We start from the raw sequence: 57671 nt of genomic DNA, 5'->3' as shown, positions 1-57671 counted from the left end.
ATATCTGTGAGGAGCACTCTGAGCCCCGTCTATCATCACGGGAACATCGTTTTCATGGGCTATGCGCACCAGTTCCTCCACCGGATTGACCGTCCCCAGCACGTTGCTCACATGGCACACGCTCACGAGGCGCGTCCGTTCGTTGAACAGCTGCGCATAGGCTTCCATGTCGAGCGTTCCGTCGTCGTGCATCGGAATGACCCGCACGGCAATGCCTTTCTTGGCTGCCTGCAACTGCCACGGCACGATGTTGGAGTGATGCTCCATCGTGCTGATGATGACCTCGTCGCCCGGCTGCATCATCTCATCGACAAACGAGGCTGCCACGAGGTTGAGTGCCTCCGTCGTTCCTCGCGTAAAGACAATTTCACTGGTGCTTCGGGCGTTGATGAAGCGGCGCACGGTCTCGCGCGCTCCTTCGTGCAATTCAGTCGCTTGCTGCGAGAGATAGTGAACCCCTCGGTGCACATTCGCATTCACGTTGAGATACTCTTCCTGCATGGCATTGAGCACACACAGGGGCTTTTGCGTGGTTGCACCATTGTCGAGATACACCAACGGCTTGCCATACACCTCTCGCTGCAATATGGGAAACTGCTTTCTTATTTCTTCTACGTCGTACATACTTTCTTTTTTAGCTCTGCTGCCTGCAACCGCCTCTTCGCTGCTTCTCCGGCGGTTCCATGCGGACAAAGGTACTGATTTTTCACGACAACCACAAATTGTCTGTAGCAATTATTCGGTTGAACACCTGTCGGAGACAGGAAAGAAATCGGTTGCGGGCAACACGGCATCCCTCTTTTCGGTGAAACGAAGGAGTTCACGGAAGACGGAATCGCTGCGGAGAATCTGCCCGTTGCCTGTCATGAGGAGCTGGCAGCGTGCCCGTGTGATGGCTACATTCAGCTTTCGGTCTATCATCTGCCCGTCTTCTTCGAAGCGGTTGGCCGTGAGGAAATCAAGCTGATAGTGTTTCTGCACGGTGAATGAATAGATGATGACATCGCGCTGACTGCCCTGATAGCGCTCGACGGTATCGATTGTAATGTCTTGCAGCGCAGGGATTCCGAGTTTTTCCAGCTCGCGCCGGACGGAGGCTATCTGACTGCGATAGGGCACAATCACGCCAACGGTCTTCCGCGCATCGAAATGGGCTCCGTAGAAACGGTGGATGCGCCGCAGAAGGTCGGCAACAATGACAGCCTCGACCGCCTCACCACTCCCCTCGCGCGCCGGAGCGGTAGTGTCGATAAAGAGCACCCGGTGTGCCTTGAGGCGGTCGTCAACAGCATCTTCCGACGGTTCCTGATAACTGATGGCAGCCTCCTCCTGATGTGGCAGGGGAACAGGTTCCAGCCGCTCGTGTGCATAGAACATGCGATTGGGAAACTCGGCGATGTCGGGATGCATGCGACCTTGCTTGCGAAGGATGCCGATGAAGTCGGTGCGACCACACTTCCGCTCCCACCGCAGCAGCCTTTCAAACAGCGACTGACGGCAATTATCCAGGCATATTTCCCGCAACAGAGGGTCATCGACAGCCGACTGGCGAGCGTTCTGCTGCACGACGGCAGGCAGCTGCTTGTGGTCGCCGATAAGAATGAACTTCTCTATCGAGCTGTCGGCAAGCAGTCCCACGATGTTCGGCTCCAGAATCTGACTCGCTTCATCGACGATAGCCAGCGAGAAATGCTTCATTGAGAGAATGAACTGACGGGACTGAAGCATCGATGTCGTGCCGACGAGGATGGGTGCACTGAGTATGCGCTGGCGAATCGCATCGAGCTTGGGTGCATCCTGCAGGGCTTCTTCCAACAGATAGGGGTGAAACTGCTCGGCACAACTGTACCGGCTACCGATGCGCAGAAAGTCTTTTCCGGCACTGACGAGCATCTCGCAAATTTCATCGACCGCACGGTTGGTGAAAGAGAGAAGCAGCATCGGTCCCTGTTCTTCTTCCACCAAAAAGCGCAGCGCCATGGATGTCTTGCCCGTTCCCGGCGGACCGATGAGCAGGAAATAGTCCTGTGCCTGGCGGGCTCGCAAGAGCACTTCATCGTAGTCGGGATGGTAAGCGCGGGAAAGCGACACACCCGCATCACGCCGTGGCTCGCGCTGCCCCAGAAGCAATGCCCGGCGGTCGTCTGGCGCACAGACAAAGCGATAGAGCCCGCTGATGGATGAATTGACGTTGATGTCGCTGTCACTGTGCTCAATGGCGTAAACCACCTGCCTGTCGGGGTCGTCCGGGCGATAGATTTCCACGTGCTGTCCTTCGTTGAGATGCACCGTCACGCTGTCGGTGCGAATCTCCTGCAAGACACCTTTATACAAGATGTTTTTCCGCACATCGGGTTCCTCGTCCTCAGGATAGGAATACAGGAAAACCATATCGCCCTTGCGGAAATTGGAAAGAAAGTCCGCCCCCTGCTCGGGGACGTGCAGCGTGATGGTGTCGTAACCATTTCCAGCCATTAGCCGTTCACGTTTCAGCACCGTCAGTCCGACGTAAATATTTCCCGTCTGTCGCTTCACACTGAGCGGCATGTTCCACCAATCGGCACTCGAACGGTTCTCGCCCTCCAACGCTCCAATCTTCGAGATGCGCTGTTCACGATAGACGAAGGTCATCATCTGGGTGTAGTAGGCGCGGCATCGCTCGTCCAACGTGTGCAGACGATTTAAGAGGTTTGAGAGGCGGGGAAGAAGGAAGGATGTGAAGAGTTTGGTCGGAGGACCTGCAGGGGTGAATGTTTCCGGTCGCATGCGGTCATAGACAGACGAAAAACCATCGCGGGCAATGGCTAACTCCTGTGCAACGATTTGATTGCGGAAAGCCATTATCTCCCGAAACAGTTTGTCGTAATACGCCACAACGACCAATCCTTTCTCGGCTGGATATTTGGAATAGAGCAGACGCATGTCGCAATGGTCGGAAGAAAGCCCGAAATTGTAGAGCAGCACGCCATAGTAGAGCAGCAACTGGACGTAATGTTCTTCCCGCTGGAAACTGCCGTAAGCATTGGGAATGCCCTTTTCAACGTTCCAGTTCTTACCCGATTTTTGTTCCACCAACAGGCGCATGTCTCGCGTCATCAAATCGACACGCCCTTGTATTCCGAGCTTTTCACAGACGAAAGACGGCTCGAGAACCGCATCCTCGCGGTGATATCCGCTCTCTTCGAACAACACATGGACTGCCTGAGCGAGATGGGCTGCCACAAGGGCGGCATCGTTCTTGAACTGCGCGGCATTAAAATCTTGGCACGCACAGAAATCAAGGGCTTTCTCTTTGAAATTCTCCTGCAACGTCAAACGCACGTCCGCCTCTTCGCGGTTGACGATGTCGTTCAGCGCAGCATCGGCAAAGTTACCCAAAAGGATGGGTTGGGTCACCTCTCGCGGGAACATTCTGTGAAGAAGATGAAGCAACGGATGGCGCCCATAGCCTCCGAAACAACGGGCTATGGCGCTGATGTCTATGAGAAAATCGGGCTCTACCACAACCAGAGGATTCTCCACAACCAAGACGCCGTCGTCGCCGACCGACTCTTTCAGCGAGGAACCCGAAGGAAACAGGAGGTTCAACTGCATGCCCTCCGCCAACACGTCGCCCAGATAGGGGTTGTCTCCATAACTGATTCGCAGCGCCTGTTCGCCGTCGGTGGCAACGATGAACCGTTCGTCCCACGACTCCACAATACAGCGGATGGACGGACGCAACGTCGGTTCTGCCGCCCTCGCACTCCCCCACCCTGCCGGTGCTGCCTCCGCTCGTCCCGGCATGGAAAAGACGGCGCACATCAAGATGCTCAGCGCATGGACATCGGCAACGCGCTCGTCGCGACTGAGACGAACGGGATGATTGGAATGGCGGCGCATACGTTGTATCGCCCTTCTATCAGCGAGAGTTATCGAATGGCGCTTGCAGAGATAATCGACCTGCGAGAACAGATTGCCGAACGCCTGATGTGTATCGCGCACACCGGCATGGCACGTCAGCACCAACACCTCGTGCAACGACGTGCCAAAGAGCGCATCGTACGACTTCGACGCCTCATCGTCATCGGGAAGTGGTTGTTGTGCCAACTCCCGTATTTCCTGCAAACGCTCGAAAAGTTCTTCCGCCGTTGTGTTCATTGTTCTTTTACATTAAAGTGTTTGTCGCAAATGCCCGTTGCTTTTCATCGGTTTCTCTATCCATAACGCTCCGCTGTTTCTTGTTTGCAAAGATAGACATTTATCCTTTCCCTAACAAAAAAGCACCGCAGATTTTCTCTGCAGTGCTCTTTATAATATTAAATGTATAGCGCTGATTTAGTCTGCCATTTTCGCCTTCAGGAACTCGCGGTTGAGGCGAGCGATGTTGGCGATGCTTTCGCTCTTCGGGCAAACAGCTTCACAGGCGCGGGTGTTGGTGCAGTTACCAATGTACAGCTCGTCCTTGGTAATCAATGTAGAACCAATCATCACTCACCCATTCCCAATGTTCATCGTTGGGGTCGCTTTTAGAACCAGTATATGTTACCTTTGCTTTACCCTTATCAAAAGGATAAGCAAATTTGAATTGTGGAGGAACTACTATATTCCCCAAAGAATCAGCAAAACCAATCAGTCCTTCTTCGTTGACAATACGGAAATAACCCTCAGATAAATAATCTGGCGTTAGGTTATCAACGACAAAAGCATAACACATTACCTGTCCCTCTGTATTTATACAAGTAATGCCATTCACTCCTTTTTCCAGCACAAAACCTACAGGGGCAATGCTATCACTTACACAATAATTATACCGACCATATGGCACCACCGTGTCACCCTGCTCATTAACATAGCAGACAGATGAAAACGAATGAAACGGCTCTTTGACAACTGCATAGAGACGCTTACCAGTATAGCCGCGCACTTGTCCTGCATGACGACATTCAAATACTGGATCAGGGTTGTGTAACAGTTCCTTGTCTGTTCTGATAATTATTTTCGCCAGAAAGTCATTGGCAAAATAAAAGGTAGTAGACGCATTCCATCCAGAAGTAAGACAAACTGTCTGGATGTTATCGTCCACATTCTTCAATTTCAAGCGTCGAAGCACATCGGCTCTTTTCAAACCAACATGTATATCTTTATAAAGGAAAATCCTGCTATCTTTTATACTTGCATAGATGAGCGGATAACTATATACTTTCTTACTGGTAACATATTCTTCAAAAACCAATTGGTTTTCGTTATCCTTGAACAACAATAGATGTTTTTTCTTCCAATAGTCATTTATTGTGGTCTTTGATAGGAATGTTAAGGATTTCAATGGTGAATAGTCCATGCCTAAAGCGTAAATACCAATATAATCAAGATTCATTGGGAAGACTTTAAGCGAATCACCATGGACTTCTTGCTGCCAATAATCTTTTTTTTGATAATCCACATCTTTCACTATCGCTTGATGTCCACAACTAATACAAATGATATTGAGAAACAATACAAATATGACACTTTTCTTCATTTTGTTATGAATTATTTTGATGTAAGTCCGACGAATCTTTGAAATCTTCTTTTGATAAGTCAATAATAGTTCCCCAAAGTTTAGAGATGTTCTCAGGCGTGGCATCACGCTTTTCCAGCTGAAGTAATATATAAAAATTGTAATCGTTTTCATCTGGTAACGAAATCCGTGCTCTTAACGGAATCCGTAGTCGCTCCATACGAAATAAGGCCATAAACATAAATAGGCAGAGAAATACCTGCCATGATGAGAGAAGGATAAAGAATTTTATTTATCAATTAACAAAAATACTTTTGGAAAATGCTATACATTTAAAATTTAGGTTGTGAGGGAAAGTCCTCACAACCTAAATTTAATTTAATCAGCCATTTTCGCCTTCAGGAACTCGCGGTTGAGGCGAGCGATGTTGGCGATGCTTTCGCTCTTCGGGCAAACGGCTTCGCAGGCGCGGGTGTTGGTGCAGTTGCCAAAGCCCAGTTCGTCCATGCGCTTGATCATTGCCTTAGCACGTTTGGCTGCTTCGGGGCGACCCTGCGGAAGGAGTGCGAGCTGGCTCACCTTCGAGCTGACGAAGAGCATTGCCGAGCCGTTCTTGCAGGCTGCCACGCAGGCACCGCAACCGATGCATGTTGCGCAGTCCATTGCCTCGTCGGCATTCTCTTTCGGGATGAGGATGGCGTTGGCGTCCTGTGCCTGTCCGGTGCGGATGCTGGTGTAGCCTCCTGCCTGGATGATCTTGTCGAACGCACCGCGGTCAACCATACAGTCTTTGATGACTGGGAAACCGGCTGAGCGCCACGGTTCTACGGTGATGACGTCGCCATCGTTGAAGCGGCGCATATAGAGCTGGCAGGTGGTTGCTCCGCGCTCGGTCTTTCCGTGCGGTGTACCGTTGATATAGAGCGAACACATACCGCAGATTCCCTCGCGACAGTCGTGGTCGAACACGAATGGTTCTTTGCCTTCGCTGACCAGTTCCTCGTTCAGGATATCGAGCATTTCAAGGAATGAAGTGTCATCGGGGATGTTCTTCATTTCGCGTGTATCGAAGTGGCCCTTGTCTTTCGGACCGTTCTGCTTCCAATACTTCAGTGTGAAACTTATATTCTTTGCCATAATCTTTTAGTTCTTATAGTTACGTGTTTGTACCTTGATTGCTTCATATTCAAGCGGTTCCTTGATGAGTTCGGGTGCTTTTTCGTCGTCGCCCTGATACTCCCAACAACCTACGTAGAAGAAGTTCTCATCATCGCGTTTTGCTTCACCTTCTTCGGTCTGGTGCTCCTCGCGGAAGTGTCCGCCGCAGGATTCCTCACGGTGGAGGGCGTCGTATGCCACGAGTTCGCCCATGGTGAAGAAGTCGCGGAGATGGATTGCCTTATCAAGTTCGATGTTCACACCTTCTTTCGTTCCGGGAACGAAGAGGTTGGTCTCAAATTCCTTACGCAGCTCTTTCATGAGTTTCAGACCTTCTTCGAGTCCTGCTTTCGTGCGTCCCATTCCGACATGCTCCCACATGATGTGTCCGAGTTCCTTGTGGATGGAGTCAACGGAGCGCTTGCCCTTGATGTTCAGCAGGCGGTCTTCTTCTGCCTCAACTGCTTTCTCTGCCTCTGCAAATTCAGGCAGGTCGGTTGAGATTTTGCCCCAGATGTCTTGGTCTGCAAGATAGTTCTGAATGGTGTAAGGCAGTACGAAGTAGCCGTCAGCCAGACCCTGCATGAGTGCGGAAGCGCCGAGGCGGTTGGCTCCGTGGTCTGAGAAGTTACATTCACCGATAGCGAAGAGACCGGGGATGGTGGTCTGCAGCTCGTAGTCAACCCAGATACCGCCCATTGTGTAGTGGATGGCGGGGAAGATCATCATCGGCTTGTAGTACTTCACGCCGTTGATTTCGTTTGCCAGTTCGCCTGGGAACACGTCGGTAATCTCCTCGTACATCTCGAAGAGGTTGCCGTAGCGCTGCATAATCTGGTCGATGCCGAGGCGGTTGATAGACTCAGAGAAGTCGAGGAACACAGCCAGACCGGTGTTGTTCACGCCGAAGCCTGCGTCGCAACGCTCTTTTGCTGCGCGTGAAGCCACGTCGCGTGGAACGAGGTTTCCGAATGCCGGATAGCGGCGCTCGAGATAGTAGTCGCGGTCTTCCTCAGGAATTTCCCAACCCTGTTTGGTTCCTGCCTGCAGTGCCTTGGCGTCTTCTATTTTCTTCGGCACCCAGATGCGTCCGTCGTTGCGCAGCGACTCAGACATCAGTGTCAGTTTCGACTGCTTGTCGCCGTGAACGGGGATACAGGTCGGGTGAATCTGCACGTAAGAGGGGTTAGCCATGTAAGCTCCCTTGCGGTAGCACTGAACGGCAGCCGTACAGTTGCAACCCATCGCATTGGTAGAAAGGAAATAGGTGTTTCCATATCCGCCGGTTGCTATCACGACAGCATTGGCTGAGAAGCGATGGAGTTTTCCGGTGGTCAGGTCCTTGGCGATGATACCGCGTGCACGACCGTCAACGATGACCAGTTCTTCCATCTCGTAGCGGGAGAAGAGTTTCACTTTTCCTGCTTCTACCTGTGCGCTCAGTGAAGAGTATGCACCGAGCAAGAGCTGCTGACCGGTCTGTCCCTTGGCATAGAACGTACGGCTCACCTGCGCACCACCGAACGAACGGTTGGCGAGCATGCCGCCATATTCACGGGCGAAAGGAACTCCCTGTGCCACGCACTGGTCGATGATGTTGTTGGAAACTTCTGCCAGACGATAGACGTTTGCCTCGCGAGCACGATAGTCACCACCCTTCACCGTATCGTAGAACAGGCGATAGACTGAGTCACCGTCGTTCTGATAGTTCTTTGCGGCATTGATACCTCCCTGTGCAGCGATGGAGTGTGCACGGCGGGGAGAGTCTTGGATACAGAAATTATATACATTGAAGCCCATCTCTGCGAGTGAAGCGGCAGCACTGGCTCCTGCCAATCCTGTTCCCACAACAATCACGTCGAGTTTCAACTTGTTCTTCGGATTCACCAGGCGCTGATGAGCTTTATACTCCTTCCACTTTTCCGTTACTGGCCCGGCTGGTATTTTTGAATTTAATGTCTTTGCCATAATCTTTCAATGTTTAATGATTAAAATTATGCTCCGCAACAAAGGCTGGGTGCACATCCAAAAGCAAAACCTAATACTACAACTGTGTAGCCGAGCATAAGCAGGGTAACATAGATGAGTCCTATCCACTGCATGCGCTTCTGCCAAGTCTTACCGCTGGCGCCTAATGTGTGCATCGCCGACCAGAAGCCGTGAGCCAAGTGGAACCAGATGGCGCAGAACCATACCAGATAAAGCACTACGAAAACGGGGTTGGCGAAAGTTTCCTGAATCCATGCAAAACCGTCTGTCGGACCATGCTTGGTCTCCATACCTACGATTTCGGCAAACATCATGTTGTACCAGAAATGTTTCAGGTGCATGAGCAGCCCCAAGAGGATGATAAGTCCCAAGACGAGCATGTTGCTTGATGCCCAGCCCTCAGCAACGTCGAGAACGCCGTGCTTGTTGACCGATGTTGACACCTCATAACGATTGCCGCCACGAGCCTTACGATTTTGTGCCGTCAAGATGAAGGCATAAACAATGTGAATCACTGCTAAAGCTGCCAAGCCTATCGTTGCCAAAATGGCATACCAGTTGGATCCCAGCAACTCACAAATCACATTGTAGGCCTCGCCCGAGAACAAAGCCACAATGTTCATGGCACAGTGGAATGTCAGGAAAAGGATCAACGCAATACCGGTAACCGACATCACTACCTTCCTTCCAATAGATGAATTAATTAACCACATAACTGTTTGATTTTTAATTATTTAATGTATTAGATATATTGCATCGTCAAGTGACTTTTATGTTGCAAAACGCCACTCCCCACTCACAGGAAATACCTCGAAATAGGTACGCCCGTGGCGATTTCTGACTGCAAAAATACTATATTTTAATGAGAATACAAAGCGAAATACTGAAAATAATGCGATTATTTCATTCCGACGACCAAAAGACACCCTGCAAAAAGAAGGAAAAACAGCACGGAAAACTGCCTCCGAAAAGAACAAAAAACGACGCGGATGACAACCCTTGGTGATTGTGTATAAACATGCAGAAACGGGCGTATAAATATACAGTTGGACTTTCGTTTTCCAAAAGTGCCACTTTTGTGTCCTGAAAGTGGCACTTTCAGCGTCTAAAAGTTCCCCTTTTGCAAGCCAAAAGCGGCACTTTTGGAACGCTTTTGTAACGTGCTGTCTGTCAATGAGTTGCAGAATCAAAAATCAAAACCTCAAAATGAATAAATATACATTGCTGAAAGTTTCGTAATTGTGCGCATCAAGATGATGGCATTTCAAAAAATATTTGTAACTTTGTCTCCTCAAATAATCAATCGCAATGGAAACCATGAAAGATATCAAGCGAATTGTACTCACCGGCGGACCGTGCGCAGGAAAGACCAGTGCGCTGGTGCGGGTCATCGAACACTTCTCAAGCCTCGGCTACAAAGTGTTTACCATCCCCGAAGTGCCGACCATGTTCACACAGGCAGGAATGGACTACCTGACGCAGAACAAGGATTTCTTCTACGAAGGCGAGAAAGCTACCCTCGAAATACAGATGGCGTTCGAGGACAAATTCCTGAAGATGGCAAAGGCATGTACCGAACCGGCAGTCATCATCTGCGACCGCGGTACAATGGACATATCTGCCTATATGAAGCCGGAAATGTGGGAGGAAATCACACGGGCGGCAGGAACGAGCACACATGAGCTGCGCGACACCCGCTACGACGCCATCCTGCACCTGGTGAGTGCAGCCGACGGAGCCGAACAGTATTACACGACCAACAACAACGCCAGCCGCAACGAACCGGCTGACGAGCAAGGGCTGCAAATCGCACGCATGCTCGACAAGAAGGTCATCGAAGCATGGGCGGGACACCCACACCACCGCGTCATCAACAACCAAGAGGACTTCGACCGCAAACTGAACCGCGTCATCAAGGAAATTGCCAACGTGCTGGAACTGCCGCAACCTATCGAAGAGGAACGCAAATATATCGTGGAAATCACGGGAACACTGCCCGACAGCATCGATAGCGACATCACGCAGACCTACCTCACGGGCGAGCCGGGCAGCGAGATTCGACTCCGCAGACGCGTGTTCGGAAGTAAGATTGTCAACGTGCACACGACCAAGAAGAGAATCTCGCCAACGGAAGAGCTGGTGACCGAACGTCAACTGTCCAACAACCTCTACGAATCGATGCTCGGACAGGCAGACCCCTATCGCCAGACCATTCGCAAACACCGCAAGAGCTTCATTTGGAAAGGACAATATTTCGAGCTCGACACGTATCAGGAGCCTTTCCAAAACCTCGTGATTCTCGAAACAAAAGGCATCGCCTCACACGCTGACGTCCGCTTCCCGCCGTTCATCCGCGTCATCGAGGATATCACGGGCAACCAGAAATACTATAATTATAATCTTGCACTGAAAAAATAAAACGCAGGAAAACACATTCCGACGTAAAAAAACGAAAATCTCCCTGCCTGAACGACTACTCAGACAGGGAGATTTTTCCAAAAAAAAGTTAACAACAATTGGTCAGCGGATTACTGCAGAGCATATTTTCTTCTATCCAACCGATATGCTTCCCGTCGAAAGTTGTGACTTTCACCCAACCATCTTTCACCTCAAGAGGACGCAAAGAGATTTCTTCGTTGGTGGAATAGAGCGAGGCGGCATCGTTGGATGGCAACTCCCGAAGATGAATGGATTCACCGCCGTAATTGCGCGTATCCACACAAAGCACGGAATAATGTATCCAATAACCTGTTTTCGATGGTTTAAATCGAATGATTCTACTATCTTCAGCAATCATCGGACCACCAACTATCTTCCACCAGCCATCGCGGACCTCTCCTACTTCCATGATAACAGAGTTCCCTTTTCCTATCTTTCCAATAATTTTACCACGAACTCCATTTCTTATATTGGTATATGGGTCATCGTCACACACCATCACACCTAATGTCTGAGCATGAACACTCCATGCGCCTAAAAGCAACAATAAAACAAAAAAAATCCTTTTCATAGCTCTCCGTTTTTTGCAAAAATAATGCTTTTTGGAAAATATGCCAAGTAATTGCAAAAGATTTTGTAAATTTGCACGGAATTATGCCCTTATACAATGATGACACTCAAGTATGATGTGCTGGTAATCGGCGGCGGACATGCAGGTTGCGAGGCGGCAACGGCTGCGGCAAACATGGGAGCACAGACGCTGCTGGTGACCATGGACATGAACAAAATCGCACAAATGTCATGCAATCCTGCGGTCGGCGGTATTGCTAAGGGGCAAATTGTACGCGAAATCGATGCGCTCGGCGGACAAATGGGACTAATTACCGATGCCACAACCATACAATTCCGCATGCTCAACCGCTCGAAAGGACCGGCGATGTGGTCGCCACGGGCACAATGCGACCGCGAACTGTTCATCAAGAAATGGCGGGAGACACTCGACCGAACGGAAAACCTCGACATCTGGCAAGATACGGCTGAAGAACTGCTTGTGGAAAACGGCGAGGCGGTCGGCATACGCACGATTTGGGGAGCGGAAATATTCGCAAAAAGCATCATCATCACAGCAGGAACTTTCCTCAACGGACTGATGCACGTCGGCGCACGGCAAGTGGAGGGCGGAAGAATGGCTGAACCCGCAGTACGCCACTTCACGGAAAGCATCACACGACACGGCATCAGGAGCGCACGGATGAAAACCGGCACTCCCGTACGCATCGACAAACGGTCGGTGCACTTCGAGGAAATGGAACGACAAGACGGCGACACTGGACAATACGGTTTCAGTTATCTGTCTGAAAAACAACACCTTAACAAACTTCCCTGCTGGATTTGCTACACCAATACCGACGTGCACAAAATACTGATGGAACGTATTGGTGAGTCACCGCTGTATAATGGTCAGATAGAAAGTATCGGACCGCGTTACTGCCCCTCCGTAGAAACAAAACTCGTCACGTTTCCTGAACGCGAACGACACCTGCTGTTCCTCGAACCGGAAGGTGAAAACACCAACGAGATGTACCTGAACGGGTTCTCATCGAGCATGCCGATCGACGCACAAATAGAGGCACTGCGGAAGATACCGGCATTCCGCGAAGTGAAAGTCTATCGACCGGGATATGCCATTGAATACGACTTCTTTGACCCCACGCAACTGAACCATTCACTGCAATCGAAAGTTGTTCGCGGACTTTTCTTCGCCGGACAAGTAAACGGAACGACTGGATATGAAGAGGCTGCAGGACAAGGACTTGTGGCCGGTGTCAATGCCGCACTGCACGCCGGAGCGGCAGGATGTGGCGAGACCGCTTCTGAAACGTTTTTCCAGATGCATCGGGATGAAAGCTACATCGGAGTTCTCATCGACGATTTGGTCACGAAAGGGGTCGATGAGCCCTATCGCATGTTCACTTCGCGTGCCGAATATCGCATCCTCCTCCGACAGGATGATGCCGACAGCCGACTGACAGAAAAGGCATACACACTGGGAATCGCGAAAAAAGACCGACATGACCGATGGATGGAGAAAAAACAACACATCGAACGCATCGTTTCTTTTTGCGAAACCACTTCTGCAAAACCGGGTGAAATCAATTCCCGACTGGAACAACTGGGCACTACCCCACTCCACAACAATTGCAAAATTGCAGAACTTGTTGCAAGACCACAACTCCAACTCCAACAGTTGGCGGAAATTATTCCATCACTCCGAGAGGTATTGGACAAACCCTCCAATAGAAAAGAAGAAATCTGCGAGGCTGCAGAAATTAGAATCAAATATAAAGGATACATAGAGCGCGAGCGACTCGTGGCAGAAAAAATGCATCGACTTGAAGAAATTAAGATAAAAGGACATTTTGATTACGAAAAGTTGACGCAAATTTCCATCGAAGCGCGCCAAAAACTATCCCGAATCAATCCCGAAACACTCGCCCAGGCAAGCCGGATACCAGGCGTCTCGCCCAGCGACATCAACGCCCTACTCGTACTTGCAGGGAGATAGTTTCACGTGAAACATTTATGTGATACATTAAATTATTTGAGATATGAACAACAAATTTTTATTGGAACACTTGCGTAGCATTCCCGACTTCCCCACCAAGGGAATTAACTTCCGCGACGTTACCACACTTTTCAAAAACGCAGAATGCCTGCGAATAATGGAAGAAGAACTCTACCAAATCTACAAAGACAAAGGCATCACCAAAATCGTCGGAATAGAAAGTAGAGGATTCGTTATGGCGTCTGCATTGGCAATACGCCTCAACGCCGGAATCGTCTTGTGCAGAAAACCGGGAAAACTTCCTGCCGAAACCGTTCAGGAAAGCTACACCAAAGAATATGGCGAGGACACTATTGAAATCCACAAGGATGCGATTAACGAAAATGATGTCGTTTTACTCCACGACGATTTGCTTGCAACGGGAGGAACCATGAAAGCGGCATACAACCTTGTTCAAAAATTCAAGCCAAAGAAAACCTACCTCAACTTTATCATTGAGATTACTGACGAAGGACTGCATGGGCGTGACGCTTTCGACAAGGAAGCGGAAATCACAACGCTATTAAAGGTCTAAACGGGTCTAAAAGCAGGAATGGAACACACCTTCACCTGTTCGTTACACACCTGTTTCACGTGAAACAATAAAAAAGGGGAGGGGTATATAATAATATAATGTGTAGCTTATGCCCAAGCAGGAGAACGACATCCTAAAGACACATTTGAAAGGCATCGTACAAAACCTGCCCGAATTGCCTGGCAGTTATCAGTTTTGGAACGCTGACAAAGAAATCATCTACGTTGGAAAAGCCAAAAATCTCCGACGCAGAGTTGCCTCATATTTCCATAAAGAGGTGGATCGTTTCAAGACAAAAGTCCTGGTCGGAAAGATTGCGGACATCACTTATACCGTTGTAAATACTGAAGAAGATGCGCTGCACCTGGAAAATGCACTCATAAAAAAATATCAGCCGAAGTACAACGTTCTCCTAAAAGACGGCAAGACCTATCCCAGCATTTGTGTAACCAACGAACCGTTTCCGAGAATTTTCCACACAAGAACCATCAACAAGCGAGCTGGAATTTATTTCGGTCCATATAGCCATATCGGGGCGATGTACGCCATACTCGAATTGATAAAAAAGGTTCAAAAACCGCGCACCTGCCGATTTCCTCTGACGGAAGAAGGTATCAAACAGGGAAAATACAAACAATGCTTAGAGTTTCACCTTGGGAACTGTGACGCACCATGCGTCGGCAAACAATCAAAAGAAAACTATCAGGAACGCATCGCTCAAGCAAAAGAAATACTGAAAGGAAACACCCGGGAAGTGCTCCAAAAGATTTTCGATGAAATGGGTGAAAAAGCGGAAGAACTTCGCTTTGAAGAAGCTGAACAACTGAAGCGCAAATATCTCCTCGTTGAAAGTTTTTGTTCGAAAAGCGAGGTGGTCAGCCATACCATCAACAATGTTGACGTATTCTCTATTACGGGTGATAAGCTGTCGAAAAATGCGTTCGTTAACTACCTGCACGTAGCCAATGGCACTGTAAATCAGTCGTTTACGTTTGAATATAAGCGAAAACTTGATGAAAGTGACGAAGACCTGCTCCTGCTTGCCGTCACTGAAATTCGAGAACGATTTGGAAGTAACGCAAAAGAAATTATTGTGCCTTTTCACCTTGACTGGCAGCTGGAAAACGTTATATTTACAGTCCCCCAAAGAGGGGATAAACGCCATCTTTTAGAACTTTCGGAAATGAATGGCAAACAATACCGATTTGACAGGCTGAAACAAGCAGAGAAACTCAATCCAGAACAGCGCCAAACCCGTTTGATGAAAGAACTTCAGAACGCTCTCTCACTTGAGAAACTGCCCATGCACATTGAGTGCTTTGATAACTCAAACATCTCCGGCACGGATGCCGTTGCCGGATGTGTCGTCTTTCGCTCGCTTAAACCTTCAAAGAAAGAATATCGGAAATACAACATCAAAACGGTTATTGGACCCGATGACTATGCCTCAATGAAAGAGGTTGTGTATCGGCGGTACCATCGCATGAAAGAGGAAAACACTCCCCTGCCCGACCTGATTATTACAGATGGAGGCCGTGGACAGATGGAGATGGTCAGACAAGTGGTTGAAGACGAACTCAAACTGCAAATTCCCATAGCAGGACTTGCCAAAGACAACCGCCACCGAACGAATGAACTGCTGTTTGGTTTTCCTCCGCAAGTGATTGGTATGAAAGCAGATAGCGAACTATTCCGAATTCTGACTCAAATACAGGATGAAGTCCACCGATACGCCATTACCTTCCATCGTGACAAACGATCTAAACACGCCCTCCACAGTGAACTGGACGACATTAAAGGTATCGGACCGGCTTCAAAAGACCTGCTGATAAAAAAACTGAAAAGCGTAAAACAAATAAAATCAACTGATATTCAAACGCTTACGGATATTATCGGACCAGCAAAGGCACAACTCGTTTACAATTATTTCCACGAAAAAGAACAACTATCAGAAGATTATTCGTAACTTTGTGGCAAACCAGAAAACGTAAAAACCCATGAAAGTCGTCATACAACGCGTCACCCATGCCTCTGTCACCATTGAAAAGGTGCTGAAAAGCAGCATTGAGAAAGGAATGCTTATCTTGCTTGGCGTAGCTGATAACGACTCCGAGGAGGATGCCGATTGGCTCGTGAAAAAGATTGCAGCACTCCGCATTTTCGACGATACAGACGGCGTGATGAATGTCAGTGTAAAGGATATTGATGGCGAAGTGTTGGTTGTCAGTCAATTCACCCTACTCGCCTCCACGAAAAAAGGCAACCGCCCCAGTTATATCCACGCGGCAAAGCCCGATATTTCCGTTCCGTTGTATGAATACTTCTGCACAAAATTGTCCGATGAAATCGGGAAAAAAGTCAAACAAGGGGAGTTTGGCGCCGACATGAAGGTTGAATTGTTAAACGATGGACCAGTCACCATCTGTATGGATACTAAACAAAAAATATAAACAAAATTACGATGAAATTACAAAGCATTTTTAATTTGAATAAAATAATAGTATTTGGGATTACACTTACTATTATTGGCATTATGTTTGATGATCTATGGTTATTACATAGTATTGGTATTCTAATTATTACAGTGTCATGTCTTTATCATGTATCGCATTGGAACAAAAATTCAACAATATCAAATATATTTGCCTCTCTTTGGATATTACTTTTTATATTATCATTAGTATATCAGAAAACTATGGTGGAATATTGAAAAATGACGATAAAAGAGGCACAACAAAAGGTTGACGAGTGGATTAAAGAATATGGTGTCCGCTATTTCTCAGAACTGACGAACATGGCAGTTTTGACAGAAGAAGTGGGCGAGTTGGCGCGTGTGATGGCTCGCCAATACGGCGACCAGAGTTTCAAGGAAGGCGAAAAGCTCAACCTCGGCGAGGAAATGGCTGACGTACTCTGGGTACTAATCTGCTTGGCTAATCAGACGGGAATCGACCTGACAGAAGAATTGCAGCGTTCGTTTGAGAAGAAGACTTCCCGCGACAGTCAGCGTCATCGCCATAACCCGAAGTTGAGCGCCAAAGAAACCTGAAAAAGGGTAGGGAGGGTTAACAAGAAAATATCACTATAAACAACAAAAATATGGAAGAAAAGAAATGTAACTGTGGCTGCGAGCATCATCACCATGAGGCAGCACAAACCGACAAGTATGAAGATGTATTGTCAAAATACAACTGTGAACTGAATGACGATGAAATCACGCAAAAAGTGCGCAAATTGATTGAAGAGAAAGTTCACGAAAACGACACTATCGAAGTGAAGAAATTCCTGATGGGGTCTATAGAACTCACTACACTCAAGACCACTGATTCCGACGAGAGCGTCATGGCTTTTACAGAACGCGTCAACCAATTTGAGGCGACCTATCCTGACCTCCCGCATGTAGCAACAATCTGTGTCTATCCCTGCTTTGCAAAGACCGTCAGCGAAACCCTTGAAGTCGAAGGGGTAGAGGTGGCGTGCGTCAGCGGTTCTTTCCCTTCATCTCAGGCACTGATTGAGGTGAAAGTGGCTGAAACCATGCTCGCCGTGAAAGACGGAGCTACCGAAATAGACATGGTTCTCTCTGTGGGAAAATTCCTAAGCGGCGATTATGAGAGCGTCTGCGACGACATCAGCGAAATGAAAGAAGCCTGTGGCGATGCACCGATGAAAGTGATTCTTGAAACAGGCTGCCTGAAAACGGCGTCGAACATCAAGAAAGCATCCCTTCTCTCAATGTATGCCGGAGCTGACTATATCAAGACATCCACAGGAAAAGAGGCTATCAGCGCTACTCCCGAAGCTGCCTATGTCATGTGCCAAGCCATCAAGGAATACTATGACAAGACGGGCATTCAGATAGGTTTCAAGCCTGCAGGCGGAATCAATGGGGTAGGGGATGCGTTAATCTACTACACCATCGTCAAGGAAGTACTCGGAGATAAGTGGCTGACCAACAAATGGTTCCGTCTCGGCACCAGCCGTCTTGCAAACCTTCTTCTGAGCGAACTGACAGGTGAGGACACCAAATTTTTCTAACCTTTCACACTTGAAAAATATGGCAGACAAACGATTGATACGATCTAAAGACAAATGGCTTGCCGGTATTTGTGCCGGCATAGCTGAGTATTTCGGTTGGAACACTGGCACAACAAGGCTGCTATGGCTTTTGTTGACCATCTGCACGGCAGCTTTTCCAGGATTTGTGGCTTACATCATCCTCTGGATATTGATGCCTGAAGAGTAACTATGCTCTGAGAAGCATGATGAAAAAAGCCCATTTCATCGGTGAAATGGGCTTTTTTCGTATTTCAATCCATCTATTTGCAGCATGAATTCGATAGAAATAGTCACTAAAAGACACCCTGCATAAACATACCGAAAAGGGCGTATAAATATACGGCAGAACTTTCACTTTCCAAAAGTTGAACTTTTGCATTCTAAAAGTTCAACTTTGAGACGCTAAAAGTGCCACTTTTGCAAGCCAAAAGTTCAACTTTTGAAAATCGACACTTAACAAAATGAAAATCAACGGTTTACAAATCACACACCGACAAATCCCCCTCTGTATAAATATGCAAAGGCAGCAAGCAGCTAAACGAATAGGACGATAGGGAAGGGGAACAAGAGCGGTCGTTGTCCACACGCTATTCCTGATATCGAACTCACCTGTTTATGCATTCGGGAAAGCGACTTCACTTCACCCGTCTTATAACGAAATCAAGATAAGCGCGCAAGGCATCGGCAATCTCTGGGTCGTGTGTAAAACCATTGATGAACTCGAGTGCTTCCCCATGCAATCGCTCCATCACTTTCTCGGCATATTCTATTCCTCCCTGATCTTTTGCATATTCCACCAAAACGGCGATTTCATCGGCATTTATTGTCCCGTTTTTCACTTTCTTTGCCAAGGTGAACATCGACTCATAGCGGTGGTTGTTCAATACATAAATCACGGGGAGCGTCAGTTTTCCTTCCGCCATATCATTGCCGGTCGGCTTACCAATATCCGATGAGTCATAATAATCGAAAATATCATCGCGTATTTGGAAAATCACTCCAACCAACTGCCCGAATTTTTTCGCTGCAGTCACCTCTTCTTCCGTTGCGTTTGCAGACAAGGCCCCTATCTCACAACAGGTCTCAAAAAGTGACGCCGTTTTCTGTTGAATGACTTGAAAATATACATCTTCCGATATTCCATCATTCTCAAAATTGTTCAGTTGCAGAATCTCACCGCTGGCAAGTGTCCGCCCAAGTTCTGCCAAGGCGCTGATGATGCGTGCATGGCGTGTCTCTGCCACTTGCTGGAGCGCCGTTGAGAGGATATAGTCGCCCACCAACACTGCCACCTTATTATTATATGTGGCGTTGATTGATGCCTGTCCGCGCCGTTCATCACTCTCATCCACCACGTCATCGTGCACCAACGAGGCGGTATGAAGGAGTTCCAAACCTATTGCAGCCCGCTGCGTCACTTCGGTAATCGCTCCAAAATTTTTTGCCATCAGCAGTGTCAGAATGGGACGCATGCGCTTCCCTCCCCGCTGGCGTATATGCTCCAAAGCCTGCGCCAACAGTCCTTCTGAGTGGGAAAGGGTGTCATTAAACTGCCGGACAAACACGTCCAGCTCATTCATAATCGGTGTTCTGATGATCGACAAATAATCCATAACAGCATATTTTGTCACAAAATTAGTGATTTCTTTCGGGATAAATGCAAAATATTTTGTACTTTTACACAGAAAAATATATTTTTATGGATAAACTATTTCTCATCGACGCTTATGCGCTCATCTACCGCTCGTATTACGCACTGATACGTTCGCCGCGCATCAACTCTAAAGGACTGAACACTTCTGCCATCATGGGGTTTTGCAATACACTCAACGAAGTGATTACTAAAGAACAGCCTACCCACCTCGGGGTGGCGTTCGACCCTCACGGCCCCACCTTCCGCAACGAGGTTTTCCCTCAATACAAGGCACAGCGGGAACAGACACCCGAGGATATCCGGAAGTCTATTCCCATCATCAAGGATATCCTCACCGCCTACCGCATCCCTATCCTGCAGATTGACGGCTATGAGGCGGATGATGTGATAGGCACATTGTCGATGAAATCGGCAGAAATTGGCATTCCCACCTATATGCTGACACCCGATAAAGACTACGGGCAACTCGTGCGGGAAAACGTCTATATCTACCGTCCGCGACATGGGGGAGGCTACGAAACGCTCGGCGAGAAAGAAGTCTGCGAGAAGTATGGCATCCAATCTACAGCACAAGTTATCGACTTACTCGGATTGATGGGCGATTCGGCTGACAACTTCCCGGGCTGTCCGGGTGTAGGAGAAAAGACCGCCGTGAAACTTATCAATGAATTTGGCAGCATCGAACAGCTCATCTCCAGCACCGACAAGTTGAAAGGTGCGTTGAAGGAAAAAGTCGAGTCGCATGTCGAAGATATCCGGATATCGAAATTTTTGGCAACCATCAAAATTGATGTTCCGATTGAACTCGATATGGAAAAACTTCAGATGACGGAACCCGACGAGGACGCCCTTGCCAAAATTTTCGATGAATTGGAATTTAAGAGTTTTGCAAACAAAGTTCTTAACAAAACTAAAAATAAACCAAAAGTTGTCTCCAATCAACTCGATTTCTTTGGCTTATTTGAGGGCGAGGGGACGGAAAGTTCAAAAAAATCAAACCTCGTGAGCTTAAAAGACACCCCTCACGAATACAAACTGGTTGATAATCAAGAAGAAATGACGAAAATTCGTGACTTTTTTTTGACAACCAAAAATCTCAGTTTTGACACAGAAACGACCTCAACGAACACCATCGATGCCGAATTAGTTGGTTTGAGCTTCGCTGCGGAAGCCCACAAGGCTTTTTATGTGCCTGTGCCTGCAGATAGGGTAGAAGCACAAAAAGTGGTGGAAATTTTCCGTCCCGTCTATGAAAATGAGTCCATCCAGAAAGTGGGACAGAACATCAAGTACGACATGGAAGTGTTACGCAACTATGGCATCGAACTGAAAGGCAAGTTGTTCGACACGATGATTGCCCACTACCTCATCCAACCCGAGTTGCGACACAACATGGACTACCTGGCAGAAGTTTATCTCGGCTATCAAACCATCCATATCGACGAGCTCATCGGTCCGAAGGGAAAAGGGCAGCGCTCGATGCGCGACCTCACACCCGAGCAAGTCTATGAATATGCGTGCGAGGATGCCGACATCACGCTGCAGCTCAAAAACGTGCTCGAACCTAAACTGGAAGAGGTGGGTGCCAAAGAACTTTTCTGGCAGATAGAGATGCCGCTCGTGCCTGTGCTTGCCGAGATGGAGATGAACGGTGTGCGCATCGACACCCAGTCGCTCAGCGAAACATCCGCACAGCTTACACAACGTGCCCTTGACATCGAAAAGCACATCTTCGAACTGGCGGGCGAACCGTTCAACATCGCCTCTCCCAAACAGGTGGGGGACATTCTTTTCGGCAAGTTGCGCATCGTGGAAAAGCCGAAAAAGACCAAGACCGGACAGTTTGTTACGAGTGAAGACGTGCTCCAACTTTTGCGCAACAAACACGAAATTGTGGACGAGATTCTCAAGTTCCGCGGCTTGAAAAAACTGCTCGGTACGTATGTCGATGCGCTTCCGAAACTCATCAACCCGCGCACCGGACACATTCATACGTCATTCAACCAAACCGTTGCTGCCACCGGGCGCCTGTCCTCGTCTGACCCCAACCTCCAAAACATTCCCGTGCGAGGAGAGGATGGAAAGGAAATACGGCGCGCCTTCATCCCCGACGACGGATGCCTGTTCCTCTCTGCCGACTATTCACAAATCGAACTGCGTGTGATGGCGCATCTCTCCGGCGACGAACACATGATTGCTGCCTTCCGCGAGGGGCGCGACATACATGCTGCCACTGCCGCAAAAGTGTATAAAGAGAACATTGAGAACGTCAGCCGCGACCAGCGTACAAAGGCGAAGCGTGCCAATTTCGGAATCATCTACGGCATCAGCGTTTTCGGACTCTCCGAACGCCTCAACATCAGTCGCGACGAGGCAAAACAGCTCATCGACGGCTATTTCGCCACTTTCCCGCGCGTACATGAATATATGGAGGAAGCCAAACAGCAGGCACGCCAACAAGGCTACGCCGAAACGCTTTTCCATCGCCGCCGCTACCTGCCCGACATCAATTCGGGAAACGCCACCGTTCGCGGACTGGCTGAACGCAACGCCATCAACGCTCCGATACAGGGCACGGCAGCAGACATCATCAAGGTTGCCATGATACGCATCTTCGAGCGTTTCCGTCGCGAAGGCATCCGCTCGAAAATGATACTCCAGGTGCACGATGAGCTCAACTTCTCAGTCTTACCTGAGGAAAAAGAACTCGTGGAGCGCATTGTGGTTGAGGAGATGCAGAACGCCTGCCCGCTCCACGTTCCACTCATCGCCGATGCAGGGTGGGGGAGCAACTGGTTGGAGGCGCACTGAGGCGGCTGACTATAGCTAACCTTATAAAAAAACAGCCGAGTCTCACACGACTGGGCTGTTTCTAAAAATGAAAGTGGAGACGCTACGTTTCACAACGTTCTTCTCTCCAAAGTAAGTATATAAGCCTATAAAAAGTAGATAATAATAAAAAAATTGCATACAAAATTACTACGTCATTTAATAAAAAATCAGGGAAAGCGTCAATTTTATTTGCTATAATAAAAAAATAATGTATGATTTTTTATAACAAAATATTTTGTCATAAGAAAAATAATTTATCATAAAGCAAAATTTTTACCAACAAATATCTTCGCTGCTTCATTTTTTATAAATTTGCACCTTGATTTGAAAAATATCAAAAATGCTTGTATTATCATCTTTTTTAGCAACACTGATTGCTCTTGGCATAACCGTTATTTCTTTATTAGTTGGTTATTTTGAAGGGAAAAGCACTAAAGATACGGTTTTTCAACTTCAGCGCAAGTCTATGCTTAGCGCCTATGCTTGCTTATGCGTTTACCTCATCTTCACACTTTATCGGAATATTGATGGAAACATGGAAATTATGTACTCCATGTCGCTCATATCACTTTACTTTGTCTATGAAGTATTCTTTTTTTCATCCACTGCATTCAACCAAACATATTATTTATAATAATAAGAACTATTGGATTTTCTTCAACAGCCCGCCCATTATTATTTTGATTATTCACTATGTGATTAAGTTCACTGGACACACCCATAGGTACTATTCGTTTCAGGATTTTGTCGATGCGTTTGAAAGAACCGATGTCATTGCAGCATATTTTAGGGTTTTCTTTATTGCTTTACTGGGCATTTACAAGATTATGATGCTCTACCTTGTTTTTACTTCATGGCGTAAGCGAAGACAGCAACTGGTTAAAGACCCCATTTACTATTACCACTCCACCCGCCTTGGAAAAATACTGTTGTGTTGGTTTTTCATGCTTAGCATACTTTATGCCGGACAATTTGTGAATACCATACTTTATCATATCATCGCTAAATTGCTTTTAAGTTCCCTTATTATATATTCCATGATTGGTTTCCAGCGGTTCTACAACACGACTCATCGTCCAGACAACGATACACAGCTCTCGCATCTTCATAAGCATATAGACAACTGGATTAAGACCGACCCGTTTCCCCTTGCCAATCAGGGCATTACCATTGACCACATAGCAGACACGCTCCAAATCAAACGCGAAGAACTGTCTTTCTATATCTATACTGTCTGCGGACTTACTTTCAATGGCTGGCTTTCGTCGCATAGGCTCGAACGATGCGTTCAGTTGCTTGAAGAATCAGAGCTTAACATGTCCGAAATTGCCTATACAACAGGCTACACACACCTTGCCGCCATGAGCAAAGCCTTCAAATCCAAATATGGATGCTCACCTCGCGAATACCGCAAGAAATACATTGAGAGTCAATGACTTTCACATTCTGACAAATTCAAAAAATATCTATTACTAAATTTTTACCGCTGCTCTAACAAACAATTCTCTTTTTATGATAAGCAGCGTATCGGCGTAAAATTCTAATTTTGCGTCGCTTTTTCGTTTTCTATTATAAAAATAATGAAATGTTTAATAAAGCTATGGAAAAAAAGAAATATTTACGTCCTGTCAGCAGAAAAATTCCTCTTTTTGCTGAAAAAGAATTTTGTGTTATTTCGAAATGGAATGACGGACATGGAGGCTCAGATGATGTGATTGACAATCCCGATGATCCCCTTCCTGATGCTGGTGGAAAAGAATGGGGTTTTGATGATGAGAATGATGGTTACATCCACTTAGGAAATGTTTGGGATACTAATTTTTAAGTATTAGTCTCCTCTTACATATTATATTTAGAGAGACAGTTAGAAAGGTAAGCAATAAAAAAAACAACAAAGATGAAACGTCAATTAACAAAAACATTTATTTTACTCATTCTTGGGCTCATCACTTCGGTGTCGGCAATGGCGCAGGTTGATATCTTCAATGCTGATGAATATGACGCAGATGGGTTCTTGAAGCTGAAAGACAAGAAATACCTCAAAGTGGATACGCTCCATGTCGATATTATGTTAGGACATCACTGGAAAGGCGAGCAGTTGAAAGCAGGCGGCATGGACAGCGTCTATTTCGTGAATGTGAAAACCGGTGAGTATTTTTCACTTGAAGGCTATAAAGGAGTCACAGGTATTACCGACCATGTCGGGCTGTTGATGCGCATAGAATCTGTGACAGACGGGGTTACCGTTAAGAATGCACGTTTCCCTAATGATCCGCAAACAGCGTATCATATTGCCACACAGTCCGGACACAATAATAATCTTGATGTTCGTTTCCTCGGGCGCATGATTTCCAATGATGGAAAAGTAGGGACTTTCGAGTACAACAAACTTTTAGCCCTGAAAGACAAAAAGGAATATCAACTTCACGTTAACACCACTACAGCCCCAGGTGGATTTGTCTGGTATTTTCATCCGGTGAAGGAAGATCCGGAAGGCGGCTACCAATATATCATCTATACACATCGCCAAACGCGCATAGAGCCGAGGGATAGTGAGATGGGTAGCGTACTCAACGGAGATAATGTTCATCGCCTCCGCGAATATGACAACCGCGAGTCCTATCTGTGTATATCTTCGGTTGATGGAAACACTATCCCGGATCGTCCTACCGATTATAACAATGTTTTATTCAAGAAGTTTGCAGGACAGATGTATTATGAGAAAGGAGATACCATATGGTACACACAGATGAAAACCGGAGCTGCAAACTTTAATGTTGACCCTGCAACAAACGACTGGCCTGCAAACAAATTCATCGTGCTGAAGGCAAACTGGGAACCTAAAGAGGATGAAAAGGGAAAACCTAAATTCGTTTCTCTCGAAGACGGGTTAGCCTCCATTGAAACGGATGAAGCCAATCTATGGAAGATTGTCAGCTTTAAGGACCGCAAAGCACAAAACCTTACGGCATCTGAGACGCGCCCGGTAGATGTGACTTACAATATCTCCAATAATAGATTCTATAACACCTATGAGTATTCAGTAAGGGATGAGTCAACGGCGCAACCTAATTTTGACTGGACATGGTATGACAACGGCTTAAACAACCCTACGCCAGCCCACATACATCCTTATAGCTACAGCGTAGGTACGGGAGCATCCGACTACAGTGAGAAAAAGGAATTCCATAAAATAGGAACGGGCTATTACCATTGCTACGCGCATGGCATTACTGATGAAGTCAGCAGGCTTGACGCAAACAGGCAACACGAGGCGGTAATGACAGGAACTCACGATGCAAATTTCTGTGCGTCAGTATTCAATGGTTCGGCAATGCTCCAACAGACTATCACGGGATTGCGCCCGGGAAACTATATTGTCTATGTCCGTGGATTCTATGCTCCTCACTCTATGATGAACTATACCGTAGATAACAGTGGCGCGCCTTCACTGCGCAACAGCAGCGACGTTTACGCATTCACTGAAGCTGATGCCAGAAATGCCATCAATGATAAAAAACAAGGATACGGCACCTATCTTTTTGCATCGTCTAAACCAAATGGAAGGGATGCCGTGCTGCACAAGCGGCGTTTGCCATCTATCTATGAAGGGCTGACACCTTATACTGATGAGAAAAAAACAAACTTGTCCAAGGAGAGTTACATGGCAAGCGAAGAATTCCAATATAGCCAGTTGGGACTTCAGTATGCTAATGATCCAGAGGGAAGGATGTATAATGTCCAGCATAAGGTTCGCTACAATGCCTTGAAAGACAGCACGGTGTTTGCAAAGATTCCAGGAAGTTGGGTTCCCGGCGGAACGGCAGATTATTATATCGTTCCAAGAACTGTCTCGGGAGCAGCGCGTTTCTTCGATACAACCGACCGTGACAAATACCCTGAAGCCAACAACTATCGGGTCGGTATTCCCGTCTCAGTCGGCTACGATGGCACACTGACCATAGGCGTGAACCAGACGTTCGACACAAACAGCTCATTGCCCGAAGGAGACAGGAGTACACAGGGAGAATGGGTTTGTTTCGACAACTTTGAGTTGTTCTATCTTGGTTTAAGAAAACCTAACGAGTTTGTTGTCGATGAGTCGGATGGTATCAATAACACTTACATCACTGACTACGAAGAATTCCAGACCCCAGCTATTGCCAGTGCCACAGACGCAGAGGGCGGTTCGTATAAGACCCTGCTTATTCGCCGCACACTCTACAGAGATAAGTTTATGCCTATCGTGCTTCCTGTGTCTTTGAGCAAAAAGCAAATAAAAGAAGGATTTGGAGATGATACGAAACTGTCAATACTTCAAGGACTTACCGGTACTACCATTTTCTATCAGGCAGTATCACTGAATGGTAATCAAACCGACATTGCGCTGGAAGCTGGCAAGCCTTACATCATCAAACCGTCGAAATATCCTGCGCTTGGTGCAGACACAACTTATCAGCGCCAGAAATTCCCAGCCAACTATCAAACGGCAGATGGCAAACCTTCGCCCTATGCCGGTCAATATGTATTTGGATCAGGCAGACAAAGGAATATAAATGCACGTGAAGGAAAAGTCTATGGTCCGATTTATATCATCGACAGTGTCTTGATCAAACAGTCAACTGTATTCCCACGACAGCAGAGAGCGCTTAATAATGAAGAGGCATGGATAGGAGCAAATAGCCTCGGCGCATTCCTTGATAATGCCTGGACTGAGCCTAAAGACTTCCAGCCACAGGGACCTGTAAAGATTGTCGGCGACAACTCGGGGAAGACCTATAAACTTACTGCAAAGGTATATTATCATCCAAATAGCGGTACCCACAACTATAGTTCAGAAAATAAGTCTGCAGTATGGATAAACGGTATCATACCCAATTATTCATATTATCATGCCGTAGATGGAAAGATGTATTTCACTGGAACAAGACAGGCGTCAGCCAATAAAGGTTTCGGCGCTTACCTCCAATTGCTCGAACAGGTGGATGGTCAAGACGGCGATCCTCAGCAGGGGGCAAAAGAAATTGTATTCTCCGACTCATGGCTCAATGGCGAATATTACTTTGTTGATGCAACGGGGACAACAGGCATCACAACACTCGAAGAGAACCCCGCCACTACAGACGATGCATGGTACACCGTAGAAGGTGTGCGCCTTGACGGGCAGCCAACCAAACCAGGCATCTATATCAATGGAGGAAAGAAGAAAATTGTGAAATAGTAAAAAAACTGCGTTGGCAGAACTGGAATCGCCACTTCTGCCAACGCCTTAAATTATGAACAAAAAACAATAATAAAATGAAGAGAGAAATGTACATGCAACCGCTTGTCAGAGTGCACAATGTAGAAATATGGAGTGAAAAGCCATTATGTGCAGGCAGCAAAATCAACGGCGAACATCCCGGCTATGGCGAAGACGACCCGTTTGGTGCAAAAGAATTTGAATTTGAAAATGATGAAAACCATCCCAGTGCATTCGGCATCTGGGATCAAGACAAGTTGGAAGAGTAAAAAAAGTATTAACAAAAAAACAGTAAAAAACATGAAGAAGAGAATATTCTATGGCTTGGCTGCAGCATGGGCAATCATCAGCCTCACTGCCTGCTCACAAGATGATTTTACTACCGAGACGATAAACGAGGTAAAGTCGTCAAGACCCGCTGTCAGCCTCATTGTGACACAAGGAAGCCAGACACGCACCGTGCTCACAGACTTAGGACCGGGAAAAGGACTCAGCGGAACGTGGCAGACCACCGACAACATCGGTGTGTGGAACATCACCGAAGGACTGAACCTGTACCAAACCGTTCAGCCTAAGGAAGAAGCAAAAAATTCCGAATTTATCGGGACAATCAATTGTCAGGATGGAGACCGGCTCGCTTTCTTCTATCCGCGTTCATCATCAAATATCGAGTGCGACCCGACCGAACCGGGAAAGGTAAATATCGACTTTACCCACCAAGGAGGCACGCTCGAAGCCATTGCCAACCAACTCGACCTCGTCTATGGAACGGCAACCGTGCGCATGTCGGGCAGCAATGCCGCAGCCAATCTTGGCGTGATGAATGCCGCACATGCCGTATGGAACACCAAAATCTACGACAGCAGTGCCGATACCATCCGTGCAATAGAAAAACTCTATGTGAGAATCATCCAGCAAGGAAACGGCGAAAGATATAAAAAACTGCAAGGCGTGCTCAATCTGGCAACGCAGGAGTTCACGACAAGGGAAAACGCGAACAAAGACGACTTCATCACCATCACACTTGACAAACCCACGAAAGAAATCTATTTTGTCACACCGCCGGCGCTTGAAAACATCTACTTCGAAATCGAGGCGGTCGATGAATATGGCATCAGCCACAATTATAATATGTATAAGAACGGTGCTGCCGAAAACGGCAGCCAGCAAGGGCTCTACGTGAAAAAAGTGAACCCGGGAAAATTCTACCGCTTCACGGTCAAGAAGACGAACGATGGCGACTATATCGAATTTGACGACGTGAAATGGGCAACGGGAAACCTCATCTGGAGCAACGGAAATTCTTACGGCTCAACCAATTTCTGGAAAGACATCTACAACCGCCATCTTAACATTGACAACTATTTCGTCGCTCCTTCGCAGGAATGGTCACCCGAACAGATTATGAACAAGAATTTCAACACCTTTAGTGCATGGCCTGAAAAGTCACCGGTTGCCGGTTCGACCGTGAACGACGCTTTCTTCAGCATCTTTATTGCCGGAGCCGTCGGTAAGCATGGTGTGCAGTCATCGAGAGGAGGAAATATTATGGCTCGACTGGGGTCATACTCTTTTGGCGGAACATCTCTCGGAGCACTCATGCTGGGCACAGACTATCTTGACTTCAGGCGAAAAATCTATTACAGCCCAAATGAGTGGACATATTCATTCAATGAGATTACGTTCCAGCAACTGCTGACCGGAAATTATGACGACCAAAACTATATCACGGGCGTATATAAAGGCGACCTTGCATACGTCGCTACGAAAGGAAGATATGCCCTGCCGACAGACCCGGACATTGAAGCACTCATGGGCAACAACAACAAGTTTCATCGCGCGTGGGGTGTCATCTGGGTAGAGACCTCAGCCAGCAGTGTATGCAAGGCTAACAACTTCAACTTCTCCGGCACGAAGGCACCCATCTTCGGATTGTTCATCTCGAAAAAACCACTCACGGGCTATGCAAAAGACCCGACCTACAACTATGCTATCCGGCTGGAAAAAGCGGATATGAAAAAAGGCATCTTCCTCCCCGCAGAAGGATACACATCATACTTAAGTGATGGTACCAGTTCAAACGACGAGGCGGGACATGTGTGCTGCTATATCACCGGTATCCTCAACGAAGGTGGTAGTGCCAATGGATTAGGTGATAACATGTCTTATGGACGGGCTGCTTATCAGAACGGCACATTCACACATGGCGCATATAAAAACGGTGGTCGCACGGGTCGATATGCCATACGTCCTGTCTATATCGGTGAATAGGCTGCAAGACGCACCGCGCGATAACAAAAAGAGAGGATTAATGATACAAAAAGCCAATGTTTCTAAATTTGTCATAAGTTTCATTTAACTCTTGTATTTAGTCCTTGGGAGCCCGACAGCCAGTATGTGCTGCCGGGCTCCCTTTTTTTGTATGCACGCTCCGCTGATTGCTGATTGTGGCGCAGCAGAAATTTGGAAGACATAGAATAAGTTCTCCGTTCGTCTGGATTTGCAATCCAGACGCATTGGTTATAAGGATTTGTAATCCGATAAAAGGCGTATTAAGCGGATTGAAAATCCTGATATTTTATATATCTGTCGGATTACAAATCCGACAGAACGGGGGGCTCCCTTTTTTTGTATGCCGATGCAGGATGGGGGAGCAATCCGACAGAACGAAGGAGCGGAATAAGTTCTTTCTAACTGGCAATGTAGGGAGGAGTCAATGCGGACTGAAAATTCGTAACCAAAAAACGTTAACGACTCTGGAAGTGTCGTAATTTTTGCCGAAACGAAAACTTTAATTCTGGAAACGCGTGTGCATGGTTTTTGCATAATAACACGAAAATACGCCCTTTTTTCGGCGAAAGTTGGGGAGTCATCTGGTGAAAGTTGAACTTTGGGGTGGCAAAAGTTCAACTTTCAGGATGCAAAAGTGACACTTTTGAAGGTCAAAAGTAACACTTTCGGAGATGAAAGTGGTACTTTCAGGGGCAAAAACCTGCATATTTGGAGTATATTCTTGATTATTTTGTAAATGGTTTTCATGTGCGTTTCTTTTAATTGTTTGGATGACAACGTTTTACGAACTCTGATTCGCAAGGTTTGCCTGTACGGGTGCGAGGGAAAGTTTGGTGGAAAATATTGCAAGCATTTGCGCTAAAACGGGCAAAAACGCCTTGCTTTTTGTCCGCATTTTTCGCATCAGAAAGCCACTTTTCGGAGTCGGAAAGGCAGGTATTCCGGGGTGAGTGGTGCGTCATTGCTGATAATTTCGTACCTTTGCATGCGAAATCCGGCTTTTTCGCCCGCCCGAAAACCTCCGCCACTGCGGTGGAACAAGGGTTTCAGGCGGTGTAAAAAATGTCGCTCAACGTGCGTCTCTATGAAAAGTAACCCATTGGAATTGCGGCTGAAAAAACAGTTTGCGAAGGCAGTGACCGAGTTAGGGCTCATTGCCGACGGCGACCACGTGCTCATCGCCCTGTCGGGCGGCAAGGACTCGCTGCTGCTCACCGAGTTGCTGGGCAGGCGCAGCCTCATCCATCGCCCGCGCTTCAAGGTGAGTGCCGTGCATGTGCGGATGGAGAACATCCCGTATGAGACTGACACGGCTTACCTTTCCGAGTTCTGTGCTGCCAACCACGTTCAGCTGCACGTGGTCACCACCCGCTTCGACGCCGAGCCCTCCACTGCCGGTCAGCGGCGCAAGCCCGAGTGTTTTCTCTGTGCCTGGCAACGGCGGAAGAAGATTTTCGAACTCGCACAAACACTTGGCTGTCAGAAGATTGCGCTCGGTCATCACATGGACGACATCCTCCACACGACGCTGATGAACGAACTGTTCGAGGGGCGGTTTGCCTCGATGCCCGTGAAGCTCAAGATGCAGAAGATGCCACTGACGATTATCCGCCCGTTGGCGCTGTGTTGCGAGAGCGACATCCTTTCATATTCCAGGCAGCAGGGCTATCGGCAGCAGAAAAAATCGTGCCCCTTCGAGCGGGAGACCCATCGCGCACAGGTTGCCGACCTCTTCCGTCAGATGGAAGAATTGAACCCCGAAGCCCGCTACTCGCTCTGGCACGCCCTCGAAACCGCCGGAAAACTGGTGGAAGAATAAGCCCCTCCCTGACCCTCCCTCATTGAGAAGGGAAGGACTGAAGGAAGGGGAAAGGAACCTCACCACTCTGTCCACCGCTAACTTTTTCTGCTAAAAAGAGGTTATTTCAAAACAAATTTGTATATTTGCGCATAGAATAAAACCATCATCACGATGAAAAACAATAAGGTCATAGAGCGTATAAAACAAGTCGGGCACGAAGCGTTGTCGCCCGACAGCAGCCTGTTTTTATATGGCTCGCGCGCCCGTGGCGATGCAAAAGAAGGGTCTGACTGGGATTTGCTGATACTGCTCGACAAACCGAAACTTGTGGCTTCCGACTATGACTTGACGTATCCTTTCCGTGAATTAGGCTGGGATATCGGCGAAGAAATAAGTCCGCACGTATATACTAAAAAGCAATGGAGCGAATGGACGTTCCTCCCTTTCTATAAGAATGTAGAACGCGACAAAATCGTATTGATATGAGTTTGAATGATGAAGAGCGCAAAACACTTGTTGCATTGGAACTAAAGAAAGCGAATGAAACCTTTGAGGAGATTGGCATTCTTACTACTGCCAATCGCTGGAGTGGTGCTGCTAACCGACTTTATTATGCGGTGTACCATGCTGTAAACGCCTTGCTCATATACGATGGTCACCAGGCAAATACACACAAAGGGTCGCACGCGCTGTTCAATCTTCATTATATCAAAACCGGTATCCTGCCCATTGAGTATGGACATTTGTACAGTCAGCTGCAAACCATGCGCGAAGAGAGTGACTACAATTGTGTGTATGAAGTGGAACCTGAAGAGTTGCAAAGCAGGATAGCGCCTGCCAGGCAGTTCATAGATGCGGTGGAAAACCACGTCTGTGCGAAGTAAGAAAGGAATAGGCATCCTGCGAGATGCCCTGAAACAAACATAAAAAAGGGGGGAGGAACGGTCTGTTCCTCCCCTCTTCTCATGTCTCGACAGTGGCGGGATTATTCGCGGCGAAGCGTGATGGTCAATTTGGCTCTAATCAAATTCTCGTCATCATCCTCAAATATTCCATTGGCAGAAAGCACCAACATGTCGTCGGTAAGCTGTTCAACGGTCATTTCTTCCACCTCTTTTTCTGCATAAGGGTCATCCACATCAATCGTGGTGGTGGTAATCTTATTGCCTTTCACCTTGTAAGTGCCTGTATATGAGAGCGTCCAGGCATTGTTGACGCCATCAAAATCCTCCGTCAAAAACTTCGCATCGCTGCCAAAAGTGATTCTCGAATAAGCCTCATCGCCGGGATTGACATTCTTTTCCACAGCTATGATGCCCCCGGAAACCAACTTCATGTGGGTTGTCACCCAACTGCCATGCAGCTGGTTGACATCAAAATCGGGGTCATCACTGTTGCAGGACACCAACGTAAACAGCCCTGCAAGAAGCATTAAAAACAAATTTGTCTGTAACTTTTTCATTTTTCCTTTACTATTTATTTGGTTGTTTAACGCGGCAAAGATACGCAAAATATTCGAAACACTCTCCTAAAATTCATTTTTTATGCATTATTTAAGACTTTTCCGTGCTGAAGGATTCAACGTTTTTCAGCGAACAGGCGAAGCGTCTGCACCAAGTTATTTTCGGAAAATTTGTGAAACAGATAGTTTTTTCGTACCTTTGCATATCTAAACAATCATCAGACAGATGGCAAAGAAAACCCAGGAACTGACCCCAATGATGCAGCAGTTCTTCTCGCTGAAAGCAAAGCATCCCGATGCCTTGCTGCTGTTTCGTTGCGGCGATTTCTATGAGACTTATTGCGAAGATGCCGTCGTCGCTTCGCAGATTCTGGGTATCACACTCACCCGACGCAATAACGGCAACAGCGGTAAGGGCGACGAGATGGCGGGATTTCCGCATCATGCGCTCGACACCTATCTGCCCAAGCTCATCCGTGCCGGCAAGCGTGTGGCTATCTGCGACCAGCTGGAAGACCCGAAACTGACCAAAAAGCTCGTCAAGCGCGGCATCACGGAGCTGGTCACGCCTGGCGTTGCCATGTCGGACAACGTGCTGAACTACAAGGAGAACAACTTCCTGGCAGCCGTCAACTTCGGTAAAACGGGCATCGGTGTGGCATTCCTCGACATCTCCACCGGCGAATTTCTCACAGACGAGGGCAGCTACGACTATGTGGAGAAACTCTTGACCAACTTCCAACCGAAGGAAGTGCTCTACGACCGCACCCGCAAACAGGAGTTCGAACGCTATTTCGGCACCCGCTATTGCGTATTCGAACTGGAAGACTGGGCGTTCTCCGAGCAGACAGCCCGACAGAAACTGCTGAAACATTTCCACACGCACTCACTGAAGGGTTTTGGTATTGACCATCTGAAAAACGGTGTGACGGCAGCCGGAGCCATCCTGCAATACCTCGAACTGACGCTACACGCACAGATAGGACACATCACCTCCATCGCACGCATTGATGAAGAACGCTACGTGCGTCTCGACAAGTTTACCATCCGCTCATTGGAACTGCTCCAGACCATGCAAGGCGAAGACGGCGTGTCGCTGCTCGACATCATCGACCGCACACTCACCCCGATGGGCGGACGCATGCTGCGCCGATGGCTGGTGTTCCCGCTGAAAGATGAGCGCCCCATCAACGAACGGTTGGACGTGGTGGACTATTACTACCGGGAACCCATGTTCAGACAATGCGTATCGGAAAGTCTGGAGCGCATCGGCGATTTGGAACGCATCGTCTCGCGCGTGGCAACCGGAAGGGTGTCGCCACGCGAAGTGATGCAACTGAAAGTGGCGCTGCAAGCCCTCGAACCCGTCAAGAAAGCGTGTGCAGAAAGTGAACACGAAGGACTGAAACGCATCGGAGAACAAATCAATCTGTGCGAGCAAATCAGAGACAGGATAGAAAAAGAAATACAGAACGACCCGCCGCTGATGGTGAATAAGGGAAACGTCATTCGAAGCGGAGTGAGCGACGAACTGGACGAACTGCGCAATATTGCTTACAGCGGCAAGGACTATCTGCTGAAAATACAAGAGAGGGAGAGTGCTGCCACCGGCATCTCATCGCTGAAAATAGGCTACAACAACGTCTTCGGCTACTACCTCGAAGTGCGCAATACGTATAAGAATAAGGTTCCTGCCGAATGGGTACGCAAACAGACGCTGGCACAAGCCGAACGCTACATCACGCAGGAACTGAAAGAATACGAGGAGAAAATTCTCGGGGCAGAGGAGAAAATTCTCAGTCTGGAAGCACGGCTGTTCAACCAACTGGTCGTTGCCATTCAGGAATACATCCCTGCCATCCAAATCAATGCCAACCTCATTGCACGCCTCGACGTGCTGCTTTCGTTCGCTACCGTAGCAGAGAACAATCATTACGTCCGCCCGGTCATCGACCAGTCAGAGACCATTGATATCCGACAGGGAAGACACCCCGTCATCGAACAACAGTTGCCGATGGACGAGCGCTATGTGCCGAACGACATTCTCCTGGACAACGAACGACAACAGATTATCATCATCACGGGTCCCAACATGGCAGGTAAGTCGGCACTTCTCCGACAGACGGCACTCATCGTGCTGATGGCACAAACGGGCTGCTTCGTTCCGGCAGAGAGTGCACGCATCGGACTGGTGGATAAGATTTTCACCCGAGTGGGAGCCAGCGACAACATCTCATTGGGAGAGTCCACCTTCATGGTAGAGATGACCGAAGCTGCCAACATTCTGAACAACGCCACCTCGCGCTCACTCATCCTCTTCGACGAACTGGGACGAGGCACCAGTACCTACGACGGCATCAGCATCGCATGGGCTATCGTGGAATATCTGCATGAGCACGCCAATACGAATGCCCGCACGCTTTTCGCCACCCACTACCATGAGTTGAACGAGATGGAGAAAAACTTCTCGCGCATCAAAAACTATAATGTGGCGGTGAAGGAGGTAGATGGAAAGGTGGTCTTCCTCCGCAAACTGGAACGGGGTGGGAGTGAGCACTCTTTCGGTATCCACGTTGCAGAGATTGCCGGCATGCCGAAAAGCATCGTGAAGCGCGCCAACACCATCCTCAAACAACTGGAAACAGACAATACGGGCGTGGGAAGCGTAGGAAAGCCTTCAGCCGAACAACTGAACCAGAATAGGGAAGGCATGCAACTGTCGTTCTTCCAACTCGACGACCCCGTGCTCTGCCAGATTCGCGACGAGATACTCGGGTTGGACGTCAACAACCTGACGCCTGTCGAGGCTCTCAACAAACTCAATGAAATCAAGAAAATTATCGGAGGAAACGGCTAACCCCCAATCCACCATTAGACTTTTGTGACAAACCTATTTCACCCTCGCTCCCATAGCGTTTTTCATTCCCTTCATACTAACGAGAAACGCCTTTGCTGAACCGAAATTGAGCGACAGGTCGATGCGGATTGGCACATGGTTGTTGTCGTTCGTCACATAGAACGTTGCTATCTTCTTATAGTTTTTCTTCTTCTCGTTCCACTCCGAATAGGTCAGTGCCAGACAGCGATATTTATGTCCGTCGTCAGCCTTGATGGTTTCTTTTCCCTGACAGACAAGCCGCCCTTTATCCACACCCTTACCGTCGGCAACGGGCAGATAGATGGTCTTTCCCTTTTTCCATGTTCCCAAATCGAAACTGCGCGCCTGCATGAACAAGCTCATCATGTCCGAGACACACTCGTCAACCGTCTCCGTCTTATACGTGTTCTTTCCTTCATCATTCATGCGGCGCATCTTCACATGATTCTTACCGCGCGGATAGGTGTACCACACTTCGTCAACCCTATACTTTCCGCCCTCTCGCGCTCCTTTCCGAAAATAAAGAGGAGTCAAATCGGTCGTCGTATAGCAGAGCAACGTATCGCGCATGATGAAATAGTTGTCGAGCTTTCCGTTTCCCCGTGTTGTCAGGCTGCAACGAAAGGCGTTCTCGCCATCGTAGCGGCTCTGCACGATGGACATTGATGCCGTGCCCGCTTTCACCCACACAAACTTCCAATTATAATAAAGGTTATACGTCAGGAACTCTCCCGACTTGAACGCTGTGTTCGTGTAAGAACATTGCGCATCTGCCTTTGTCAAACAAAACAGGAGAGCAACCGCCACCATAATGGTTCTTAAACAGTATTTCATCGTTTTCATTTCTTTCCGTTTTTAGTGTGATACATATTGAATTACAACAATCAGGGCTGCTCGTAGGTAATGCCGAGTTTACGCGCCCTTTCTGCATTCTGATATTTGATTTTCTTCTCTTTTTCCGGCTTTTGCTTGGTGATTTCCAACGGTTTCTGCTCAGCTCGGTTCCGTGCAGTCGGGTTCCAGTTCTGCGTCACGTCCCATTTCGCCCTACACGTTATCTTCCCGGGATAATAATAGACAGGCTCCGGCTGTGTTGCTGTATCAAATTCACCCGTGTCCCAGCGCCCGTTTCCGTTCTCGTCAACATACGCCCGCAGATAGTAATCGCCAGGTTTGATGTAATAGAATTCTGCCGTTCCTGTAGTGGTCGTCACCGTTTTTTCAGCCTTATCGGCAGAGGTGAGCAACTGAACCACTACCGTTTTTCCCTCCATCCCGCTCATCGGTACAAAGAGGGAGCCGTAGGTGTCTTCAGACGGCACCATCAATCCTTGCTTGTAGGATTTGGAAACCTTTCCATATATATCTACAAAAGCCGTTGAATCTATTTCCAGACTGTATTGTCGGTTGGGTCGCCACGCTGCCCGCAACTCAATCGTCCTCAGATTGCGTTGCTCCAATTCGAACGGCACCCGATACCACAGCGAGTCGTGTTTTGAATAGAGGTGGACGGCAGTCGAGTCGAACTGCTGAAGAGGGGTGGTAAACTCAAACAGAAGATTTTGGTCGGGCGCCATATTTGAAGGCACCCTGTAGGTCACCTTCATTGGCTCCGGACTCATCTCCGTCTCAAACTTTTCCCCTCGCTTTTGCCGCTTTTCCTGTTCCTTTTTCCATTGCTCAAAAGCCTTTTCGCGGTCTTTCAGCCGCCTTTCGTATGATGTTTTTGACAATATTTCCAGTGTATCGGTCTGCGAGACGAGCACGCCTGTGGAGTCGGTCATCATATACTGCACCTCCATGCGTAGCGTGTCCTGATTGACGAGTGTCGTGTCACGCAGCCAATAGGTCACCGTGTCATTGCGCTCGCTCGTTTCGGTGAGAAAAGCATCATGCTCATCGAAGTTCAATCCGCGAATAACCGGCAACTGCTCATCGCCTCCACTGAAGAATAAGGTGAAGCATTCTGCCTCTTTCCGCTCGCTCTTCAAAAAGAAACGATCTGTTAGCACTTCGTTGAATGCGAGCAAGACGATGTCGTCGGGCAGGAAGTGGGTGTATCCTACCCGTGTTATCGACTTGATGTGCAAGGAGTCTGCCCATATTGTATCTTGGCGGATATCGGGCTTTGATGATGGTGTGATGATTCTATCTTGGAATGCCAATATCTCACTTTTCTGACTGAACTTATAGTCACCGTCCACATCCTGCAGCGCATAGATGCGGTAATTTCCCGGCGCAACGCCCTTGACGACAAACCGTCCCCGGCTGTCGGTGCGTGACACACGAAGCATCGGTTGCTCCGCAAATTGTGCAAACCGACCATTCTGAGCGGTCGTATCCGTCGCATCGTCAACCGTATAAAGTCCGACGAGAATACCTTTTATCGGTTCCAGGTCCTCTGCGTTGAGTACATGTCCGGAAACTTCCATCGTATCGATGACGTCGCCCGTGGAAAACGTGAACGTATAGTTTCCCAACGGATTATTCTCGTTATTGTCGCTGATGGCGTCTGAAAAGTCGATGGTATAGGTTGTGTTGGCTTTCAGCGAATCCTTCAGATCCACCACAATGCGCTTACCCTGCCCTTTGATTTCCGGCAACTCGAGCTGTGGCGGCGATACCACCACCTTTTCCGTCGCATTGTCAATCTTGATGTATTCGTCGAAATTGATAATAACCCGCTTCCCATTGAAATTCACCGATTGGTCGGCAGGACTTGTGCTGACGATTTTTGGAGGCTGCTCATCGTACCATCCTCCGTCTGGCTGCCCCATCCGTGCACAGGACGCCAGACACACAGCAAGAAACAGGAAAAGCCTCCCGACCCTTCCTTGGTGTTTCCAAATCGCACATTTACGTCTCTTGCCCATATCGGTTTGATTATTTTTCCTCCTTGTTCATTTCCAACAAATTTTCTATTATTTCGCGGGTATTGGAAAGTCGCGGTACTTTGTTTTGTCCGCCCAGCTTTCCGCGCGATTTCAGCCAGTCGTTGAACAGCGACTGCCGTGCCTTGACTATTTCCAAGTGCTGCAACGTAATGTCTTTATAGCGCTTTGCTTCATAGTCGCTATTGATTTCCTGCAGTTTGGTGTCGAGCAGCCGTGCAAACTCGTTCAGGTCGGCAGGTTCCTTGAAAAACTCGATGAGCCATTGGTGATGACACTTTGCTTTCTCGTCCATGAAGACGGGAGCGGCTGTGTATTCGCTGATTTCCGCACCAGTCTGCTCGCAGGCATATTTGAGTCCTTTCTCGGCATTGTCGATAATCAACTCTTCACCGAAAGCGTTGATGAAGTGCTTCGTGCGTCCGGTGATGATAAATTTATAGGGATTTTTCTGCGTGAACGTCACTGTATCGCCTATCAGATAACGCCAAAGTCCGCACGATGTGGAAATAAGCATGGCGTAATTCTTGCCCACCTCGATGCCTGTCAGCGGAACCACCGTGGGGTTTTCCGTACCAAATTCGTCCATCGGGATAAACTCGTAGAAGACATCATAGTCAATCATCAGCATCATGGCAGGGTCGCTTAAATCCGACTGTATGCCGAAAAATCCCTCGCTCGCATTGTATGTCTCCATATAATGCATCCCCTGGCTTTGTATCAGTTCTTCATATTGCTTCCGATAGGGTGTGAAGGCTATGCCGCCGTGGAAGAACACTTCCAGATTGGGCCAAACTTCGTCAATGCGCTGTTTGCCAGACAATTCCAAAACCTTGACCAAAACCGACAGCATCCACGAAGGAACGCCCGACAGATTGGTCACATTCTTATGGACGGTTGCCTCTGCGATGCGGTCGCGTTTCACCTCGAAGTCGGATAGCAGCGCCACCTCTTTTTTGGGCACACGCACCAAATTTGCCAACGGGTTGATGTTCTCTATCAATATCGATGATAAATCGCCGACAAGACTGTTCGGAAGGTTGTAGTTCGGCGAATGGCTGCCACCGAGAATGAGCGCCTTACCGTCAAAGAGCCTGCTTTTCGGATTGTTCTGAAGGTAGAGCGCAACACTGTCTTTACCACCATTGTACTGTATCTGCAATCCCTCCCGACTGACGGGAATGAATTTCGACTTATCGTTGGTTGTTCCTGAAGACTTGGCAAACCACTTCACCGTACCGCTCCACAACACATCCGCCTCGCCATGACGCATGCGCTCAATGTCGCCTTTCAATTCCTCATAGGTGTTGACGGGAACATTCTTGGCAAAATCATCATAACCCTTGATGGCAGCAAACAAATGCTTGCGACCATATTCCGTGTCCTTAGCCTGTTCGACAAGACGCATCAGAACATCGTGCTGCAACTTTTCAGCCTCATAAGTATAGTGTGCAAGTTCACGCTGACGAGCGATGAACAATTTGCGTAATACGCTTGTTATATTCATGTCTGCAAAGGTAAACAATATTATTGATAAAAAAAAATATACCACTTTTTTAATAGTTTTTGACGTATTTAAGGCTGCTATTGAGGCTGTTTTTATGCATGGGGCTATATGAACGGTAAGCAAAAAAAATTGCGCTTGTGCAAATTTTCCGTCGATTTTCAGTATTTTTGCAACAACAAAATGACGTTATAATGGCATTCATATACAAATATCCTCGACCAGCAGTAACAGCAGACTGCATATTGATGACACGCGAGATTGAACCACAGGTGTTGCTCATTGAGCGTGGGAATGAACCATACAAGGGCTACTGGGCATTCCCCGGCGGCTTCCTCAATATGGATGAGACCACCGAGCAGTGTGCCATCCGAGAACTGGAGGAAGAGACAGGAATGAAGATTGACAAGGTGCACCAGATTGGTGCATACTCCAAGGTTGACCGTGACCCTCGCGGTCGTGTCATTTCCGTCGTTTATCTTGCCATCATAGACAAGCCTGTTGAAGTCAAAGGACAAGATGATGCAACGAAAGCGCAGTGGTGGCCAATCAACTCACTGCCATCCCTTGCCTTTGACCATGACGAGATAATGACCGATGCCATCGCCCATTATAACAATTTTGTTGGTAACGCACCTGATTTATGACATCATAAAAGTTCTCCCCTTGAAAAGCAAATTCACTGAAATTGGTCACCAAATTCACTGAATTTGCTCATCAATTTCAGTGAATTTGTTTTTTGACAGTTATCCCATCAGGGAACGAATGCGCTCAATGTCGCCTTTCAATTCCTCATAGGTGTTGACGGGAACATTCTTGGCAAAATCATCATAACCCTTGATGGCAGCAAACAAATGCTTGCGACCATATTCCGTGTCCTTAGCCTGTTCGATAAGACGCATCAGAACGTCGTGCTGCAACTTTTCAGCCTCATAAGTATAGTGTGCAAGTTCACGCTGACGAGCGATGAACAATTTGCGTAATACGCTTGTTATATTCATGTCTGCAAAGGTAAACAATATTATTGATAAAAAAATATACCACTTTTTTAATAGTTTTTGACGCATAAAGAACGTGTTTCGGAATATTTATATATCTTTGCACCGGAAAAACGGACTGAATATAGTCATTATTATGAATTATCAATCAATAAAAAAACTAAAAGAAATGAGACACTTAAAAATGAAAAGTTTACTGCTTTCAGTAATGGCACTAATTGCAGTAGGTAGCGTATCGACAACACTTGTTTCGTGCGATGACGATGATAAAGACACGACTATCTATCAACAATGGAAAATGAGTGAGGCTGACTTTGAAGAACTTGTTGACGACCACTCCCAACTGATTGGTTATGACGCCGCGGTTTATGATTTTACACAGCGAAACAAAATCATTGTCATGATTCACAAAACAGAAGACGGAAAATGGTACACTGTAGAAGATGGTGGTGAACCATATATCACTATTGAGGAAACTGGCAAAAATACTGGAAAAATCATATCAACCGACCCAGAAGATGGTAGTAAAGACATTGTTGACTACGTCATTAATGGTAAAACCTTGAAATTACTTGCTGAAGGAATGACTTTAGCACAGTTTACTTCCACAAGCGGTGTCAAGAGTTCTGGCACTATTGTGATAGATTTTTCTGAATAAATGGAAGCAAAAAAATAAGAGGGCGTGATTACACCCTCTTATTTTTTTATATATAAAACCCACCCCCTAACCCCTCCCGAAGGGAGTGGGGATTAGTTACTTGTTTACTGGAGGACTTGTCAACTAAAGAAGATAGAACGTTTAGCCTTCGTTGAAGGCTGCTGCCTCTGCAGCCGCTATGATATCTTCTCTGGACGGTTCGCCAACGGTTGTCTTGATGTCGCTCAAGTCAAATTCATCATCAACCGCAGCGGTTTCCACCTTCACCTCAACGGTGTCGTTGAAGCGCTCAACGGGCTGCGTTTCTTCAGCCTTCGACGCATTGATGAAATCCACCTTCTCCTCCGTATCGGGCACACACTGAACGGGTTCTTCCTCCATCTTTGTGCGGTTGGTCTTGGCAGCGAACACATCGTCTATAAATTTTGGATTCTTGCGCAAGCGGTTCAGCGTTTCCTTCGCAGCAATCTGCTGGCTTTCTTTCTTGGAATATCCCGTTCCCGGACAGCCCTCTATGCCTTCAAGCATCACCATGCAGGAGAAAACGGGACTTCCCTTTTCGTCCTTGTGCATGTCTGTCTGCACAAACTCAATCTGTATGCGGTTCTTCTGGCTCCATTCGAGCAGTTTACTCTTGAAGTTCACTTCCTTGTAAGCCACCTTGTCGAGGTTAATCAGATGTCTCAGTATCTGCTTCTCCACGAATTTCATGCAAGCCTTGTAGCCTTGGTCGAGATAGATGGCTCCGACAAGTGCCTCGAAAGCGTTGCCTCCCGTGTAGTTGTTGTGTGAAGAGATGTTGCTGTTATACTTGATAAGATGTATGATTCCCATCTCTTCCGCCAAGCGGTTGAGTGTGGGTCGCTGCACAATCTTGGAACGTGTATTGGTCAGGAATCCCTCTCCTTTTCGTTCGAAATGCTTATAGACGATATCGCTCACGACGGCACCGAGAATGGAGTCGCCGAGAAATTCGAGGCGTTCGTTATTGATGCGTTTCCCTTTCTCGCGCGCCACAACACTCTTGTGCATGAGTGCCTGCTTGTAATAGCCGATGTGGTTCGGATAAAAACCGAGCACCTTATGTAAAGAAAGGTAAAGCTCCTTTTCCTTTTGAAAAGGGAGCCTTACCCGACTAATCATGTTTCTCAACATATTTAAAGTTTGCTTGTTATACGATTCTTGTGGTTTCAAGAGGCATCAGCCTTCATATTTCTTGAATACCACACATGCATTATGACCACCGAATCCGAAGGTGTTGCTCAGTGCAGCACGCACCTGACGCTTCTGCGCTGTGTTGAAGGTGAAGTTCAGATTGTAGTCAATCTCCTCGTCCTTGTCGTCTTCGTCGTGGTTGATGGTCGGTGGAACAATGTCGTTCTGCACGGACAAGACGGTCACCAGTGCCTCTATTGCGCCGGCAGCGCCGAGCAAGTGACCGGTCATCGACTTCGTCGAACTGATGTTGAGCTTATAGGCTGCATCGCCGAAGACCTCCTTGATGGCTTTCACCTCGGAGATATCACCCACGTGCGTAGATGTTCCGTGCACATTGATATAGTCAATGTCCTCTGGTTTGAGTCCTGCATCGGCAAGCGCTTCTTCCATCACGAGCTTTGCACCGAGTCCTTCCGGATGGGAAGCCGTGATATGGAACGCATCGGCGCTCTCACCTTCGCCCACCATCTCTGCATAAATCTTTGCTCCGCGCGCCTTGGCATGCTCCAATTCTTCGAGAATCAGACAGCCGGCACCTTCGCCCATCACAAAACCGTCGCGGCTCGCACTGAACGGACGGCTGGCACGCTTCGGGTCGTCATTACGCGTTGACAAGGCGTGCATCGCATTGAATCCACCCAATCCGCAGTCGCAAATGGCAGCTTCAGCACCGCCTGCCACAATGATGTCAGCCTTGCCGAGACGCAGCAAGTTGAACGCATCGGCAAGGGCATGCGTGGATGATGCACAGGCACTCGTCGTCGTATAGTTCGGACCATGGAATCCGAAATGTATCGAGATGTGTCCAGACGCTATGTCGGAAATCATTTTCGGAATGAAGAAAGGTGAGAATTTAGGTCCGTCTTCAATATGCTGACCATAATATTTCACTTCCTCTTCAAAAGTCTTGATTCCACCGATACCCACACCGTAGATCACACCGATGCGATTCAGGTTCTCTTTCTCAAGGTCGATGCCTGAGTCTTTCACTCCCTGCATTGCACTGATGAGCGCCAACTGTGTGTAGCGGTCTATCTTGCGTGACTCTTTCCTGTCAATATATTCGTTAATGTCCAGGTCTTTTACTTCACATGCAAACTGTGTTTTGAACTTCGAACAGTCAAAACTCTTTATCCCGTCGGCACCACTTACTCCTGCAACAAGGTTTTTCCACGTATCCTCCACAGTGTTACCTACTGGTGTTACAGCTCCAAGTCCTGTAACAACTACTCTTTTTAACTCCATACAAATATTTGTGTTCTTGGTATATGAATAATCTTCAAAAAGAAAATTGGGTGTTGGATTTGGTCCGTTTTAACCAACACCCAACACCCAACATTTATCATCGAATGGAAAACTCTTATTTTGCGTTTTCCTCGATATATGCGATAGCATCGCTTACGGTGCCGATTTTCTCTGCTTTATCGTCTGGAATTGAAATGTTAAATTCCTTTTCGAACTCCATGATGAGTTCTACTGTATCCAATGAATCTGCACCCAGATCATTTGTAAAGCTTGCTTCAGGCTTCACTTCTGATTCGTCAACACCGAGTTTATCTACGATGATTGCTTTTACCTTTGATTCAATTTCTGACATAATTCTTTTCTTTTTAAATGGTTATAACTAATTTTCATTTTTGAAATCGGTTGCAAAGGAACAAATTAAATTTCATGTATGCAAATTTTTTCATTAAAAAAGCACTATTTATTGCACATAATACCCCATATTGTGCATGTTTTTTGCCCATTTCAGACCCAATAATTGCATTTTCAACCTCTTTTTTATGACAATTAAAAGGCGTGTTTCCTTTTCTGAAAACCCATTTAACCAAAGAATATAACACTTGAAACGGGAACATTAATGAGAACTTTTTGAAGCAGAACATGAACATCAAACGAAGAATTCTTCAAAAAATAGGTAGTTTTATTTTGTGTGCCAATCCGTTTTTATTATCTTTGCAAAAATTAAATCAAAGAAAAAGCTATGTCATACACAGAGAATTTTAACAGGATATTCCAGCAGGCTATCTGCGATTATCACGTAAAGAATGATATTGATATGGAGATTAATAATCCATATAGCCGTGATTCATTAGAGAATCGCCTCTATCTGAAATGTTGGATAGACACCGTGCAATGGCACTTGGAAGATATCATACGCGATCCGCATATCGACCCTATTGACGCACTGCAACTGAAACGACGCATAGACCGTTCCAATCAAGACAGGACGGACTTGGTTGAGCAGATAGACAGTTATTTCCGTCAGAAATATTGCGACGTAAACGTGCTGCCCGATGCACGCATCAACACTGAAAGTCCAGCATGGGCAATCGATCGCCTCTCTATTCTGGCACTGAAAATCTATCACATGCAGGAAGAGGTGGAACGACAGGATGCTACGGACGAACATCGTGAGAAATGCCAGATGAAACTCAATATTCTGCTTGAACAGCGGGTGGACCTTTCAACTGCCATCGACCAACTGCTTGAAGATATAGAAAAAGGAAAGAAGTACATGAAGGTTTACAGACAAATGAAAATGTATAACGACCCTTCTACCAATCCTATTCTATACGGAAAAACGCCAACGTGAACGGCAATTATAAAAAATGAATCATCAGCATATACTGGTTATCAGACTGTCGGCAATGGGCGATGTTGCGATGACCGTTCCTGTCATTGCAGCGCTTGCTGATGCTTATCCTGAACTGAGGATAACCATTCTCAGTCGTGGGTTTGCACGTGCGTTCTTTGAAAACTTGTCACCAAACGTGTTTTTCATGGAAGCCGATTTCAAGAATGAATATCGCGGAATCCATGGATTAAATGTTCTCTATCGGCGCCTGAAGGCTAAGAATTTCACGGCTGTTGCCGATTTGCATGACGTGTTGCGCACAAAATACCTGCGATTGAGATTTCTCATCGGTGGTTGTAAAGTAAAACATATCAACAAACACCGGTCTGAAAGAAAAAAATTGGTTCGAAAAAACAATAAAGTCCTACAGCAAATACCCACTTCCTTCGAGAATTACCAGGATGTTTTTTCTGCATTGGGCTTTACTTTTGAATTGAAGAAAGACAGGGAAATAGGATTGGGAAGCGCAGACAATGACCATGTTCTCTCAGCCGTAATTGGAGAAAAGCAGCCGAATGAGCGCTGGATTGGCATAGCACCCTTCGCTGCCCACCAAGGAAAAATCTATCCGATAGACAAGATGGAGAACGTTGTTAAAGAGCTTTCTCAAGACGAAAACATCAGAATTTTCTTTTTCGGAGCAGGCAAGAAGGAGAAGGATATCATCAACGAATGGTGTTCAAAATATGCGAGATGTGTGAACGCATCGGAAAAATTGGGAGGATTGGACAACGAACTTCTGTTGATGAGAGAACTGAACGTGATGCTTTCGATGGACAGTGCAAACATGCACTTGGCATCACTGACCGATACTCCCGTCGTCAGCATCTGGGGAGCAACACATCCTTATGCCGGATTTATGGGATGGCGACAAAGCGAAAACAATGCTATTCAATTGGAAATGGAATGTCGTCCCTGCAGTATATACGGCAATCAGCCATGCCATAGGAACGACTATGCATGTATGAATCAAATCAGCGAAAAGCAAATCATACAGAAAATAAGAGACATTATTCAGTAAAATCATATTATTCACTTAAAAAGAAAGACATTATGAAAAAGTACATTTGTGAAGTTTGCGGGTATATCTACGACCCTGCTATCGGTGATCCTGACAGTGGTATAGAACCAGGAACAGCGTTTGAAGATATTCCAGAAGATTGGGTATGCCCCATCTGCGGTGTAGGAAAAGATGACTTCAAAGTTGAAGAGTAATCAAACATCTTACTATAGTTTAAAGGAGTTGTACAAAAAGCGTACAACTCCTTTTTTTATGTGAAACAAATTTTATCATTTCTCTAATAAAAACACAAACAGCATGTTTACGCAATAATGTTATCTCTTAAAAGTAACAGTGTTATTTTATAGAAGTAACGATGTTACTTCTGTTAGGTAACGGTGTTACTATTAAGAAGTAATGCGAAGGAATTTGTTTTTTACATAAAAATTTTCGCAGGACAAAAGTAGAACTTTTATTCTGCGAAAATTTTGCAAAAGGGTTTTATTTAATGAAAAACGAAAAGCAAAGAGATTCTATAGTCGGTTAATTTGCTCGTTGGCGGCATTCTTTCCGCGATACTTGGTCTTGAGTTGATTCAGACGATAGACGATACTTAGCGAGAAATTCCAATATTTTTGGTCTTCAATCTGCCAGAAGTGGACGTTGCGGATGCGCGATTCTGCATTGAACTTCATTTTATGGAAGATGTCTTGAGCCGCCAGTTTCACACTTAGACGATTTTGTAAGAAGGACTTCTGTAGGCTTAGGTTGAGCATCTGGTAAGATTTCAATTGAACATAGTTCTGCGTACCGCCGCTGTTGTAATAATAATAGATGTTAGCGAGCCATGAGTGTGGCAGGTCAAAGTATTGGCTGGTCACGACAGAGAACTCGGTCTTGTCGTAATTGTATGGCTCTTTCATATACTCGCCGTTAAAGAACGTGTGGCTAACAGCCATGCGGAGCGATGGTCGCCACCAACGGAGTTTATATTGCAAACCGACATTGGCACTCAACTGACTTGCGTGGTCGAAATTACTGGGGGAACTCACCAATATGTGGGAGTGTTCATTCTCGGTGTATATGTCGTTAGTTATCACGTTTTTCTTATAAATATAGCTGACTGAGGCATAGATAAACTTGTAACCCGTGCTCCACTCAGCGGTGTAGAATGTCATGGGCCGAAGACTGGGATTGCCGTGTTGATAGGCAAACTCGCTGTCATAGAATGTATAGTTACTCAGTTGGCGCAATGACGGACGTCTGGTACGCGACGAGAACGAGAGAGTATTTATCCATCCTCCGTGTCCATAGCTGATTTCCACAGAAGGAAACAGATTGCGGTAATGACGGTGGACATTGGCATCGGGAGCCAAACGGTCTGCATAGTCGCTTGTCACGTCCTCATAGCGCAGGCCTCCGTTCAGTGTCCAGTTGCCAAACATCACTTTCGCCTCCACAAAAGCTGCAGTTTTATTTTCCCATTGTCTATAATCAGAAGATGGCACGATGGTATTGCTGCAATCAGCTGTTCCGTTGCCTGTCACGCGGTTGTACTCTGCACCCCATAACAATGAGGATTTCGGTCCTAAAGTGTAGTCGAACGTTAGCCGACCTGCATAGATGTGGTAACGACTCTTGCTTTTGTTAAGTGTTGAGCGCGTTACGTCATTTGTTATTTCATCGGTCAGTTGGCGGTAGTTGCTGGAGTTGCCTGCATAGTCAATATTGAGGGCGGTGCGTAGGCGATTCGTCCACTCAGCATTGTAAAACGTGTTGACGTGGGTAGAATTTATATCGTTATGGTAGTCGCTCAAAATGCGGGTGCGCTGGAACTCTTGACTATTTTTGCTACAGATGCGCCAAGCATCAGACGGAGAAAGCCACGTATTGTGATAACCATCGTAACTGATACCTGCAATGTGTCGTTCGTTGAACTCGTAATCTATGTTAGCCGACCAACGCGGTTCTTTCTGGTGTGATTTGTAGTTATTCTCTGTATTTTCATATCGATAGTTATCACCATCTACAACGAGTTCTACTATCTGTGGTTGGTTAAAGTGTCGATGAAAGTCCTCGTACTCCAGATACATTGAGGTATTGAGTTTTTCTTTTTTCAATCCTACATTGACAGATCCTTTTGATGTCAGTACATTATTGAGTTTTTCACTGACATTTACCTGTAGTGTATATCCTTCTTCCTTTATGCGTGTTGTTATTTTTATGACGGCTCTCACTTTTGCATCGTATTGTGCTCCAGGATTACGTACTAGTTCGATATTCTGGATGTCCTTGGGTGATAGACGGGTTATTTCCTGCATGTTTTGCACTTTGCGGTTGTTGATATAGTAAATAGGAGTTCCACGTCCAAAAACAGATATCGTTCCATTTGGTGAAGCAATAACACCTGGTACTTGTAATAGCAGTTCGCTGGTACTGTGCAAACGTTCCAAAACCGTACCTGCCACGTTTGTAATGATGCTACTGCCTTTGGTTTGATAGATAGGTCGTTCGCCTTTGACTGTGACGCTTTTGAGTGTTTGCGTTTCGGGGTGCATCCGTATTGTCCCTATCTCAGGTTGACTACATATTTTATATATAGTTTTATAGCCAACGTATGAGATACGCGCGAGGACGGCTCCCTCCTTGTTTCCCTCCGTAGAAAATGTTTCGTAAGGAACTGCAAAATATCCACTTTCATTCGATACACCTCCACTCAGTAGGGTGGAGTCTTTCGGATGGAGAATAGCTACATTAGCGTATGCCACTGGTTGGCCCTGCTCATCAATAATAGTACCCATCAGATGACGGTCAGTTTTATAAGTACACTCCACGAAAATCTCATATTCACCGCTCTTGATAACTCGGATAGGATAGAAACCGACAATTTGGAAAATAGCATCTGTTATTTTTTTATTTTTTATTTCTGTCGTTACCTTAAAATCCTCCAATTCATCGTAAATGAAGTTGATGGTATATTCACGTTGCAGGTCATTGAATTCCATTAAAATTTTTGACATTGATATATTATCATAGCGTTTAGTAATACGCTGAGCCAAAGCAAATGTTGTCACAAGGTATAGCACACAGATGATTGTTAGTCGTCTCATAGTTATTATTTAAGGCTTATTGGTTTGTATTTCTACTATCAGAATATTGTCGATCAATTCCAAATGGATGCGCTCAAAAGAATTGATACTATTTATAGCTTCTGATGCAGATTGTTGTTTGTTCCATATATAAAATAACCGTAATGTCTTTGCTTCCTTGCTTTTCCAATTCAACGTCAGTCCATAATAGTCAGCCATATCGGTCAGTATTTGCTCGAGTTTGGTCTCGTCGTAACGTATCACATTTTGTGGTATAGTATCGGTTTTTACTATATCAGCAGCTGATAGTTTATTTGAATTTACAATAGTAGTCTCTTTGATTGAAACTTGCGGATTATTAATAACATTGGAGGAATGACGTATAATATGAATAGCTGCGAAGGTAATACCCGATATCATTAATATACCTATAAAGATAGCAGCTATTTTCAAAATGTTGCGTTCATATTTTTTCTCAATTGGATGAGTTTGTAAGAAACGCTGCCATTCGGTATCTATTTCAATATCGTTTTCATTATTTATCATGGCTTGCTTTAATTGTGCCGTAGCTTCCATCATTTCACCCATTTCGGGATCGTCAAGCATCGCTCTCAATGCTTGCTCTGAAAACTTTTCAGGATACTCCTGCATATCCAATAACAACTGGATTTTTTCTTTTCTATCCATGGTCTTATTTATTTTGATTATTATATTCTCTAATTATCTGTATGGCTTTAGTCAAATGTTTATAAACCATCACACGACTGATACCCAACTCTTCGGCTATTTCCTGATATTTCATACTTTTTATATGCCTCATACGAAACACGCGTAATGTTTGTTCTGGCAGATTTTGCTCAGCATAATTGAGTAATAAAGTTAGTCGCTGTTCTTCCTCTACAGTATCTAAGGCTATCGTATCGGTAATATAAACTTCAGATTGTTCTATGATGTATGCCTGCTCGAAACGTTTTTTGACTTCTTTATGTTGCAAGATATTTATACACCGGTTACGCACACTCATGAGCAGATAGGCTTCCACGTTGGTAGGTATGACATTAGTCTTAATGAGTGTGGCAAACACTTCGCTAACCACATCGCGTGATTCTTCAACGTCATAGAGCATTCGTCTTGCGAGTCGTATCATTTTATTATAGTATTGTCGGAACAACACTTCTATATTTTCTTTTTTCATTCTACATATATAGACAAGAAGGGAACGTAAAATATAACCAAAAAACTATTTTTTTTAAAAAAACATATCATAAAAATATTTCTACCTTAATTATTTGATCACAAAAATACATCTTTAAATTGGAATTTAAGACTTATCAAAAATTATTGTGGATAAATTGTGGATAATTGGTGGTATAACTTATCTTTTTTCCACATATAAATAAAATGAAGATATTGATTATTGAAAAATACCCAATATATGATTCATTTTTGAACACATATTCAACATATTTTATTTATAGAGATTATCCACTTATTAAAAACTACCTTTTAAAAAGAAATTGTGAATAAGTATTATAACCTATTTATTATTAAATAATTAAATCTATAAAAAGTAGTGGATAAATAACACTTGAATGTGCATATCTTATAACTGGAATTTTACGTACTTTTTTATCAACATATCCACAAGACATCATCATCAATCCTTTCTTTTTTCAAAAAATAAAATAAAGAAATATAATGATAATCGTTTGATAAGTGGATAGGTTATATTTTAGTTTGATGCTATTTTAACATTTAAAGTTACGTATAATTATATTAAAAAACATGAAATACGGATTTCGTTCATTTCGCTGTTTTATCTCTCTTAAATGTCTGATATATTGACAGTAAACACCTTTCGAACCACTTTTCTTTTTTGATTTATTATAAAAAAGAATGTAAATATGATTTTTATAACTCACTGATTTTCTTTATATTTGCAATATCATTTTTAATAGGACTAATTATTTTGATCATGGATTTTAAATATATAGTAACTACTTTTCTACTTAGTACATTCACTTTTTTATCAACGAGTGCGACGGATGTGGTTGTTGGTGACGACAAGCCGGATGCTTCTTATGTTGATTTTTCGGAGAGCAGCGATGAGTTAGAGGCTCTTTTCAATGTGACAGGAGCTGATATCATAGAAAATGCAATGAAGTACCTGGGTCGTCCTTATCGTTCCGGTATGAAAGGTCCGCATGCTTTTGACTGCTCTGGATTTACGAGTTACGTATATGGAATAAAAAATATCTCGCTCAGTCCGAGCTCAAAGACACAATATACACAGGGTGTTTCTGTGAAGAGAGACGAACTTCGTCAGGGTGACCTGGTGTTCTTTACGAGTCCGCGTTCTGGTAGGAGTGTCGGTCATGTAGGTATTGTGACTGAAGTAGAGGAAGACGGAAATTTCCATTTCGTACATGCTTCCCGTCGTGGAGTGGTCGTAGATAACTATGCGAAAGCTGGTTATTACAAAGGACGATACATCGGCGCTCGGCGTATTTTGGACTATTAAATTTCTACTTTTATATTAGTTATTGAGGCGCTATCCGTTGGCGCCTTTTTTATTAAAAACAAAAATGAAATATATAATGAAGCAATTTTTTCTATTTATGGCAATGGTGTTGTCGTTGTCATGCACATCAAAGGCAGAGAATAATCGCCAGTCGGTCAACATAGAGACTGATAGTTTGCCACGTTCTCAGGTGAAAGAAACGAAGCAACTGCCTGAAAAGATGGTTATATCAATGTGTGGCGACATCATGATGGGCACGACTTATCCTACGGTGCAGTTGCCGCCTAATAATGGAAGAGACATTTTCAGTGATACAAAGGAATTTACGCAACAGGCAGACCTCGCAGTCGGTAACCTCGAGGGAGCCATCTGCAGTGGTGGAAAAAGCACGAAAGGCAGTGGGAAATATAGTTATGCTTTCCGTATGCCGCCAAGTTTTGCACCCCTGCTTAAAGAAGCAGGATACGACTATCTGAGCATGGCAAACAATCATGCGAATGATTTCGGAGCTGAAGGTATTGCTGAGTCCGAGAGAGTGCTCGACGCTCAGGGCATCAAATATTCCGGCATAAAGGGTAGGATAGAGTCAGTGGTATTGGAAAAGGACGGAGTGAAGTATGGTATTTGCGCTTTCGGACATAATTCCTACACGTTGAAACATACTGATTTAAGCCTTGTAAAGCGGATAGTGGAAGACCTTCGTGAGAAATCTGACATTGTGATTGTTTCGTTTCATGGTGGTGCAGAAGGAAGAGACAAGCGCCATTTGCCACGCGGTACGGAAATATTTTTAGGAGAGAATCGTGGAAATCTCCGTGAGTTTGCTCATTTTTGTATAGACCATGGTGCTGATGTCGTGTATGGACATGGTCCGCATGTGGTTCGTGCGGTGGAAGTATATAACGGACGTTTCATCGCATACAGCCTCGGTAATTTCTGTACACCTTACGGGATGAGCCTCACTGGAATATCTGGATATGCACCCGTCATCAACATTGAAATAGATAAAAATGGTCGCTTTCTCAGCGGAAAGATTCATTCGTTCATCCAGCAGCGTGGAGCAGGTCCGCGTAAAGATATGACCAACAGCGTTGCGCGCGAGATAAAAATACTGAGTGAACAGGACATTCCACAGAATCCTATAACGATTGATTCGGAGGGTAACATCACACTTTTATAATAACTTTAAATGTTACGTATCAGTAAATCACACATCAAGCCATTGCTGTTCGTAGTTGGATTAACAGCTTTCTACGGATTATTTTTCTTGTTGTCTGATTTCTATGACATCCCTTTCCGAGGTTTTTCCGACTTAATCAACATACTGCTTCAGTTCTTGGTTGTTGCCTTTGCCACATTCGGTGTGCTTTATCTGATAAGCATCAACCGATATGTGTTTGCTGTTACTTTCCCGTTATTGACAGCCATTTGCGCCATATTGGCTTACTTCAAATATACTGCGAAGGTGACACTGACGCCGATGTTGTTTGAACTCGCTGTCGTGAACGATATTCGTACCGATATGGATGTGGTTTCATGGCAGCTTGTATTGTTGGTGATAGTGAGTTTGATATTTGCTTTTTCGGTGGTTTACTATCGCTTTAAGAAAGTGACTTTTTCATTTCCTTTGATTCATTTTCTTTTTGCTTTCCTCATCATTTTCGGAGTGACCCATGTGCGTGCGTTCGCTAATCCCTTGAATGCGCGCATACCTTATAATATATATTATAGTGTAAACACTTATTTTTCTAATAGGAAAGAAATAAAAAACGTGCGCCCTGACTTTCCTGGAAAGGTGCTTTGTGAGGATGATTCGGTAGTGATAGTGGTTGTTTTAGGTGAGTCTGTCCGGTCATCCAATCTGCAAATCAATGGTTATTCCCGCCCGACAACACCACTTTTGTGTAAGGAAAAGAACGTATTGTCGCTACCGAATATCTATTCTGAAGAAGCATTCACGCATACGAGTGTTCCCTATTTGCTGACCCGTGCCAGTCATGATGATCCTGATAGGGCGTATGAGGAGCGTTCGTTTGTGTCGTTGTTCAGGAAAGCGGGCTATCGGACAGCCTGGATAGCCAATCAGGAGCCCGTGTCCACGTTCATTTATTTTATGAAAGAGTGTGACAGTCTCATTTATGTGAACAGTGGAAAATCGCTCTATCACTACGAAAAATGGCTCGATGAAGATATCCTGCCTTATATGGATAAGGAACTGGAACGTGAGGAAAACAGGCATCTGTTGATTCTTCACACCATCGGTTCGCATTGGTGGTATAACGCACATTTTCCAGAGCGTTTTGAGCGGTGGAAACCTACGTTGTCGAGTAAGGTGATTTCTTCCAATTCGCACGAGGAGATGCTCAATGCTTATGACAATACCATTCTCTATTCTGACTATTTCTGGAATGCCGCCATCAACCGGCTGCGTCATCGCAATGCCGTGCTCATCTATCTTTCCGACCACGGAGAGTGTATGGGTGAAGATGGTATGTACACACACGGTGCCGACCATGAAGCCCTTCATCATCCGGCTTGTTTCGTGTGGTTCTCCGATTCGTATATGGCTCGGCATGCAGATAAAGTGGAGGCTTTGCGGAAGAACAGGTTGAAGAAATACAATTCTTCTTTCCTCTTCCATTCCGTTTTGAGTGCCGGAGGTGTGAAGTGCGATGTGTTTGATGAAAATGAGGACATATTCAGATGAAAGAGACTATGAAAGAGCGGATAGTTTGGATAGATTATGCCAAGGCGATAGGCATCACGTTGGTGATATTGGCACACACGCAGGTTACGCCCTTCGTGACCGATTGGATCAGTGTGTTCCGCATGCCGCTGTTTTTCTTTCTCTCAGGCTTTTTGTTCTCGTTTGACAGGAATCCGGATGCGAAAGCGTTTGTGCGAAAGCGTTTCCGTCAGTTGATGATTCCTTATGTGTGTTTCAATCTGCTGACGTTTGTCTTCTGGTGGTTCGTTGGAAGACATTATGGTGCTGTTGATGAAACGACGCTATGGTATGAGCCGTTGGTGGCAGCACTGTTTTGCAATGCGCCGGACATGGTACACAACATACCTTTGTGGTTTCTCTTTTGTCTTTTCCTGCTCGAAGTGGTTTATTATTTCCTCTTTCGGAAACTTGGATTCCTTCAGCGTCTGATTGTAGTGATGATGATAGGTATGTTCGGTTTTTTGAATGCTTATCTAAACGCTCACGTCCTGCCATTCAGTTTGGGAACGATGATGATAGGAATGCTCTTTTACTGTGCAGGAAGCGAACTCAAGCAACTGTTCCAATCAAACGGTCTGATGGGGTTGTTGGCATTGATTGTAGTGACGGCAGCAGCGCTGATGAACGAGCGCGTCTATCTATACCGAAACCAGTATGGCAATGCGATGTTCTTCTTATTGGCAGCCTTCAGTGGCATTTACATGATGAAAGTGTTGTGTGAAGGTCTTTCAAAGCGTTTCGGGCGCTGTCGGTGGGTGGAATATATGTCGAAAAACACGTTGACAATCTGCGCACTTCACCTCACGAACTATACGCTCATCAAGGGCTTCACCGTCTATGTTTTAGGCATTCCGCTGTCGGTTTATGAGGGAACCATTCTTCCGAACCTCCTGCTAACTGTCGGAGGAATACTGCTGTGCATACCATCTATTTATGTTCTTGAAAGATTCCTGCCTTTTGTAATAGGCAGAAAACGTTAGCGGACGATGGCTATCTTGCACACAGCGCCTTTTTTGCCTTCGCTCGTAGCGGTATGAACCATATATACACCGCTTACCACCGGCTTCCCCTTCATGTCTTTTCCGTCCCAGGTAAACATGCCTCCGTTGCTCCGTCCCTGGGCTACAAGTACGCCGTTGCTCGTGAGAATCTTCACGTCAGCGTCGTAACTGAGTCCGGTGACAATGATTGGTCCGGTATAATCCGGGCGCACGGGATTGGGATAGGCATACACGTTGTCGCTCGTCATCTCTTCGTTCGGCACATTGGCATCGCTCATATAGGAGCAGAGTCCTTTGTCCGTGCCGAAGAAAACTTCGCCTGTATGGTCGTTGATGGCTATCGATTCGATATTGTTGGAAAGCAGCTGGCTGTTGGTTGAGAGGAAGTGGTGTATTTGCGTGTTGTTGTCTTCGCTGATGAGATAGACACCGTTGCCGTTGGTTCCGAACCATTTGCGCCCGCCACCATCTACCGCGATGCACGATACGTTCACGCCGTCGAGCAGATAGTCGGCGAAGTTGGTGCCATCGTTGCGCGGCACTTTTATCTGGTTGATTTTGTCCGTATAGCCGTTGGCGATGTCCTGTGCATAGACCACCATCACGCCGGCATCCGTTCCCACCCAGATGTTGCCCGACTTGTCTTCAGCGATACATTGTATGAAGATGGGCGAGAGCGTTGCTCCGTCTTGGTTGATGAACGATGTGAATGCCATCACGCCGTCACTTTCCGGCTGGTAGGCGAAAAAGGCGGGGAAGTCCCAGTGGTCGTTGACCATCCACAGCAGGTTGCGGCTATCGAAAAACATCCCTGCCATCGCGTTCATACTCCTGCCGTTCTTGCTCAGGAAAATATCCTTGTGCAGCGACTGCCATTGGTTGTCGTTGCCAAGTTTGAAGAGTGATGCTTGTCTGACGCGGGAATTGAATGCCCACAAATTGCCTTGGCTGTCGTATTTCAGCGTCGGAACAACCACATAGTCGCGGTTGCCGCTGATGG

The 57671-nt window shown here is 46.2% G+C and carries 47 protein-coding genes and 1 pseudogene (2 of these 48 only partly in view); 27 read left to right on the top strand and 21 right to left on the bottom strand.

Annotated elements, in window-relative coordinates:
• From GRF55_RS11565 to GRF55_RS11535, 7 genes and pseudogenes are all read right to left on the bottom strand, one after another.
• Window positions 1-624 carry the 5' portion of an aminotransferase class V-fold PLP-dependent enzyme gene (locus tag GRF55_RS11565; RefSeq protein ID WP_220368540.1) on the bottom strand. 591 nt of this gene lie to the left of the window's left edge, so 624 of the gene's 1215 nt are visible here — the first part of the coding sequence; it begins with the start codon at window positions 622-624; its stop codon lies off the left edge, out of view.
• A gap of 111 nt (window positions 625-735) precedes the next feature.
• A complete protein-coding gene (locus tag GRF55_RS11560; protein WP_220368539.1) occupies window positions 736-4140 on the bottom strand; it encodes a DEAD/DEAH box helicase in 3405 nt (1134 codons plus the stop codon).
• A 177-nt stretch (window positions 4141-4317) separates the two neighbouring features.
• A pseudogene (locus GRF55_RS11555) lies at window positions 4318-4443 on the bottom strand (succinate dehydrogenase/fumarate reductase iron-sulfur subunit); the annotation flags it as partial.
• Window positions 4424-4696, bottom strand: a complete 273-nt coding sequence (locus GRF55_RS11770; RefSeq protein ID WP_255563876.1) for a WG repeat-containing protein — start codon at window positions 4694-4696, stop codon at window positions 4424-4426. The pseudogene GRF55_RS11555 and the gene GRF55_RS11770, both read right to left, overlap by 20 nt.
• A gap of 1161 nt (window positions 4697-5857) precedes the next feature.
• Entirely contained in the window at window positions 5858-6616 is a 759-nt protein-coding gene (locus tag GRF55_RS11545; protein WP_220368538.1) for a succinate dehydrogenase/fumarate reductase iron-sulfur subunit, read from the bottom strand.
• Window positions 6617-6622: 6 nt separating this feature from the next.
• Window positions 6623-8605 (bottom strand): fumarate reductase/succinate dehydrogenase flavoprotein subunit, encoded by a 1983-nt coding sequence (locus GRF55_RS11540; protein WP_220368537.1) that lies wholly within the window; start codon window positions 8603-8605, stop codon window positions 6623-6625.
• A gap of 26 nt (window positions 8606-8631) precedes the next feature.
• Window positions 8632-9339, bottom strand: coding sequence for a succinate dehydrogenase/fumarate reductase cytochrome b subunit (locus GRF55_RS11535; protein ID WP_220368536.1), 708 nt, complete (start codon window positions 9337-9339; stop codon window positions 8632-8634).
• Window positions 9340-9943: 604 nt separating this feature from the next.
• Between GRF55_RS11535 and GRF55_RS11530 the strand changes: the two genes are divergently transcribed.
• Window positions 9944-11044: an AAA family ATPase gene (locus GRF55_RS11530; RefSeq protein ID WP_220368535.1), complete on the top strand. Its 1101-nt coding sequence runs from the start codon at window positions 9944-9946 to the stop codon at window positions 11042-11044.
• A gap of 88 nt (window positions 11045-11132) precedes the next feature.
• On the opposite strand, the gene GRF55_RS11525 is transcribed toward GRF55_RS11530, so the two are convergent.
• Window positions 11133-11636, bottom strand: coding sequence for a hypothetical protein (locus GRF55_RS11525; RefSeq protein WP_220368534.1), 504 nt, complete (start codon window positions 11634-11636; stop codon window positions 11133-11135).
• A 99-nt stretch (window positions 11637-11735) separates the two neighbouring features.
• Here GRF55_RS11525 and mnmG point away from each other — a divergent pair, with 99 nt between their 5' ends.
• The 7 genes from mnmG to GRF55_RS11490 all read left to right on the top strand — a co-directional run bounded on the left by mnmG (window position 11736) and on the right by GRF55_RS11490 (window position 18451).
• Window positions 11736-13631: a tRNA uridine-5-carboxymethylaminomethyl(34) synthesis enzyme MnmG gene (gene mnmG, locus GRF55_RS11520; protein ID WP_220369712.1), complete on the top strand. Its 1896-nt coding sequence runs from the start codon at window positions 11736-11738 to the stop codon at window positions 13629-13631.
• Window positions 13632-13674: 43 nt separating this feature from the next.
• Window positions 13675-14205 (top strand): adenine phosphoribosyltransferase, encoded by a 531-nt coding sequence (locus GRF55_RS11515; RefSeq protein ID WP_220368533.1) that lies wholly within the window; start codon window positions 13675-13677, stop codon window positions 14203-14205.
• Window positions 14206-14314: 109 nt separating this feature from the next.
• A complete protein-coding gene (uvrC, locus tag GRF55_RS11510; RefSeq protein ID WP_220368532.1) occupies window positions 14315-16171 on the top strand; it encodes an excinuclease ABC subunit UvrC in 1857 nt (618 codons plus the stop codon).
• 31 nt (window positions 16172-16202) lie between these two features.
• Complete coding sequence (gene dtd / locus GRF55_RS11505) at window positions 16203-16655, top strand: D-aminoacyl-tRNA deacylase (RefSeq protein ID WP_220368531.1); 453 nt, start codon at window positions 16203-16205, stop codon at window positions 16653-16655.
• Window positions 16656-16918: 263 nt separating this feature from the next.
• The gene (locus GRF55_RS11500; RefSeq protein WP_220368530.1) at window positions 16919-17254 is read left to right on the top strand and encodes a nucleotide pyrophosphohydrolase; all 336 of its coding nucleotides are present in this window, start codon (window positions 16919-16921) and stop codon (window positions 17252-17254) included.
• Window positions 17255-17304: 50 nt separating this feature from the next.
• Complete coding sequence (gene deoC / locus GRF55_RS11495) at window positions 17305-18243, top strand: deoxyribose-phosphate aldolase (RefSeq protein WP_220368529.1); 939 nt, start codon at window positions 17305-17307, stop codon at window positions 18241-18243.
• Between the two features lie 19 nt (window positions 18244-18262).
• Window positions 18263-18451: a PspC domain-containing protein gene (locus GRF55_RS11490; protein WP_220368528.1), complete on the top strand. Its 189-nt coding sequence runs from the start codon at window positions 18263-18265 to the stop codon at window positions 18449-18451.
• A gap of 448 nt (window positions 18452-18899) precedes the next feature.
• Here GRF55_RS11490 and GRF55_RS11485 read toward each other — a convergent pair whose 3' ends face one another.
• A complete protein-coding gene (locus tag GRF55_RS11485; protein ID WP_220368527.1) occupies window positions 18900-19877 on the bottom strand; it encodes a polyprenyl synthetase family protein in 978 nt (325 codons plus the stop codon).
• A gap of 86 nt (window positions 19878-19963) precedes the next feature.
• On the opposite strand from GRF55_RS11485, the gene polA reads away from it, so the two are divergent.
• The 9 genes from polA (at window position 19964) to GRF55_RS11440 (ending at window position 32969) form a co-directional block, all read left to right on the top strand.
• Window positions 19964-22729, top strand: coding sequence for a DNA polymerase I (gene polA / locus GRF55_RS11480; RefSeq protein WP_220368526.1), 2766 nt, complete (start codon window positions 19964-19966; stop codon window positions 22727-22729).
• Between the two features lie 848 nt (window positions 22730-23577).
• Window positions 23578-24186 (top strand): AraC family transcriptional regulator, encoded by a 609-nt coding sequence (locus GRF55_RS11475; RefSeq protein ID WP_220368525.1) that lies wholly within the window; start codon window positions 23578-23580, stop codon window positions 24184-24186.
• Between the two features lie 164 nt (window positions 24187-24350).
• Window positions 24351-24575, top strand: a complete 225-nt coding sequence (locus GRF55_RS11470; RefSeq protein WP_220368524.1) for a hypothetical protein — start codon at window positions 24351-24353, stop codon at window positions 24573-24575.
• 72 nt (window positions 24576-24647) lie between these two features.
• Entirely contained in the window at window positions 24648-27971 is a 3324-nt protein-coding gene (locus tag GRF55_RS11465; protein WP_220368523.1) for a hypothetical protein, read from the top strand.
• Between the two features lie 77 nt (window positions 27972-28048).
• On the top strand, window positions 28049-28261 hold the full coding sequence (locus tag GRF55_RS11460; protein ID WP_220368522.1) for a hypothetical protein: 213 nt from the start codon (window positions 28049-28051) through the stop codon (window positions 28259-28261).
• Between the two features lie 31 nt (window positions 28262-28292).
• A complete protein-coding gene (locus GRF55_RS11455) occupies window positions 28293-30263 on the top strand; it encodes a fimbrillin family protein (RefSeq protein ID WP_220368521.1) in 1971 nt (656 codons plus the stop codon).
• Between the two features lie 1105 nt (window positions 30264-31368).
• A complete protein-coding gene (locus GRF55_RS11450; RefSeq protein WP_220368520.1) occupies window positions 31369-32103 on the top strand; it encodes a tRNA 2-thiocytidine biosynthesis TtcA family protein in 735 nt (244 codons plus the stop codon).
• 153 nt (window positions 32104-32256) lie between these two features.
• Window positions 32257-32571 (top strand): nucleotidyltransferase domain-containing protein, encoded by a 315-nt coding sequence (locus GRF55_RS11445; RefSeq protein ID WP_220368519.1) that lies wholly within the window; start codon window positions 32257-32259, stop codon window positions 32569-32571.
• Entirely contained in the window at window positions 32568-32969 is a 402-nt protein-coding gene (locus GRF55_RS11440; RefSeq protein ID WP_220368518.1) for a HEPN domain-containing protein, read from the top strand. The genes GRF55_RS11445 and GRF55_RS11440 overlap by 4 nt, the downstream gene beginning before the upstream one ends.
• 101 nt (window positions 32970-33070) lie before the next feature.
• Here GRF55_RS11440 and GRF55_RS11435 read toward each other — a convergent pair whose 3' ends face one another.
• Entirely contained in the window at window positions 33071-33547 is a 477-nt protein-coding gene (locus tag GRF55_RS11435) for a lipocalin family protein (protein ID WP_220368517.1), read from the bottom strand.
• Between the two features lie 226 nt (window positions 33548-33773).
• On the opposite strand from GRF55_RS11435, the gene mutS reads away from it, so the two are divergent.
• The gene (gene mutS, locus GRF55_RS11430; protein WP_220368516.1) at window positions 33774-36404 is read left to right on the top strand and encodes a DNA mismatch repair protein MutS; all 2631 of its coding nucleotides are present in this window, start codon (window positions 33774-33776) and stop codon (window positions 36402-36404) included.
• A 33-nt stretch (window positions 36405-36437) separates the two neighbouring features.
• On the opposite strand, the gene GRF55_RS11425 is transcribed toward mutS, so the two are convergent.
• The 3 genes from GRF55_RS11425 to GRF55_RS11415 are packed head-to-tail and all read right to left on the bottom strand — an operon-like array spanning window position 36438 to window position 40823.
• Window positions 36438-37259, bottom strand: a complete 822-nt coding sequence (locus GRF55_RS11425; protein WP_370626725.1) for a DUF3108 domain-containing protein — start codon at window positions 37257-37259, stop codon at window positions 36438-36440.
• Window positions 37260-37309: 50 nt separating this feature from the next.
• The gene (locus GRF55_RS11420; protein ID WP_220368514.1) at window positions 37310-39298 is read right to left on the bottom strand and encodes an Ig-like domain-containing domain; all 1989 of its coding nucleotides are present in this window, start codon (window positions 39296-39298) and stop codon (window positions 37310-37312) included.
• A gap of 10 nt (window positions 39299-39308) precedes the next feature.
• A complete protein-coding gene (locus GRF55_RS11415) occupies window positions 39309-40823 on the bottom strand; it encodes a GH3 auxin-responsive promoter family protein (protein ID WP_220368513.1) in 1515 nt (504 codons plus the stop codon).
• Between the two features lie 191 nt (window positions 40824-41014).
• Between GRF55_RS11415 and GRF55_RS11410 the strand changes: the two genes are divergently transcribed.
• Window positions 41015-41467 (top strand): NUDIX hydrolase, encoded by a 453-nt coding sequence (locus GRF55_RS11410; protein WP_220368512.1) that lies wholly within the window; start codon window positions 41015-41017, stop codon window positions 41465-41467.
• Window positions 41468-41566: 99 nt separating this feature from the next.
• Here the strand turns inward: GRF55_RS11410 and GRF55_RS11405 are convergent, their stop codons facing one another.
• Entirely contained in the window at window positions 41567-41821 is a 255-nt protein-coding gene (locus GRF55_RS11405) for a GH3 auxin-responsive promoter family protein (protein WP_220368511.1), read from the bottom strand.
• Window positions 41822-41987: 166 nt separating this feature from the next.
• On the opposite strand from GRF55_RS11405, the gene GRF55_RS11400 reads away from it, so the two are divergent.
• Window positions 41988-42476 carry a hypothetical protein gene (locus GRF55_RS11400; RefSeq protein WP_220368510.1) on the top strand — a complete coding sequence of 163 codons (489 nt, stop codon included), beginning with the start codon at window positions 41988-41990 and terminating at the stop codon, window positions 42474-42476.
• A gap of 141 nt (window positions 42477-42617) precedes the next feature.
• Here GRF55_RS11400 and rnc read toward each other — a convergent pair whose 3' ends face one another.
• The 3 genes from rnc to GRF55_RS11385 form a co-directional block, all read right to left on the bottom strand.
• Window positions 42618-43631: a ribonuclease III gene (rnc, locus tag GRF55_RS11395; RefSeq protein ID WP_220368509.1), complete on the bottom strand. Its 1014-nt coding sequence runs from the start codon at window positions 43629-43631 to the stop codon at window positions 42618-42620.
• 45 nt (window positions 43632-43676) lie between these two features.
• Window positions 43677-44939, bottom strand: coding sequence for a beta-ketoacyl-ACP synthase II (gene fabF / locus GRF55_RS11390; RefSeq protein WP_220368508.1), 1263 nt, complete (start codon window positions 44937-44939; stop codon window positions 43677-43679).
• 115 nt (window positions 44940-45054) lie between these two features.
• Window positions 45055-45291 carry an acyl carrier protein gene (locus GRF55_RS11385; protein ID WP_220368507.1) on the bottom strand — a complete coding sequence of 79 codons (237 nt, stop codon included), beginning with the start codon at window positions 45289-45291 and terminating at the stop codon, window positions 45055-45057.
• Window positions 45292-45678: 387 nt separating this feature from the next.
• Here GRF55_RS11385 and GRF55_RS11380 point away from each other — a divergent pair, with 387 nt between their 5' ends.
• From GRF55_RS11380 to rd, 3 genes are read left to right on the top strand one after another with little or no spacing between them, the layout of a single operon-like run.
• Window positions 45679-46290 (top strand): DUF4254 domain-containing protein, encoded by a 612-nt coding sequence (locus tag GRF55_RS11380; protein ID WP_220368506.1) that lies wholly within the window; start codon window positions 45679-45681, stop codon window positions 46288-46290.
• Window positions 46291-46306: 16 nt separating this feature from the next.
• Complete coding sequence (locus GRF55_RS11375) at window positions 46307-47353, top strand: glycosyltransferase family 9 protein (protein WP_220368505.1); 1047 nt, start codon at window positions 46307-46309, stop codon at window positions 47351-47353.
• A gap of 32 nt (window positions 47354-47385) precedes the next feature.
• Window positions 47386-47547: a rubredoxin gene (gene rd / locus GRF55_RS11370; RefSeq protein WP_220368504.1), complete on the top strand. Its 162-nt coding sequence runs from the start codon at window positions 47386-47388 to the stop codon at window positions 47545-47547.
• Window positions 47548-47865: 318 nt separating this feature from the next.
• On the opposite strand, the gene GRF55_RS11365 is transcribed toward rd, so the two are convergent.
• The 3 genes from GRF55_RS11365 to GRF55_RS11355 are packed head-to-tail and all read right to left on the bottom strand — an operon-like array spanning window position 47866 to window position 51616.
• On the bottom strand, window positions 47866-50442 hold the full coding sequence (locus GRF55_RS11365) for an outer membrane beta-barrel family protein (RefSeq protein ID WP_220368503.1): 2577 nt from the start codon (window positions 50440-50442) through the stop codon (window positions 47866-47868).
• 9 nt (window positions 50443-50451) lie between these two features.
• Window positions 50452-51108 carry a hypothetical protein gene (locus GRF55_RS11360; protein ID WP_220368502.1) on the bottom strand — a complete coding sequence of 219 codons (657 nt, stop codon included), beginning with the start codon at window positions 51106-51108 and terminating at the stop codon, window positions 50452-50454.
• Between the two features lie 4 nt (window positions 51109-51112).
• A complete protein-coding gene (locus tag GRF55_RS11355) occupies window positions 51113-51616 on the bottom strand; it encodes a sigma-70 family RNA polymerase sigma factor (protein WP_220368501.1) in 504 nt (167 codons plus the stop codon).
• A 681-nt stretch (window positions 51617-52297) separates the two neighbouring features.
• On the opposite strand from GRF55_RS11355, the gene GRF55_RS11350 reads away from it, so the two are divergent.
• From GRF55_RS11350 to GRF55_RS11335, 4 genes are all read left to right on the top strand, one after another.
• Window positions 52298-52942, top strand: coding sequence for a C40 family peptidase (locus tag GRF55_RS11350; protein WP_255563802.1), 645 nt, complete (start codon window positions 52298-52300; stop codon window positions 52940-52942).
• A gap of 76 nt (window positions 52943-53018) precedes the next feature.
• Window positions 53019-54122: a CapA family protein gene (locus tag GRF55_RS11345; RefSeq protein WP_220368500.1), complete on the top strand. Its 1104-nt coding sequence runs from the start codon at window positions 53019-53021 to the stop codon at window positions 54120-54122.
• 9 nt (window positions 54123-54131) lie between these two features.
• Window positions 54132-55649 carry a phosphoethanolamine transferase gene (locus GRF55_RS11340; protein WP_220368499.1) on the top strand — a complete coding sequence of 506 codons (1518 nt, stop codon included), beginning with the start codon at window positions 54132-54134 and terminating at the stop codon, window positions 55647-55649.
• Window positions 55650-55657: 8 nt separating this feature from the next.
• Entirely contained in the window at window positions 55658-56650 is a 993-nt protein-coding gene (locus GRF55_RS11335) for an acyltransferase family protein (RefSeq protein WP_220368498.1), read from the top strand.
• On the opposite strand, the gene GRF55_RS11330 is transcribed toward GRF55_RS11335, so the two are convergent.
• On the bottom strand, window positions 56647-57671 hold the final stretch of the coding sequence (locus tag GRF55_RS11330; RefSeq protein ID WP_255563801.1) for a two-component regulator propeller domain-containing protein. The gene runs 1069 nt beyond the window's last position; only the last 1025 of its 2094 coding nucleotides appear in the window; its start codon lies off the right edge, out of view; the stop codon is at window positions 56647-56649. The genes GRF55_RS11335 and GRF55_RS11330 overlap by 4 nt on opposite strands.

Source organism: Prevotella sp. Rep29 (genome assembly GCF_019551475.1).
GTDB lineage: Bacteria > Bacteroidota > Bacteroidia > Bacteroidales > Bacteroidaceae > Prevotella.
The sequence above is the reverse complement of the archived record's forward strand: the minus strand, read 5'-3'. Positions and strand labels throughout refer to the sequence as shown.

What these genes read in the sequence shown, in the direction of transcription:
- fabF (WP_220368508.1), bottom strand. Translation starts at nt 44,939, where the DNA reads ATGGAGTTAAAAAGAGTAGTTGTTACAGGACTTGGAGCTGTAACACCA.
- GRF55_RS11415 (WP_220368513.1), bottom strand. Translation starts at nt 40,823, where the DNA reads ATGAATATAACAAGCGTATTACGCAAATTGTTCATCGCTCGTCAGCGT.
- GRF55_RS11475 (WP_220368525.1), top strand. Translation starts at nt 23,578, where the DNA reads ATGATGCTCTACCTTGTTTTTACTTCATGGCGTAAGCGAAGACAGCAA.
- GRF55_RS11380 (WP_220368506.1), top strand. Translation starts at nt 45,679, where the DNA reads ATGTCATACACAGAGAATTTTAACAGGATATTCCAGCAGGCTATCTGC.
- GRF55_RS11345 (WP_220368500.1), top strand. Translation starts at nt 53,019, where the DNA reads ATGAAGCAATTTTTTCTATTTATGGCAATGGTGTTGTCGTTGTCATGC.
- GRF55_RS11460 (WP_220368522.1), top strand. Translation starts at nt 28,049, where the DNA reads ATGAAGAGAGAAATGTACATGCAACCGCTTGTCAGAGTGCACAATGTA.
- GRF55_RS11375 (WP_220368505.1), top strand. Translation starts at nt 46,307, where the DNA reads ATGAATCATCAGCATATACTGGTTATCAGACTGTCGGCAATGGGCGAT.
- GRF55_RS11490 (WP_220368528.1), top strand. Translation starts at nt 18,263, where the DNA reads ATGGCAGACAAACGATTGATACGATCTAAAGACAAATGGCTTGCCGGT.
- GRF55_RS11515 (WP_220368533.1), top strand. Translation starts at nt 13,675, where the DNA reads ATGAACAACAAATTTTTATTGGAACACTTGCGTAGCATTCCCGACTTC.
- GRF55_RS11425 (WP_370626725.1), bottom strand. Translation starts at nt 37,259, where the DNA reads ATGAAATACTGTTTAAGAACCATTATGGTGGCGGTTGCTCTCCTGTTT.
- GRF55_RS11525 (WP_220368534.1), bottom strand. Translation starts at nt 11,636, where the DNA reads ATGAAAAGGATTTTTTTTGTTTTATTGTTGCTTTTAGGCGCATGGAGT.
- GRF55_RS11400 (WP_220368510.1), top strand. Translation starts at nt 41,988, where the DNA reads ATGAGACACTTAAAAATGAAAAGTTTACTGCTTTCAGTAATGGCACTA.
- GRF55_RS11435 (WP_220368517.1), bottom strand. Translation starts at nt 33,547, where the DNA reads ATGAAAAAGTTACAGACAAATTTGTTTTTAATGCTTCTTGCAGGGCTG.
- mnmG (WP_220369712.1), top strand. Translation starts at nt 11,736, where the DNA reads ATGACACTCAAGTATGATGTGCTGGTAATCGGCGGCGGACATGCAGGT.
- deoC (WP_220368529.1), top strand. Translation starts at nt 17,305, where the DNA reads ATGGAAGAAAAGAAATGTAACTGTGGCTGCGAGCATCATCACCATGAG.
- mutS (WP_220368516.1), top strand. Translation starts at nt 33,774, where the DNA reads ATGGCAAAGAAAACCCAGGAACTGACCCCAATGATGCAGCAGTTCTTC.
- GRF55_RS11410 (WP_220368512.1), top strand. Translation starts at nt 41,015, where the DNA reads ATGGCATTCATATACAAATATCCTCGACCAGCAGTAACAGCAGACTGC.
- rnc (WP_220368509.1), bottom strand. Translation starts at nt 43,631, where the DNA reads ATGTTGAGAAACATGATTAGTCGGGTAAGGCTCCCTTTTCAAAAGGAA.
- dtd (WP_220368531.1), top strand. Translation starts at nt 16,203, where the DNA reads ATGAAAGTCGTCATACAACGCGTCACCCATGCCTCTGTCACCATTGAA.
- rd (WP_220368504.1), top strand. Translation starts at nt 47,386, where the DNA reads ATGAAAAAGTACATTTGTGAAGTTTGCGGGTATATCTACGACCCTGCT.
- GRF55_RS11340 (WP_220368499.1), top strand. Translation starts at nt 54,132, where the DNA reads ATGTTACGTATCAGTAAATCACACATCAAGCCATTGCTGTTCGTAGTT.
- GRF55_RS11500 (WP_220368530.1), top strand. Translation starts at nt 16,919, where the DNA reads ATGACGATAAAAGAGGCACAACAAAAGGTTGACGAGTGGATTAAAGAA.
- GRF55_RS11545 (WP_220368538.1), bottom strand. Translation starts at nt 6,616, where the DNA reads ATGGCAAAGAATATAAGTTTCACACTGAAGTATTGGAAGCAGAACGGT.
- GRF55_RS11365 (WP_220368503.1), bottom strand. Translation starts at nt 50,442, where the DNA reads ATGAGACGACTAACAATCATCTGTGTGCTATACCTTGTGACAACATTT.
- GRF55_RS11405 (WP_220368511.1), bottom strand. Translation starts at nt 41,821, where the DNA reads ATGAATATAACAAGCGTATTACGCAAATTGTTCATCGCTCGTCAGCGT.
- GRF55_RS11440 (WP_220368518.1), top strand. Translation starts at nt 32,568, where the DNA reads ATGAGTTTGAATGATGAAGAGCGCAAAACACTTGTTGCATTGGAACTA.
- GRF55_RS11465 (WP_220368523.1), top strand. Translation starts at nt 24,648, where the DNA reads ATGAAACGTCAATTAACAAAAACATTTATTTTACTCATTCTTGGGCTC.
- GRF55_RS11530 (WP_220368535.1), top strand. Translation starts at nt 9,944, where the DNA reads ATGAAAGATATCAAGCGAATTGTACTCACCGGCGGACCGTGCGCAGGA.
- GRF55_RS11360 (WP_220368502.1), bottom strand. Translation starts at nt 51,108, where the DNA reads ATGGATAGAAAAGAAAAAATCCAGTTGTTATTGGATATGCAGGAGTAT.
- GRF55_RS11385 (WP_220368507.1), bottom strand. Translation starts at nt 45,291, where the DNA reads ATGTCAGAAATTGAATCAAAGGTAAAAGCAATCATCGTAGATAAACTC.
- uvrC (WP_220368532.1), top strand. Translation starts at nt 14,315, where the DNA reads ATGCCCAAGCAGGAGAACGACATCCTAAAGACACATTTGAAAGGCATC.
- polA (WP_220368526.1), top strand. Translation starts at nt 19,964, where the DNA reads ATGGATAAACTATTTCTCATCGACGCTTATGCGCTCATCTACCGCTCG.
- GRF55_RS11420 (WP_220368514.1), bottom strand. Translation starts at nt 39,298, where the DNA reads ATGGGCAAGAGACGTAAATGTGCGATTTGGAAACACCAAGGAAGGGTC.
- GRF55_RS11455 (WP_220368521.1), top strand. Translation starts at nt 28,293, where the DNA reads ATGAAGAAGAGAATATTCTATGGCTTGGCTGCAGCATGGGCAATCATC.
- GRF55_RS11355 (WP_220368501.1), bottom strand. Translation starts at nt 51,616, where the DNA reads ATGAAAAAAGAAAATATAGAAGTGTTGTTCCGACAATACTATAATAAA.
- GRF55_RS11535 (WP_220368536.1), bottom strand. Translation starts at nt 9,339, where the DNA reads ATGTGGTTAATTAATTCATCTATTGGAAGGAAGGTAGTGATGTCGGTT.
- GRF55_RS11770 (WP_255563876.1), bottom strand. Translation starts at nt 4,696, where the DNA reads ATGTGTTATGCTTTTGTCGTTGATAACCTAACGCCAGATTATTTATCT.
- GRF55_RS11485 (WP_220368527.1), bottom strand. Translation starts at nt 19,877, where the DNA reads ATGGATTATTTGTCGATCATCAGAACACCGATTATGAATGAGCTGGAC.
- GRF55_RS11445 (WP_220368519.1), top strand. Translation starts at nt 32,257, where the DNA reads ATGAAAAACAATAAGGTCATAGAGCGTATAAAACAAGTCGGGCACGAA.
- GRF55_RS11335 (WP_220368498.1), top strand. Translation starts at nt 55,658, where the DNA reads ATGAAAGAGCGGATAGTTTGGATAGATTATGCCAAGGCGATAGGCATC.
- GRF55_RS11560 (WP_220368539.1), bottom strand. Translation starts at nt 4,140, where the DNA reads ATGAACACAACGGCGGAAGAACTTTTCGAGCGTTTGCAGGAAATACGG.
- GRF55_RS11540 (WP_220368537.1), bottom strand. Translation starts at nt 8,605, where the DNA reads ATGGCAAAGACATTAAATTCAAAAATACCAGCCGGGCCAGTAACGGAA.
- GRF55_RS11470 (WP_220368524.1), top strand. Translation starts at nt 24,351, where the DNA reads ATGGAAAAAAAGAAATATTTACGTCCTGTCAGCAGAAAAATTCCTCTT.
- GRF55_RS11450 (WP_220368520.1), top strand. Translation starts at nt 31,369, where the DNA reads ATGAAAAGTAACCCATTGGAATTGCGGCTGAAAAAACAGTTTGCGAAG.